Annotated in this window: 53 protein-coding genes (2 of these 53 running past the window's edge); 24 read left to right on the top strand and 29 right to left on the bottom strand. The window is 66.2% G+C overall.

The window, feature by feature from the left end; all coding sequences use genetic code 11:
• From crtB to JOD97_RS27835, 7 genes are all read right to left on the bottom strand, one after another.
• Positions 1 to 32, bottom strand: partial view of a 15-cis-phytoene synthase CrtB gene (crtB, locus tag JOD97_RS27865; protein ID WP_209725743.1) — the 5' portion only. Its footprint begins 943 nt before the window's first position; only the first 32 of its 975 coding nucleotides appear in the window; its start codon is at positions 30 to 32; the stop codon falls past the left edge of the window.
• Positions 29 to 1,519, bottom strand: a complete 1,491-nt coding sequence (locus tag JOD97_RS27860; RefSeq protein ID WP_209725741.1) for a phytoene desaturase — start codon at positions 1,517 to 1,519, stop codon at positions 29 to 31. The genes crtB and JOD97_RS27860 overlap by 4 nt, the downstream gene beginning before the upstream one ends.
• Positions 1,516 to 2,691: a lycopene beta-cyclase CrtY gene (crtY, locus tag JOD97_RS27855; protein WP_209725739.1), complete on the bottom strand. Its 1,176-nt coding sequence runs from the start codon at positions 2,689 to 2,691 to the stop codon at positions 1,516 to 1,518. The genes JOD97_RS27860 and crtY overlap by 4 nt, the downstream gene beginning before the upstream one ends.
• Positions 2,688 to 3,992 (bottom strand): glycosyltransferase, encoded by a 1,305-nt coding sequence (locus tag JOD97_RS27850; protein ID WP_209725737.1) that lies wholly within the window; start codon positions 3,990 to 3,992, stop codon positions 2,688 to 2,690. Before JOD97_RS27850 ends, crtY begins: the two co-directional genes overlap by 4 nt.
• 14 nt (positions 3,993 to 4,006) lie before the next feature.
• Positions 4,007 to 4,969, bottom strand: coding sequence for a polyprenyl synthetase family protein (locus tag JOD97_RS27845; protein ID WP_209725735.1), 963 nt, complete (start codon positions 4,967 to 4,969; stop codon positions 4,007 to 4,009).
• A gap of 133 nt (positions 4,970 to 5,102) precedes the next feature.
• Positions 5,103 to 6,467 carry an MFS transporter gene (locus JOD97_RS27840; RefSeq protein ID WP_209725891.1) on the bottom strand — a complete coding sequence of 455 codons (1,365 nt, stop codon included), beginning with the start codon at positions 6,465 to 6,467 and terminating at the stop codon, positions 5,103 to 5,105.
• A gap of 152 nt (positions 6,468 to 6,619) precedes the next feature.
• The gene (locus tag JOD97_RS27835; protein ID WP_209725733.1) at positions 6,620 to 7,960 is read right to left on the bottom strand and encodes a GH1 family beta-glucosidase; all 1,341 of its coding nucleotides are present in this window, start codon (positions 7,958 to 7,960) and stop codon (positions 6,620 to 6,622) included.
• A gap of 311 nt (positions 7,961 to 8,271) precedes the next feature.
• Here JOD97_RS27835 and trmB point away from each other — a divergent pair, with 311 nt between their 5' ends.
• Positions 8,272 to 8,952 (top strand): tRNA (guanosine(46)-N7)-methyltransferase TrmB, encoded by a 681-nt coding sequence (trmB, locus tag JOD97_RS27830; protein WP_209725888.1) that lies wholly within the window; start codon positions 8,272 to 8,274, stop codon positions 8,950 to 8,952.
• Here trmB and JOD97_RS27825 read toward each other — a convergent pair whose 3' ends face one another.
• From JOD97_RS27825 to JOD97_RS27810, 4 genes are read right to left on the bottom strand one after another with little or no spacing between them, the layout of a single operon-like run.
• A complete protein-coding gene (locus tag JOD97_RS27825) occupies positions 8,953 to 9,354 on the bottom strand; it encodes a hypothetical protein (protein ID WP_209725731.1) in 402 nt (133 codons plus the stop codon). It abuts the gene before it with no gap.
• Entirely contained in the window at positions 9,354 to 9,863 is a 510-nt protein-coding gene (locus JOD97_RS27820; RefSeq protein ID WP_209725730.1) for a hypothetical protein, read from the bottom strand. The genes JOD97_RS27825 and JOD97_RS27820 overlap by 1 nt, the downstream gene beginning before the upstream one ends.
• 54 nt (positions 9,864 to 9,917) lie before the next feature.
• Positions 9,918 to 11,714: an amidohydrolase gene (locus JOD97_RS27815; RefSeq protein WP_209725728.1), complete on the bottom strand. Its 1,797-nt coding sequence runs from the start codon at positions 11,712 to 11,714 to the stop codon at positions 9,918 to 9,920.
• 12 nt (positions 11,715 to 11,726) lie between these two features.
• A complete protein-coding gene (locus JOD97_RS27810; protein ID WP_209725726.1) occupies positions 11,727 to 12,623 on the bottom strand; it encodes a DMT family transporter in 897 nt (298 codons plus the stop codon).
• Positions 12,624 to 12,727: 104 nt separating this feature from the next.
• Here JOD97_RS27810 and JOD97_RS27805 point away from each other — a divergent pair, with 104 nt between their 5' ends.
• Entirely contained in the window at positions 12,728 to 13,648 is a 921-nt protein-coding gene (locus tag JOD97_RS27805) for an AraC family transcriptional regulator (protein ID WP_209725724.1), read from the top strand.
• Positions 13,649 to 13,740: 92 nt separating this feature from the next.
• Here the strand turns inward: JOD97_RS27805 and JOD97_RS27800 are convergent, their stop codons facing one another.
• From JOD97_RS27800 to JOD97_RS27780, 5 genes are all read right to left on the bottom strand, one after another.
• Positions 13,741 to 14,250: a DUF1993 domain-containing protein gene (locus JOD97_RS27800; protein ID WP_209725722.1), complete on the bottom strand. Its 510-nt coding sequence runs from the start codon at positions 14,248 to 14,250 to the stop codon at positions 13,741 to 13,743.
• A 2-nt stretch (positions 14,251 to 14,252) separates the two neighbouring features.
• The gene (gene recQ / locus JOD97_RS27795; RefSeq protein WP_209725720.1) at positions 14,253 to 16,076 is read right to left on the bottom strand and encodes a DNA helicase RecQ; all 1,824 of its coding nucleotides are present in this window, start codon (positions 16,074 to 16,076) and stop codon (positions 14,253 to 14,255) included.
• 31 nt (positions 16,077 to 16,107) lie between these two features.
• The gene (locus JOD97_RS27790; protein WP_209725718.1) at positions 16,108 to 16,947 is read right to left on the bottom strand and encodes an undecaprenyl-diphosphate phosphatase; all 840 of its coding nucleotides are present in this window, start codon (positions 16,945 to 16,947) and stop codon (positions 16,108 to 16,110) included.
• Between the two features lie 298 nt (positions 16,948 to 17,245).
• Positions 17,246 to 17,980 (bottom strand): ABC transporter substrate-binding protein, encoded by a 735-nt coding sequence (locus tag JOD97_RS27785; RefSeq protein ID WP_209725716.1) that lies wholly within the window; start codon positions 17,978 to 17,980, stop codon positions 17,246 to 17,248.
• 55 nt (positions 17,981 to 18,035) lie between these two features.
• Positions 18,036 to 18,932, bottom strand: a complete 897-nt coding sequence (locus tag JOD97_RS27780; RefSeq protein ID WP_209725714.1) for a LysR substrate-binding domain-containing protein — start codon at positions 18,930 to 18,932, stop codon at positions 18,036 to 18,038.
• A 154-nt stretch (positions 18,933 to 19,086) separates the two neighbouring features.
• Between JOD97_RS27780 and JOD97_RS27775 the strand changes: the two genes are divergently transcribed.
• Complete coding sequence (locus JOD97_RS27775) at positions 19,087 to 19,224, top strand: hypothetical protein (protein WP_209725712.1); 138 nt, start codon at positions 19,087 to 19,089, stop codon at positions 19,222 to 19,224.
• Here JOD97_RS27775 and JOD97_RS27770 read toward each other — a convergent pair.
• From JOD97_RS27770 to JOD97_RS27760, 3 genes are all read right to left on the bottom strand, one after another.
• Positions 19,221 to 21,617 carry a bifunctional diguanylate cyclase/phosphodiesterase gene (locus tag JOD97_RS27770; RefSeq protein WP_209725709.1) on the bottom strand — a complete coding sequence of 799 codons (2,397 nt, stop codon included), beginning with the start codon at positions 21,615 to 21,617 and terminating at the stop codon, positions 19,221 to 19,223. The genes JOD97_RS27775 and JOD97_RS27770 overlap by 4 nt on opposite strands.
• A gap of 132 nt (positions 21,618 to 21,749) precedes the next feature.
• Positions 21,750 to 23,165 carry a sensor histidine kinase gene (locus tag JOD97_RS27765; protein ID WP_209725708.1) on the bottom strand — a complete coding sequence of 472 codons (1,416 nt, stop codon included), beginning with the start codon at positions 23,163 to 23,165 and terminating at the stop codon, positions 21,750 to 21,752.
• Positions 23,162 to 23,827 carry a response regulator transcription factor gene (locus tag JOD97_RS27760; RefSeq protein ID WP_209725706.1) on the bottom strand — a complete coding sequence of 222 codons (666 nt, stop codon included), beginning with the start codon at positions 23,825 to 23,827 and terminating at the stop codon, positions 23,162 to 23,164. The genes JOD97_RS27765 and JOD97_RS27760 overlap by 4 nt, the downstream gene beginning before the upstream one ends.
• An 86-nt stretch (positions 23,828 to 23,913) precedes the next feature.
• Here JOD97_RS27760 and JOD97_RS27755 point away from each other — a divergent pair, with 86 nt between their 5' ends.
• Genes JOD97_RS27755 through JOD97_RS27745 form a run of 3 tightly spaced genes read left to right on the top strand, consistent with a single transcriptional unit; the run spans position 23,914 to position 26,658 of the window.
• Positions 23,914 to 24,702, top strand: coding sequence for an ABC transporter ATP-binding protein (locus tag JOD97_RS27755; RefSeq protein WP_209725704.1), 789 nt, complete (start codon positions 23,914 to 23,916; stop codon positions 24,700 to 24,702).
• A 6-nt stretch (positions 24,703 to 24,708) separates the two neighbouring features.
• Positions 24,709 to 25,602 (top strand): ABC transporter permease, encoded by an 894-nt coding sequence (locus tag JOD97_RS27750; RefSeq protein ID WP_209725702.1) that lies wholly within the window; start codon positions 24,709 to 24,711, stop codon positions 25,600 to 25,602.
• Between the two features lie 39 nt (positions 25,603 to 25,641).
• Complete coding sequence (locus JOD97_RS27745) at positions 25,642 to 26,658, top strand: ABC transporter substrate-binding protein (protein WP_209725700.1); 1,017 nt, start codon at positions 25,642 to 25,644, stop codon at positions 26,656 to 26,658.
• 4 nt (positions 26,659 to 26,662) lie between these two features.
• On the opposite strand, the gene JOD97_RS27740 is transcribed toward JOD97_RS27745, so the two are convergent.
• The 4 genes from JOD97_RS27740 to JOD97_RS27725 all read right to left on the bottom strand — a co-directional run bounded on the left by JOD97_RS27740 (position 26,663) and on the right by JOD97_RS27725 (position 29,777).
• The gene (locus JOD97_RS27740) at positions 26,663 to 26,941 is read right to left on the bottom strand and encodes a YkgJ family cysteine cluster protein (RefSeq protein WP_209725698.1); all 279 of its coding nucleotides are present in this window, start codon (positions 26,939 to 26,941) and stop codon (positions 26,663 to 26,665) included.
• 12 nt (positions 26,942 to 26,953) lie between these two features.
• Positions 26,954 to 27,766: an alpha/beta fold hydrolase gene (locus tag JOD97_RS27735; protein WP_229264768.1), complete on the bottom strand. Its 813-nt coding sequence runs from the start codon at positions 27,764 to 27,766 to the stop codon at positions 26,954 to 26,956.
• Positions 27,763 to 28,779, bottom strand: a complete 1,017-nt coding sequence (locus JOD97_RS27730; RefSeq protein WP_209725697.1) for a M14 family zinc carboxypeptidase — start codon at positions 28,777 to 28,779, stop codon at positions 27,763 to 27,765. The genes JOD97_RS27735 and JOD97_RS27730 overlap by 4 nt, the downstream gene beginning before the upstream one ends.
• A gap of 74 nt (positions 28,780 to 28,853) precedes the next feature.
• Positions 28,854 to 29,777 (bottom strand): LysR family transcriptional regulator, encoded by a 924-nt coding sequence (locus JOD97_RS27725; RefSeq protein ID WP_209725695.1) that lies wholly within the window; start codon positions 29,775 to 29,777, stop codon positions 28,854 to 28,856.
• 94 nt (positions 29,778 to 29,871) lie between these two features.
• On the opposite strand from JOD97_RS27725, the gene JOD97_RS27720 reads away from it, so the two are divergent.
• A complete protein-coding gene (locus JOD97_RS27720) occupies positions 29,872 to 30,312 on the top strand; it encodes an ester cyclase (protein WP_209725693.1) in 441 nt (146 codons plus the stop codon).
• Between the two features lie 116 nt (positions 30,313 to 30,428).
• On the top strand, positions 30,429 to 31,829 hold the full coding sequence (locus JOD97_RS27715) for a glycoside hydrolase family 105 protein (protein WP_209725691.1): 1,401 nt from the start codon (positions 30,429 to 30,431) through the stop codon (positions 31,827 to 31,829).
• A 39-nt stretch (positions 31,830 to 31,868) separates the two neighbouring features.
• Here the strand turns inward: JOD97_RS27715 and JOD97_RS27710 are convergent, their stop codons facing one another.
• Complete coding sequence (locus JOD97_RS27710) at positions 31,869 to 32,198, bottom strand: CzcE family metal-binding protein (protein WP_209725689.1); 330 nt, start codon at positions 32,196 to 32,198, stop codon at positions 31,869 to 31,871.
• Between the two features lie 201 nt (positions 32,199 to 32,399).
• Entirely contained in the window at positions 32,400 to 33,083 is a 684-nt protein-coding gene (locus JOD97_RS27705; protein WP_308937258.1) for a HipA domain-containing protein, read from the bottom strand.
• Positions 33,084 to 33,389: 306 nt separating this feature from the next.
• Here JOD97_RS27705 and JOD97_RS27700 point away from each other — a divergent pair, with 306 nt between their 5' ends.
• The 7 genes from JOD97_RS27700 (at position 33,390) to JOD97_RS27670 (ending at position 40,775) form a co-directional block, all read left to right on the top strand.
• On the top strand, positions 33,390 to 35,855 hold the full coding sequence (locus JOD97_RS27700; protein ID WP_209725687.1) for a glycoside hydrolase N-terminal domain-containing protein: 2,466 nt from the start codon (positions 33,390 to 33,392) through the stop codon (positions 35,853 to 35,855).
• A gap of 96 nt (positions 35,856 to 35,951) precedes the next feature.
• Entirely contained in the window at positions 35,952 to 36,596 is a 645-nt protein-coding gene (locus tag JOD97_RS27695) for a TetR/AcrR family transcriptional regulator (protein WP_209725685.1), read from the top strand.
• A gap of 178 nt (positions 36,597 to 36,774) precedes the next feature.
• Positions 36,775 to 37,428, top strand: a complete 654-nt coding sequence (locus tag JOD97_RS27690) for a protein-L-isoaspartate O-methyltransferase (protein ID WP_209725682.1) — start codon at positions 36,775 to 36,777, stop codon at positions 37,426 to 37,428.
• Positions 37,429 to 37,442: 14 nt separating this feature from the next.
• Complete coding sequence (locus tag JOD97_RS27685; protein ID WP_209725680.1) at positions 37,443 to 37,766, top strand: rhodanese-like domain-containing protein; 324 nt, start codon at positions 37,443 to 37,445, stop codon at positions 37,764 to 37,766.
• Positions 37,767 to 37,863: 97 nt separating this feature from the next.
• Positions 37,864 to 39,213, top strand: coding sequence for a TolC family outer membrane protein (locus tag JOD97_RS27680; RefSeq protein ID WP_209725679.1), 1,350 nt, complete (start codon positions 37,864 to 37,866; stop codon positions 39,211 to 39,213).
• A 165-nt stretch (positions 39,214 to 39,378) separates the two neighbouring features.
• Positions 39,379 to 40,161: a hypothetical protein gene (locus tag JOD97_RS27675; protein ID WP_209725677.1), complete on the top strand. Its 783-nt coding sequence runs from the start codon at positions 39,379 to 39,381 to the stop codon at positions 40,159 to 40,161.
• A 2-nt stretch (positions 40,162 to 40,163) separates the two neighbouring features.
• Positions 40,164 to 40,775, top strand: coding sequence for an RES family NAD+ phosphorylase (locus JOD97_RS27670; RefSeq protein ID WP_209725675.1), 612 nt, complete (start codon positions 40,164 to 40,166; stop codon positions 40,773 to 40,775).
• Positions 40,776 to 40,782: 7 nt separating this feature from the next.
• Here JOD97_RS27670 and gloA read toward each other — a convergent pair whose 3' ends face one another.
• The 4 genes from gloA to JOD97_RS27650 form a co-directional block, all read right to left on the bottom strand.
• Entirely contained in the window at positions 40,783 to 41,190 is a 408-nt protein-coding gene (gene gloA / locus JOD97_RS27665) for a lactoylglutathione lyase (RefSeq protein WP_209725673.1), read from the bottom strand.
• 58 nt (positions 41,191 to 41,248) lie between these two features.
• On the bottom strand, positions 41,249 to 41,680 hold the full coding sequence (locus JOD97_RS27660) for an OsmC family protein (RefSeq protein WP_209725671.1): 432 nt from the start codon (positions 41,678 to 41,680) through the stop codon (positions 41,249 to 41,251).
• Positions 41,681 to 41,776: 96 nt separating this feature from the next.
• Positions 41,777 to 43,108 (bottom strand): sorbosone dehydrogenase family protein, encoded by a 1,332-nt coding sequence (locus JOD97_RS27655; RefSeq protein WP_209725669.1) that lies wholly within the window; start codon positions 43,106 to 43,108, stop codon positions 41,777 to 41,779.
• Positions 43,109 to 43,168: 60 nt separating this feature from the next.
• Positions 43,169 to 43,420, bottom strand: coding sequence for a hypothetical protein (locus JOD97_RS27650; RefSeq protein ID WP_209725667.1), 252 nt, complete (start codon positions 43,418 to 43,420; stop codon positions 43,169 to 43,171).
• A 134-nt stretch (positions 43,421 to 43,554) separates the two neighbouring features.
• Between JOD97_RS27650 and JOD97_RS27645 the strand changes: the two genes are divergently transcribed.
• The 9 genes from JOD97_RS27645 to dnaJ form a co-directional block, all read left to right on the top strand.
• On the top strand, positions 43,555 to 44,532 hold the full coding sequence (locus tag JOD97_RS27645; protein ID WP_209725665.1) for a DUF3667 domain-containing protein: 978 nt from the start codon (positions 43,555 to 43,557) through the stop codon (positions 44,530 to 44,532).
• 188 nt (positions 44,533 to 44,720) lie between these two features.
• Entirely contained in the window at positions 44,721 to 45,629 is a 909-nt protein-coding gene (locus JOD97_RS27640) for an NAD kinase (RefSeq protein ID WP_209725663.1), read from the top strand.
• A 28-nt stretch (positions 45,630 to 45,657) separates the two neighbouring features.
• The gene (gene recN / locus JOD97_RS27635; RefSeq protein ID WP_209725662.1) at positions 45,658 to 47,310 is read left to right on the top strand and encodes a DNA repair protein RecN; all 1,653 of its coding nucleotides are present in this window, start codon (positions 45,658 to 45,660) and stop codon (positions 47,308 to 47,310) included.
• A 316-nt stretch (positions 47,311 to 47,626) separates the two neighbouring features.
• A complete protein-coding gene (locus JOD97_RS27630) occupies positions 47,627 to 49,564 on the top strand; it encodes a hypothetical protein (protein WP_209725660.1) in 1,938 nt (645 codons plus the stop codon).
• Between the two features lie 98 nt (positions 49,565 to 49,662).
• Complete coding sequence (locus JOD97_RS27625; RefSeq protein WP_209725657.1) at positions 49,663 to 51,588, top strand: hypothetical protein; 1,926 nt, start codon at positions 49,663 to 49,665, stop codon at positions 51,586 to 51,588.
• Between the two features lie 233 nt (positions 51,589 to 51,821).
• On the top strand, positions 51,822 to 52,931 hold the full coding sequence (hemH, locus tag JOD97_RS27620; protein ID WP_209725656.1) for a ferrochelatase: 1,110 nt from the start codon (positions 51,822 to 51,824) through the stop codon (positions 52,929 to 52,931).
• Between the two features lie 267 nt (positions 52,932 to 53,198).
• The gene (gene grpE, locus JOD97_RS27615; protein WP_209725653.1) at positions 53,199 to 53,738 is read left to right on the top strand and encodes a nucleotide exchange factor GrpE; all 540 of its coding nucleotides are present in this window, start codon (positions 53,199 to 53,201) and stop codon (positions 53,736 to 53,738) included.
• 120 nt (positions 53,739 to 53,858) lie between these two features.
• Positions 53,859 to 55,808, top strand: coding sequence for a molecular chaperone DnaK (gene dnaK / locus JOD97_RS27610; protein ID WP_209725651.1), 1,950 nt, complete (start codon positions 53,859 to 53,861; stop codon positions 55,806 to 55,808).
• Positions 55,809 to 55,936: 128 nt separating this feature from the next.
• Positions 55,937 to 56,289: the 5' portion of a molecular chaperone DnaJ gene (dnaJ, locus tag JOD97_RS27605; RefSeq protein WP_209725649.1), read on the top strand. Its footprint extends 778 nt past the window's final position; the window shows 353 of its 1,131 coding nt (coding positions 1-353); the start codon lies at positions 55,937 to 55,939; its stop codon lies off the right edge, out of view.

Here is a 56,289-nt window from a genome sequence, read left to right as displayed (position 1 = left end):
TGCGTGGCGTGGTCCAGCAATGCCTCGCTCATCGTCCGAACTCCTCGATCATCAGGCCCGCCGTCGCCTTGGCGGAGCCGATCACGCCCGGCACGCCGGCGCCGGGATGGGTGCCGGCGCCGACCAGGTACAGGTTGGCCAGTTCGCTGTCGCGGTTGTGCGGGCGGAACCAGGCGCTTTGCGTCAGGATCGGTTCGAGCGAGAACGCCGAGCCGACGTGCGCATTGAGCTCGTCGCGGAAGTCGAGCGGCGTGAAGATGCGGCTGGTGACCAGCTGCTTGCGCAGTCCCGGCATGTAGCGGCGCTCCAGATACTCGAAGATGCGGTCGCGGTAGCGCGGGCCTTCGACCGTCCAGTCGATATTCGCGTTGCCCAGGTGCGGCACCGGCGCCAGCACGTAGTGGCTGCCGCAGCCCGGCGGCGCCAGCGACGGGTCGGTGATGCAGGGCGCGTGCAGGTACAGCGAGAAATCGTCGGCCAGCGTTTTACCGCCGAAGATGTCGGTGATCAGTTCCTTGTAGCGCGGCCCGAAACAGACCGTGTGATGCTGCAGTTGGCTGTGGTGGTGATCGAGCCCGAAATACAGCACGAACAGCGAATTGCTGAAGCGTTTTTTGCGCAGCGCGCCGGCCTGCGACGGGCCGCGCGGATGTTGCGACAGCAGATCCGCATACGTGTGGACGACGTCGGCGTTGGACGCCACCGCCTGCGCCGGGAAGTGGCGCCCATCGGCCAGGCGCACGCCGTTGACGCGCGCGCCGCTGGCTTCGATCGCGGCGACGTCGGCGTTCAGTTCGATGCGGCCGCCGATATCCTGGAACAGCCGCACCATGCCGTTCACCAGCGCGCCGGTGCCGCCGCGAGGGAACCAGACGCCCCAGCGCCGCTCCAGCGCGTGGATCAAGGTATAGATCGACGACGTGGCGAACGGGTTGCCGCCGACCAGCAGCGAGTGGAAGGAGAACGCCTGCCGCAGATGCTCGTCCTCGATAAACTTCGACACCATGCCGTAGACGCTGCGCCATGCCTGCAACTTCGCCAGTTGCGGGCCGGCCTGGATCATGTCGCGGAACGACAGGAACGGCACGGCGCCCAACTTGAGGTAGCCTTCGTCGAACACCGCTTTGGAATACGCCAGGAAGCGCTGGTATCCCTGCACGTCGGCCGGGTTGCGCGCGTGGATCTGGCGGTCCAGCGCCTCCTGGTCGTTGGCGTAGTCGAAGTGGCTGCCATCCTCCCAGCACAGGCGGTAGAACGGCGCCACCGGCAGCATGTCGACGTAATCGGACAGGCGCTTGCCGGCGACGGTGAACAGTTCCTCGATCGCCGACGGATCGGTGATGACGGTGGGGCCGGCGTCGAAGGTGAAACCCTGGTCCTGGTAGACGTAGGCGCGCCCACCCGGCTTGTCGCGTTTTTCCAGCAAGGTGGTTTGAATGCCGCTCGCTTGCAGACGGATGGCCAGCGCCAGGCCGCCGAAGCCGGCGCCGACAACCACTGCCTGTTTTGTTTCGTTCATGCGGGTTTCCTGATTTGATGGGGATGGATTTTTCGTGCGGCCGATAGCGCCTGGCCGACCGGGACCGGCGGCTTGCCCGACACCAGGCGCGCCTTGTCGCCCAGCGTCAGCCGTCCCGCGTAAAAGCGGGCGATCAACGGCGCCGGAAGGCGGTAAAAACGCTGCATGACGCGCCAGCGGTGGTCGGCGTCGCCGGCCAAAAACAGCATGCGGTTGAGCAGCCGGAAGAAGCGCTGGCCGCGCCATTCGTCCAGCGCGGTGCGGCGTATGGCGTCGAACAAGGCCGGCGCGGTCAAGTCGTCGAGCGCCGCTATCCGCTCGGCCAGCCGCACCGCGTGCGGCAGCGAGTAGCCGGTGGTCGGGTGGAACAGGCCGGCCCGCAGGCCGGAACACGGCTGCCCGTCCAGGTCCGCCCAGAAGCGATCGATATCGCCCGCCAGCACGATCGGCAGCGAGCCATGTTCCTCGCGGATGGTCTCCTCGATGCGCCAGCCGCGCGCGGCGGCGTAGGCGGCGATGTTGGCGCGCAGGCGTTCCGGTTCCCACGCGCCGGTGTCGACGTAGTGCGTGTCTTCGATCAGCAGGCGGTCGGCCGCGAACGGCAGCACGTAGACGAAACGGTAGCCGCCTTGCTGCGCGACGCTGGCGTCCATGATGACGGGGGAGGTCAATCCGTGCGGCGCGGCCAGGCGAACTTCCTGGCCGAGGAAGGTTTGGTAGCCCAGCGCCAGGCGCTCGGTGGCGCGCGGGCCACGGCCGTCGATGACGGCGCCCGCTTGCAAAACCTCGCCGTCGGCCAGGCGCACCGTGGTCGGGGTCAGGTCCGCTATCCCTGCCGCCAGCCGCAGCGCGGGGCCGAGCGCCGCTTCGATGACGCGCGCGAAATCGCCAGAGAAAATGCTGGCGTAACCGCCGTCGAGCTTTCTGGCGTGTTCGGGGAAGATGACATCGTAGTCCGGCCAGCGCGCCGAGACCAGCGGCGCGAGCCATTGACGCTGCGCGGCATCGAGGTCGCTGTCGTGGAACGACCAGGTGTGATTGCCGCCGATGCTATCCGCTTGATCGAGCAGCAGGATGCGCAGCGACGGGCGCGTGGTCCGCAGCCGCCACGCGATCAGCGCGTTGGCCAGGCCGCCGCCGGCCAGGATCACGTCGTACGGCGCGCCGCTCATGCGCGGGCGCTCGCTTCGTTCGATGCTTGCGCGTTCAGGCCCAGCGCCGCTTCGACGATGTCGGCGGCGCGCTGCGTGCCGCCGGCTTGCGCCAGTTGCGCCGCCAGTGGCGCCAGCTGCTGCGCATATGCGGGGTCGGCGAGCAGCCGCCGCAAGCGCGCGGCCAGTTGCTCCGCTCCGGCGAAGCGCGGCGACGCCCGCAGGCCGATGCCGGCATGGCTGATCCGCGCCGCCACGCCGGGCTGGTCGAAGGCGATCGGCAGCGCCAGGATCGGCGTGCGCGCGGCGATCGCATCCATCGCCGTGTTCAATCCCGCATGCGACACCACGGCGTCCGCCCGGGCCAGCGCGGCCTGCTGCGGCGCGAACGCGCACACGGTCGTCGCGCCCGCCGGGCCGGCGCTTTCGATGGCTTGCGCCTGGCGCGCATTCAAGCCGCCGCAATGGGCGACCAGCAGTTGCGCGTCCAGCGCGCGGCAGGCGCGGGCGATGCGCTTGAACAGCGCAAAACGCTGGCCTTGCAGCGTGCCGAGCGAGGCGAAGATGAAAGGGCGGTCGCCGGCAATCGCCGGAAGGGCGTCGCCGCCATGCGCGCTGGCGGTGTGGCGCAGCGGCCCGACATGGTGAAAATACGGCGGCGGATTCCGGCGCGGAAAGTCGAACCCGGCCACCGTCTGGCTGATTTGCGCCAGCGGCGACAGGCACTCGTGCAGCGCCGCGCGCGCCGGGATGCCCAGGCCACGCGCCTGCCGCTCGATGACCTTGCGGTGCGGCGCCATGAGCCAGTCGTACACGCGCGCGCTGCCTTCGTACATCTTCAACGCGCGCTCGCCGGTGCCGAATTCGAACGGCATCACGGGCAGGGGGATGCCCGGCTCGCGGTTGACCGGCAGCGCGCAGGCGATGGAAATGAACGGCATCCCGAGCGCCTCGGCCACCAGCCCTGCCGCCGCCTCCATTTGATCGCCGAGCAGGGCGTCGACGCGCAGCGCCTCCAGCGCGGCGGGCAGTTCGCGGCACAGCATGTCGGTGGTGTCGGCCATGTCGACGATGACCTTGCGCAGGCCGAGCGGGCTGCCCGGATTGGCCGCCAGCCGCAGCGAGGCGGCCAGCGATCCCGGTGGATAGCGGTCGGCGCCGAGCGCGTGGAAGCCGATGCGGGCGTCGGTGATCCAGGCGGCGGCGTCGGGCCGGTGCAGGAAGGTGACCCGGTGCCCGCGCGCGATCAGCGCCAGCGCCAGCGCGGCCAGCGCGTTGAAATGGCTGTAGAAGGCCGGGGCTACCACGCCGAAGTGCGCCATGCGATGTCCGCGCGCTAAGGCGCGTGCAGATCGGCGACGGGACCGGCCTTGCGGAACAAGTTGCCCACCAGGCGACGCGTGCGTTGTTTGCTGCCGATGGCGTCCGTCAGGTAGCCGTCGGCGTCGCGCAGGTGCGCGGCCAGGCGGCGCTGGGTTTTTTCCATGCCCAGCGTGGCGGTGATGGTGGCCTTGCCGGCGTCCTTGCCGACGTCCTTGCCGGTCAGCGCGCTGTCGTTGCCAGGGCCGTCCTGCAGGTCGTCCTTGATCTGGAAGGCGTGGCCGGCGGCCATGGCGAAGGCGCGCAGCGCGCGCAGCACCGGTTCGTCGGCCTGGGCGATGATGGCGGCCATTTCCACCGACAGGCCGAGCAGCACGCCGGTCTTGAGTTCGTTGGTGGTGGCGATGTCGTCGACCGTGCGCTTTTGACCGCCGTGCAAATCCTGGAATTGTCCGCGCACCAGGCCCTGGGTGCCGACCGTTTCGGCCAGCGCGGCGACCAGGCGCGCGCGTATCGACGGCGAGATGTCCTGCGCCTGGGCCAGGATGTGGAAGGCGCGGCTGAGCAGGGCGACCGAGGCCAGGATGGCGACGTTTTCACCGAACTGGATGTGGACCGTGGGCTTGCCGCGGCGCAGCTTGGCGTCGTCCATGCAAGGCAAGTCGTCGAGTATTAGCGAGGCGGCGTGCACCAGCTCGACCGCACAGGCGGCGTCGAGCAGGGCCGGCGACGCGCAGCCCAGATCGCGCGCCACCAGCATCAGCAACATCGGACGCATGCGCTTGCCGGCGCTCAGCGCGGCCGCGCGCATGGCCGCCGTCAGCGGATCGCGCTGGTCGCCGCCGTCGCCAAGGAAGTGACGGATGCGTGCTTCGAGCTCGCCGCGCAGGTCATCGATCTCCGTTTCCGGCGCATCGCCGAGGATATCCCCCAGGGATTCTCGGTGGATGCCGCTGAACCGCAGTGTTTCCGTAACCATGCGCAAGTCCTTGTGCCAATTGCATAATAAATTCCCTTGCGGGTGATCATACCTATGCAATCCCGCGTAAACAGGACTTCAATCAATCGTGCGAGCGCTAACGCACATAAAAACGGGTCAGTTTCTGGACAGGCTAGCTCTTGTGATGGAACGGCGCGAACCACGTGACCAGGAAAGATGGGATCGTCGCCGCCATCACCAGCCAGAAATAGTGTACATATCCCAGCGCCTGCTGCAGGTGGCCGCTGACGACGCCGGTGACCAGCATGCACAAGCCCATCAAACCGGTGCCGAAGGCGTAGTGGGTGGTGGTGTATTTGCCGGGCGCCAACTGCTGCATCAGGTAAATCATGAAACCGACCGAGCCGAAGCCGAAGAAGAACTTTTCTATCGCCACGCCGGCGCTGATCAGCCACAGGTTCTCCGGCTGGTAGATGCTCATCAGCAAGAACGTGACGTTGGGGATGTTGACCGCGCAGCACAGCACGAACAAGGTGGCCGGCAGGCCCCGGCGCGCGACAAAGATGCCGCCCAGCAGGGAGCCGAGCAGCACGGCGATCAGGCCATAGGTGCCGTAGATCAGGCCCAGCATCTCGTTGGACAATCCCAGGCCGCCCTTGGCGACCGGATCGACCATGAAGAACGGGCCGATTTTTTCCAGCAGCCCGATACTGAGGCGGAACACGAAGGCGAATCCCACCATCAGCCAGACGTCGCGCTTCTGGAAGAAGGTGACGAAGGAGTCGCGCAGGATGAAGGCCGCTTCGGCCACCGACTTGGGCGCGTTTTCGGCCTTGGCGCCGTCGGGCATCACGCGCAGGTGCCACAGCGCGGTGACGATGGTCAGCGCGGCGGCGATGAAGAAGATGATGCGCCACGATTCGATCCATTCCGGTCCGAACACGCCGGCTTGGTGGTGGAAGTAGTGGGTGTGCAGCCAGCCGCTCAAATACACCATGCCGCCCGAGGCGACGATGGGGCCGACGTTCCAGCTCAGGCTCTGGATGCCGCAGAACAGCGATTGGGTCTTCGAGTCGAGCGAGGTGACGTAGACGCCGTCGGAGGCGATGTCCTGGGTGGCGCCGACCAGCGACAGGATCCCGAACAGGAACACCATGATGACCAGGTAGTTCGGCAGCGACATCGCCAGCGCGACGGCGGCAAAGCCGATGCCGACGATCAGCTGCGCGCACAGCACGAAGAACTTCTTGGTGCGGTACATTTCGACGAAGGGCGCGAACAGCGGCTTGATGGTGTAGGCCAGGATCAGGTAGCTGGCGTATTGCGCCGCCTCGCCGTTGCCCATGCCGAGGTTCTTGAACATGATGGACGTGACGCTGGTGAGCATCATGTACGTGAGCGCCATCGAGAAGTAGCCGGTCGGTACCCACAGCATCGGCGTGCCGCGTGCGAACATGGCGCTCAGGAGCGATTTCTGCTCGCCGTTGTCGGGGGGAGCCTGCTGCTCTTGCGGCGTGGCGGAAGGTGCGGTCTGCATGGTGTCGTCCTCGTTGTTCTCGGTGGAGTGTAGCACTTGGCTCTGCGGCCAATGGGTACTGCGTTTGGGGCTTCCCGTAATCCGCCACGCTCCGTCGGCGGCTCATGGCGGATTACGCGCTGCGCGCTAATCCGCCCTACGGTTCAATACCGTTATGCCGCGTGCGCGGCCTGCTGCGCGCGCTGCTTGATCAAATAATCGCGGTACCACAGAGCGCTATGCTTCAAGGTGCGCTTCTGCGTCGCGTAATCCACATGGACGATGCCGAAGCGCTTGGCGTAGCCCGAGTTCCATTCGAAGTTATCCAGCAAACTCCAAAGGAAGTAGCCTTGCACGTCCACGCCCTGCAGGCGGGCGTCGTTGAGCGCCTTCAGGTGGCGCTGCACGAAATCGATGCGCGCTTCGTCCGGCACTTCGCCGTTGACGACGGTGTCCGGATTGGCCATGCCGTTCTCGGTGATGTAGATCGGCGGCAGCTCGTATTCGGCGTTGAGCTTGAGCAGCAGCTCGGTCAGGCCGTCCGGGTAGATTTCCCAGCCCATGTCGGTCTTGCCCAGCTTCGCTTCCGGCTGGCGCGGCGGCACTTCGGCGCTGCAGTAGGAGCGGAAGTAGTAGTTCACGCCGAGGAAGTCGATGCGGTGCTGGATGTCCTTGAAGTCGTTCTCTTGGATCACCGGGCCGTTGTCGCCGTAGACCTTGAGCGCCAGTTCCGGGTACTTGCCCTTGAAGATGGGGTCCATGAACCACTGCACCGAGCGCGCGTATTCGAATTCCGCCATCGCGATGTCGGCCGCGCTGTCGGTGGCCGGATCGGCGGTCCATTGATTGAGCACGATGCCCAGCTTGGCCGAGCTGCCGACCGAGCGCATCGCCTGCATCGCCAGTCCGTGCGACAGCAGCAGGTGGTGCGAAACCTGCACCGATTTTTTCAGGTCCGTCACGCCCGGCGCGAACTGCGAGTTGCCGTAGCCAAGATTGGCCGTGCACCATGGCTCGTTGTGCGTCGCAATTGTTTTCAAGCGGTTGCCGAAACGGCGCGCCACTTCGGCCGCGTAGTCGGCGAAGCGGTAGGCGGTGTCGCGATTGAGCCAGCCGCCGTCGTCCTCCAGGCCTTGCGGCAGGTCCCAGTGGTACAAGGTCGCGTGGGCGGCGATGCCCTTGCTTTCCAGTTCGGTCAGCAGGCGGTCGTAGAAGGCGAAGCCGGCCTCGTTCCACGCGCCTTTGCCGGTCGGCTGCACGCGCGACCAGGCGATCGAGAAGCGGTAGGCGTCCACGCCCAGGCTGGCCATGATGGCCACGTCTTCCGGGTAGCGGTTGTAGTGGTCGCAGGCGACGTCGCCGTTGGTGCCGTCGATGATCTTGCCCGGCGTGTGACTGAAGGTGTCCCAGATCGACGGGCCTTTGCCGTCGGCGGTGGCGCCGCCTTCAATCTGGAAGGCGCTGGTGGCGATGCCCCAGGTAAACGAGGGAGGGAATTGCGTGAAATCGGTCATTTTTGTCGTTTTTGGCAGGTTAAACATGGGGCGGAGAGGGCATTTTGACGTTTGAAAACGATTTCACGCCTCTTGTTAGGATTAGACCTCAACTCCCTGTGAGTGTCAATCATTTGCTGATTGGTGGCCTGCGGGCGTTTAACCCGCCATCGTAAGAGGGGTCGTACCCCGTTGGGTACGACCCCGCGACGGATCGGCCTGCGGGGTGCTTTAGGAGCGCGCTGATATAATGCTGCCTCATTATTTATCAGCTTATCCACCAGCTTCCCAACATGTCTTCCGAAACCCCTAAAGACGGCCCGGCGCGGCCGATGCTCTACGACCCGACCGAACACCGCATCCGCAGCTTCGTCACCCGCGCCGGCCGGCTGTCGACCGCGCAGGCGCGCGCGCTGGAAGAGCAGGGGCCGAAGTTCATGATCGGCTACACCAAGGCGCCGCTCGACTACGAGCAGGCGTTCGGCCGCAAGGCGCCGGTGGTGCTGGAAATCGGCTTCGGCATGGGCGGCACCACGGCGCACATCGCCGCCGCCATGCCGGAGAAGGACTTCATCGGCGTCGAGGTGCACACGCCGGGCGTGGGCAGCCTGCTCAAACTGATCGACGAGCAGGGCCTGACCAACCTGAAGGCCATCCAGCACGACGCGGTCGAGGTGTTGAACCAGATGATCCCGGACGGCTCGCTGCACGGCGTGCATATCTTCTTCCCGGACCCGTGGCACAAGGCGCGCCACAACAAGCGCCGCCTGATCCAGGCGCCGTTCGTCAAGCTGCTGGTGCAAAAGCTGGCCGTGGGCGGCTACCTGCACTGCGCGACCGACTGGGAAGACTACGCGGTGCAGATGCTGGAAGTGCTGGGCGCCGAAGAGGGCTTGCAGAACACCGCCGACGGCTACGCGCCGCAGCCGGCCTATCGTCCGCTGACCAAGTTTGAAAACCGCGGCCTCAAATTGGGCCACGGCGTGTGGGACCTGGTCTTCACCAAGAAGTAGTTATTTGGGCTGCCGGGCCAGCGCCGCGTTGAAGCGCTTGATCACATCGTCCGGCACCATCTTCGTGCACCAGAGGCGGCGTTCGTATTCGCCGCGATAGATCACGTCCGAGAATTTTCCCCTGCTGTCGCGGCCCGGCATGTCGACCCAGCTCATCATGCAGGCCGGCTCGCTGTTCTCGTTCAGCAGCACCAGCTGGCGCTTGGCCGGCGTGCGGCGGATTTCGTAGGCGATGCCGGCGGCGGCCAGGGCGTCGGTCACCGGCTTGGCCGCGTCCCCGGCCAGCTGGCCTTGCGGATTGGTATAGTGCACTCCCTGCCGCTCGCTGTAGTGGACGATCAGGGTCTGGCCGGCCGCCGCGCCGCCCGCCATCGCCAGTATCAGTGCGGCCAGTGCCTTCATCACGACTCCAGCGTTTCCATATCCAGCACGACGACATAGGCCAGGCGGCCGTTCTTCCACACGCCGCCGCCACGCACCTGGGCGTCGCAGGTGGTGATTTGATCCGGGATTTCCTCGCGTTTCAGGTTGGCGCGGAAGGCCAGCGAGGCCTTCGGCGACAGGTAGCCCGTCATGCGGCCATCGAGGAACACGGCGACGGCCGCGCTTTCGTACGGATTGGCGTCGTCCGGCACCAGCGTCGCCAGGTACGGCACCTTGGCCGGCTGCTCGCCATGGTCGCCGGCCAGTTCCTTCAGCGTGTTCTGGTAGCGCGATTCGTTGACCACTTCGACCAGGAAGCGGCCATCGTCGGACCAGTGCAGCGCCGCCGGCGCGTCCGGCAGTTTCGGCTCGTACGGCGTGGCCGGCAGCGGCGGCAGCACCATCGGCTTGGCGGGATTGGTCTTGATGATCGCGTAGACCACCAGCGCGGTGGCGACGATGATCAACAGGGAGATGGCGAATTGCATGGCGAGTCTGTCCGGGTGCTGGCGTGTGAGGCCGATATGGGTGAGGCCGATATCTTAACGCATGCCCCCGGCCTGATACACGATTTTGCCGCCCACGACCGTCTGCAGCACCTTGATGTTGGCGATGTCCTCTTCCGGAATGGTGAAGAAATTCCGGTCCAGGACGATCATGTCGGCCAGCTTGCCCACTTCCAGGGAGCCGGTCAGCGCCTCCTGGCGCAGCGTGTAGGCCGCGTTCATGGTGATGGCGCGCAGCACGGCGGCGCGCGGCATGCCGGGCTGCGCACCGAGACGGCCGGCGTATTCCTTGCCGGCGTCGGGGGCGGCGGTGCGCGTCACGCCCACCTTGAGCGCGAACCATTCGTCCAGCGGATCGACCGGCCAGTCGCTGCCATAGGCGATGCGGGCGCCGGCGTTGAGCAGCACGGCTTGCGGTTCGACGGTGGCGTAGCGCGCCGGTCCCATATAGTCCCGCAGCGCGCCGACGGTGTCGGGCGCCGGTTTGGCCCACTGGAACGACAGCACCGGCGTCACATCCAGCCTGGCGAAGCGCGGGTAGTCGGCCGGGGCGACGATTTCGTCGTGCGCCAGGGCGGGCCGCACGTCCTTGCCGGCCGGCGTCGAGCGCAGGTATTCGATCGCGTCCAGCGTTTCGCGCACCGCGCGGTCGCCGTCGACGTGGATGTGCGGATCGATGCGGGCGTTGGCCAACTCGGTCAGCGTGGTCTTGAGGGCGTCCTGCGTGAAGTAGCTGGCCGGTCCCGCGCTGGGGCCGGGCTGCCAGTCCGGCTTTTCGGCCGTGCCCTTGTTGACCAGATACGGCTCCAGCATGGCGCCGGTGAAGGCGGGCGCGGAGATCACGCCGTCCATGAACAGTTTGGCGTGGCGCACCTGCATCGACGGCGCCACCGTGGTCGGCCCCTGGTCGAACTGCTTCTGCTGCTTGAGCAGCTCGGCGACGGCGCTTTGCGGCGTGGCGCCCTTGTCCAGATCGATCAGCACCGCGAAGTGGGCGCGCGCGGTCAGCTTGCCTTGCTTGTGCAGGTCGGTGAACGCGGTCATCGTCTCCGGATCGGTGTAGGCGTCCAGGAAGGAGGTGATGCCCTGCTTGCGCATCGCCGCCAGCGCGGCGCTGGAGGCGGCCAGGTTCTCTGCCACCGTCAGCGGCGGCAGCAGGTTCATGGCCATGTCCTGCGCGGCGTCCTCCAGCAGGCCGGTGGCGTCGCCGCCGGCGTCGCGGGTGATTTTGCCGCCGGCCGGATCCTTGGTGTCGCGCGTGATGCCGGCCAGTTTGATCCCCTTGGAATTGAGCTGCACCGAGTGGCCGAAGGACGAGCGCACGATGACGGGGCGGTCGGTCTTGAGCGCGTCGAGCGTGGCGGCGCTGGTTTGCACGCCGTCCGGCAGCATCCCTTGCTGGAACCAGTTGACGACCACCAGCCAACGGTCCGGTGAGGATTTTTTATCCTTGTCGAGGCAGGCCTGGATGCGCGACTGGAACTGGGGCACCGTCAGGGCCTCGTAATTCAGGCTGCAATTGAGCAGGCGGCTGCCGCCCGATTGCGGATGCATGTGGCCGTCGATCAGGCCGGGCATCAGCATGCGGCCTTTGAGGTCGATGACCTTGGTGGCCTTGCCGGTCCGCGCCCGGGCGCCGGCGTTGTCGCCGACGTAGACGATGCGGCCGGCGCGCACCGCCAGCGCCTGCCGCACGCTGTCGTTGGCGTCCACCGTGTAGACATAGCCGTTGCGGTAGACGGTATCGGCGGGTGTTTCGGCACTAAGCGCGGCACCATGCGCCGACGCCATCGTCAATAGTGCCAGTCCTGCGAAATAAGCCCTGCTGGTCATGCATCCCCCGGGTTATGCGGCCTCCAACTGTTTGGCGCGCGGCGCCAGCGGCAGAAACGCCAGCAGGTTCCCCGCCAACACCAACGCCAGCCCGCTCAAGGCCAACGGCGTCCAGTGGTAGCCCTCGTAAATGGTCGAAATGGTCAACGCCACGATGGGGAATAATACCGTGGAATAGGCCGCGCGGTCCGGTCCTATGCGGCCGACCAGCATCAAATAGGCGGTGAAGCCGATCACCGAACCGGGAATGGCCAGGTACAGCAGCGCGCCCAGATAGCGCTGCGACGGATCGAGCGCGAACGGCATGCCCATCGCGAAGGCGGCCACGCCCAGGGTCGTCGAGCCGATCAGCATGGCCCAGGTGTTGGTCAGCCAAGGCGTCAGCCCGAGCGACTGCATGCGGCTCGACAGCAGGTTCCCGCACGAGAAGCACAGCGTGCCGCCCAAGGTCAGCGCGAGGCCGAACAGCACCTTGCTATCGTTCCAGTGACCGGCCATCTGCGGCGCGAACAGCAGCACGATGCCGCCCAGGCCGAGCAGGGCGCCCATCATCACCTGGCGCCGTATCGGGCGGCCGAGGAAGATGCGGCCGTTGATGGCGTTCCACAGCGGCGCGGTGGAAAACACCACCGCTTCCAGCCCGCTGGTGACCCACTGGCTGGCGTAGTAGAAGCACAGGAAGTTCAGGCAAAACAGCGCGATCCCCTGCGCGAACAGGTAGGGCCAGGCCTGGCGCGGCGGCCACCACGGCTTGCGGGCGATCAGCAGGAAGGCCATCAGCACGGCGGCCGCGAGCCAGAAGCGGTAGGCGATCGACACCGGCGCCGGCACCACGCCCAGTTGGAAGGTGATGGCGATCCAGGTGGTTCCCCAGATCAGGACGGTGAGGAGGTAAAGGAAGATATTCATGCCGCCAGCATGCCGGATCACGGGTGCCGGCCGCTTGTCTGAAATTGCGCATTTCGATGCGGCGGTGCGGCAATGGCATCGGCCCATGCTAGACTTTATGCATCATGACAGCCCGCCCCCTCCTCGACTCCGCATCCCCCGCCCGCGCGCCGGACGGGCTCATTTCGCACGCCGTGTTCAGGACGATGTCGGAGACGGACGCGCAGCTGGAGCGCTTCGCCTGGCTGGGCGACGATCTGGCGGTCGCCATCTGGCGGCGCGACACCGAGATCGCCGAGACCAGCTACAACAAGCCGGGCCACCATACGCTGTCGTACTACATGGGCGGCGGCTATCGCACCGAGCGCGGGGAGCTGCCGGGTCTTTACGGCGCGCCGAAGCGGCTTTGCACGCTGCCGGACTGGCACGAGTCGAGTTGGATGGTGCGCGGACCGCTGCGCTTCATGCACGTCTACTTTTTGCCCGAGCATTTCACGCGGCGCGCGGTGGTGGAGCTGGATCGCGAGCCGCGCGAGCTGACCCTGGCCGACCGCACGTATTTCGAGCATGAGCGCATCGGGCCATTGTGCGAGGGGCTGGCGGCGATGTCGTGGGACGGGCCGGACGCGCTGCTGCGCGCCAACGAGGTGACGCACGAGACGTTGAGCCATTTGCTGCTGTCGCAATCGATGCCAAAGCCGCAGCAGCGGGTGCGCGGCGGCTTGGCGCCGGCGGTGCGGCGCAGGCTGGCCGATTTCATCGAGGCCAATCTGGCGCGGCAGATTTCGCTGGGGATGCTGGCGGAGCTGGCGTGCATGTCGGAGTATCACCTGGCGCGGATGTTCCGGATTTCGTTCGGCATGCCGCCGTCGGCGTGGGTGGCGCAGCGGCGCATCGAGCACGCGCGGCGCTTGTTGAAGACGACCAGCCAGCCATTGCAGCAGATCGCCGACGCCTGCGGGTATGCGGATTTAAGTCATTTCAGCCACCGGTTCCGCGACAGCGTGGGGGCGCCGCCTAGTCGGTATCGGAGCGCCTTGGCTTAGGTTTTCAACCCCAACCACGTTTCGCCGCGGTGCTTGCGCCGTCGATTAGGGGTCGTACCCCGTACGGGGTACGACCCCGCCGGCTCGCCTGGCTATGCGGGTTTTTCGAACGAAAACCCCGGTGCGTAAATGTGATACCCGTCGAAATCGCCCTTGCCGATCGCCACCCCGCGGCTGCGCGCGATCGCGTACACCATGCTGAGGTGAAAATAGAAATTCGGCAGGATATACAAATTCAGATATTCATCGGCCGGCAAGGCCAGGTCGGCGAACCCCGCGCGGTCGCGGCAGATGCGGTCCGCCGGTCCGTTGAATTGCGCCGGCGGGATGTCGGCGATGAAGCGCATCGTCTCGACGATCTGCCACTGCAGCGCGGCGTACGAGGTCTCGTCGCCGTTGAAGCTGACCACCTCCACCCCGGCCAGCGGGCAGCAGCCGCGCAGCGCGAAATTGGCGGTCGCCCGCACATGCTGCGCGAACGGCAGCATGTCCTCGTGCAGCCGCGCCGACAGCACGCCGGCGCCGTCCGGGTCGGCCTCGATCTTGCCCAACATGGCGCACAACTGCGCGAGCGAACGATGAAAAACCGCCGACGGATGCATGCCTACTCCATTTCGCTGATCATGGCGACGATCTCGTCGCCGTAGGACGCCAGTTTCTTCTCGCCGACACCGGAGATGCCGCGCAGGTCAGACAACGTGGTCGGACGCGCCTTGGCGATTTCGCGCAACGTGGCGTCGTTGAAGATGATGTACGCGGCCACGTCGTGCGCGCGCGCCGTCTCCACCCGCCACCAGCGCAGCTTGTCGAAGATGGCTTGCTCGCTGGTCGACAGGTCGCTTTCCACGTAGCCCTTGGCGCTGCGGCCTGCGCTTTTCTGCTTGACCGGTTTCTGGTACTGGCGCAGCTGCACCTTCTGCCCCCCCTTGAGCACCGGACGGGCGGCGTCGGTCAGCTTGAGCGAGCTGTATGACTCGTGGTCGACTGTCACCAGTCCCAGCGCGATGGCCTGGCGCAGGATCGCGCGCCATTCCTGCTCGCTGCGGTCGGCGCCGATGCCGAACACCGACAGTGAATCGTGGTGCCAGGTCTTGATGCGTTCCGTCTCGACCCCGCGCAGCACCTCGATCACGTGGCCGGCCGCGAAGCGCTGGTCGACCCGGTACACGGCCGACAGCAGCTTTTGTACCGGCACCGTGCCGTCGAACGACACCGGCGGGATCAGGCAGGTGTCGCAGTTGCCGCACGGGCCGGAGCGCTCGCCGAAGTAGTCGAGCAGGCGCACGCGCCGGCAGCTGAGCGTCTCGCACAGGCCCAGCATCGCGTCGAGCTTGTTGCCCAGCACGCGCTTGAAGGTTTCGTCGGCCTCCGATTCGTCGATCATGCGCCGCTGCAGCACCACGTCCTGCAGGCCGTAGGCCATCCAGGCGCTGGCGGGGGCGCCGTCGCGGCCGGCCCGGCCGGTCTCCTGGTAGTAGCCCTCGATGCTTTTGGGCAGGTCCAGGTGGCACACGAAGCGCACGTCCGGCTTGTCGATGCCCATGCCGAAGGCGATCGTGGCGCACATGACGATGTTTTCTTCGCGCAGGAACTTGGCCTGGTTGGCCGCGCGCTTGGCGTGGTCCATGCCGGCGTGGTAGGCCATCGCGCGCACGCCGTTTTCGTTGAGGAACTCGGCGGTCTCCTCGACCTTCTTGCGCGACAGGCAATAGACGATGCCGCAGTCGCCGCCGTGCTCGGTGGTGATGAAGTCGAGCAGCTGCTTGCGGCCGTTGGCCTTTTCGACGATCTGGTAGCGGATGTTGGGGCGGTCGAACGACGACACGAACTGCGCGGCGTCGCCCAGCTGCAGGCGGTGGACGATCTCGGCGCGCGTTTGCGGGTCGGCGGTGGCCGTCAGCGCGATGCGCGGCACGTCGGGGAATTGCTCGTGCAGCACCGACAGCTTGATGTACTCGGGCCGGAAGTCGTGCCCCCATTGCGAGACGCAGTGCGCCTCGTCGATGGCGAACAGCGCGATCTTCGACGCCTGGAACAGATTGAGGCAGCGCTCGGTCATCAGCCGCTCGGGGGCGACGTAGACCAGGTCGATCTCGCCGGTGCGCACCAGGCGCTCGATGCGCTGCGATTCCTCGTAGGTTTGGGTGGAGTTCAGGAAGGCGGCGCGCACGCCGACCTCGGCCAGCGCGTCGACCTGGTCCTGCATCAGCGCGATCAGCGGCGAGACGACCACGCCGACGCCGTCGCGCACCAGCGCCGGAATTTGATAGCACAGCGACTTGCCGCCGCCGGTCGGCATCAGGACCAGCGCGTCGCCGCCGCCGCTGACGTGGCCGACGATTTCGGCCTGCTGGCCGCGGAAGGCCGGATAACCGAAGACGGTTTGCAGCAGATGGAGCGCGCGCTCGTTTGTTTCCTGATGAATCATTTTTTACAGCTCGTTTCTACAACAGAAGGTGTTAGTCGGCCCAGACGATAACGCCATAATAACCGGTGACGAGCACGATCAGGCCGAAAACGATGCGATACCACGCAAAGACTGTGAAGGTATGTGAGCTGATGTAGCGCAGCAGCCAACGCACGCACAGGAAGGCCGAGATGAACGCGGCCACGGTGCCGACCGTGAAGAACGGCAAGTCGGCCGCCGACAGCAGCGCGCGGTCCTTGTACAGCGAATAGAAGGTGGCGCCGAGCAAGGTCGGAATGGCCAGGAAGAACGAAAACTCGGTGGCGACCTTGCGCGACAGGCCGAACATCATGCTGCCCATGATGGTCGCGCCCGAGCGGCTGGTGCCGGGGATCAGCGCGAACGACTGGGCCAGGCCGATCTTGAGGGCGTCGAGCGGCGTCAGGTCGTCGACCGAGTCGATGCGCGCGGCGCGCGGATTGTCCTTGGCGCGCTTTTCCACCCACAGGATGATGAAGCCGCCGATGATGAAGGCCAGCGCCACCGGAATCGGCGCGAACAGCTTTTGCTTGATGCTTTGGCCGAACAACAGGCCCAGCACGGCGGCCGGCAGGAACGCGATCAGCACGTTCAGGGCGAAGCGTTGCTGCTTGCGGTCGCTGAAGATGCCGGTCATGACGGCGCCGATGCGGGCGCGGTATTCCCACATCACGGCCAGCATGGCGCCGGCCTGGATCACGATCTCGAACACGTTGATTTTGTCTTCCATCCCGGCGAAGCCCAGCAGGTGCTCGGTGAGGATCAGGTGGCCCGTGGAGGAGATCGGCAGGAATTCCGTGAAACCTTCCACGAGGCCCATGATGATGGCTTTTAGTGCGAGAACAATATCCATGAATTAAGTATTTACGCGAGGGAGTTTGAGGGAGTGCCGCGAAGTGCGTGCCGCCGGGGTCGAAGCTTACCATGTTCCGGGGTTGTCTTTTCGTAATCTAACTCAAGCGTAATGTGGATTGGTGCGTCGCGGCATAAAAAGGCGTTGCCCCCCAGCCCCGCCAGCTTTTGCGGGGACGCCGGCGCCGCCACGTAGGGGTCGTACCCGGCGGGTACGACGGGGACGCCGAGTCCCCGCATGGCCGTGCGGGATGAAAACCAGGCGGCCGGGCGCCTTGCTGCGGTGCAACGAAATCCGCTCAGCGCAGGCGCAGCAGCCGCGCCATTTCGCCGTTTTTTTCCAGCGCGTCGAGCGCGGCGCTGACCTCGGCCACGGTGACGTTGCCCTTGCGCGAGACCGCGCAACCGCTCTTGACCTCGCTGACCACCAGCAGGCTGTAGCCGCCCGCCAGCTCGCCGTGGGGGAATTGCTTGTCGATCGATTGGCCCGTGGTGAGGAAGTAGTCGAAGCGGCCGGCCTGCCATTTGCGCACCGTCAGGTTCAGCGACGGCGCGTCGTCGCGCAGGAAGTCCGCGCCCAGCGCCTGCTCGATGTCGGGGTAGTGGAAGCCGAGCACGGTGCCCACGGTTTTGCCGCGCACCGACTCGATCGACGTCGGCGCCGGCACCCGTGGCGAGGCGATCAGCACTTCCGAGGTGGGGATGAAGGTGCGGCTCCAGGCGACGTCGCCCTGGAACCAGGCCGGCAGGTAGCCGCACACGATGTCGCCCTCGCCCGATTCGAGCGCGCTCATCATGCGTTTGCGCGGCAGGCCGATAAAGCGCACCTTCATGCGCAGCTGCTTGGCCAGCGCGTTGCCCAGCCCCTCCTGGAAGCCGGCCTTGCGCGGTCGGGACTGGCCCGGCGCGTCCTCGATCTTTTGCACGAAGCGCAGCGTTCCCTTGGACGGCTCCGCCGCCATGGCCGCCGTCGGCTGCGCGGCCAGCAGGGCGATGGCGAAACAAGGAAGTGCTGCACGGAATGGTGCGGTCATGCGCTGCGCCCGGAGATGGAGACCCGGCAAAAGGTAGCCCATTCCCATCGCGCCGTCAATCGAATGACCGTTCCATCTCCGCGATCTCGGCGCCGAGCCAGGCGCTGAAGTGGCCGATCTTGCTCAGCCCGCGCTTGGCAGGATTGACCAGCAGCCGGTAGCCGCGGCCGTATTTGGCGGTGAAGCCGGGGATCATCTTCAGCGCGCCGCTGCGGATGTCCTCGTAGGCGATGGTGTAGTGCGTCAGGCCGACGCCGTGGCCGGCCAGCGCCGCCTGCACCAGCACCGCCGCGTTGGTGTACGAGCGCGAGAAGTCGTACTTGCCCTTGAGCAGGCCGTGATCGCGCAGCATGCTGATCCAGTTGTCGGTCGAGTCCTCGTACAGCAGCGGAAAGCGGGTCAGGTCGGCCGCCGTCAGCTCCGGCGCACCCGGCGCCAGCAGCGACGGGCTGTAGACGGCCACCAGCCGGATGTGGAACAGGAAATCGGGATCATCGTTGTCGATGGTGGAGATGCGCAGCGCGACGTCGGTGTTGTCGTCGGCGAGGTCGACCAGCCGGTCGGTCGAGTCGATGCGGATGTCGAGCTCCGGATACAGCTTGGTGAAGCGGTCGATGCGCTGCACCAGCCATTTGATCGCCAGCGAGTGGGTGGTCGAGATGCGCAGGATCTTTTCCTCGTCGCCGCCCCGCAGCGCCTCGACCTTGGCGCGCAGCTCGCCGAGCAGGCGGCGCACCGTCGCGGCCAGTTCCTGGCCCTTTTCGGTCAGCGCGATGTGGCGCGGATGGCGGACGAACAGCTCGAAGCCGAGCGTCTCCTCGAGCTGCTTGACCTGCAGGCTGATCGCCGCCGGCGTCTTGTGCAGCTCCTGCGCGGCCAGCTTGAAGCTGCCCCAGCGCGCGGCGCAATCGAAGTCCACCAGCCCGGAAAGGGAGCGCAACGGTTTGTTCATGACATCCTGAGGCTAAGTTTTTCTTATGCATCAATCGAAAATAACTCGTTTGATCGCACGTGCATGCGGGATGAAAATATACCCCATACGCCGCAGAACTTCCATGAATAAGATTTATTGATGACGGCGGCCACGATACATTGAGGAGTCAGCCATGTCACAGTCCACCATCCCCCATTCCAATGTTGCCCGGCGGCGGGCAGGCGCGCGCGCGCCGGCGCCGCGTTCGCGCTGGTACGCGCGCGTGTATGCGCAGCTCGTGGAGCTGTTGGCGCAAATGGCGCTGCGCTAACGGCGGCGGGTGGCCGCGAGCAACTGTTTGAGCGCGCCGGGCGCCAGCGGGCTGCTGATGAAGCTGCCCTGCAGTTCGTCGCAGCCGTTCTCGCGCAGGAACGCCGCTTGCAGCTCCGTCTCCACGCCGGTGCCCACCACCTGGATGCGCAGGTCGTGGCCGACGTCGATCAGCATGGTGGCCAAGATGCCATGGTCGCCGTCCTGGGAAATCGCGCCGACGGCCGCCTTGTTCAATTTCAGGTGCGAGGCCCCCAGCGCGGGCAGGTTGCTCAAGCTGGTCATGCCGTTGCCGAACTCGTCGATGGACAGCTTGATGCCGGCGTCGTGCATTTGCCGCGTGACGTCGCGGCTCAGCTGCAGGTTGCGCACCAGGTTCTTCTCGTTGACCTCCAGCTCGAGGCGGTCGGCCGGCACGTCGGCGTCCGTCAGCCGCCGCTGGATGTTGGCGATGTAGTTTTGCTGGCTGATCTCCCGGTAGCCGACATTGACCGACACGCGCAAGTCGACGAAGCCGTCGGCGCGCATGTCGCGCAAAAACTGGACCGCCAGATCGAGCACGCGCGCGCCGATCGGCCGCACCATGCCGTTTTCCTCGGCCTCGGCCAGGAAGGAGATCGGCGTCAACACGCCCAGTTCGGGGTGGCGCCAGCGCAGCAGCGCCTCGACGCTGGGATAGCGCTCCGTGTGCGTGCACAGGCGCGGCTGGAACAGCAGAAAGAACTCGTCGTTGTCGAGCCCGGCGCGCATGTCGGTTTCCATCTTGTGCTTGGCGTCGGACGACGATTTCATGTCCGCCGAATAGAAGTGCACGTCGCTCTTGCCGGACGACTTGGCGTGGTACATGGCGATGTCGGCCGCCTTGACCAGGTCCACCGGCGAGCTGCCGTCGTGCGGGTAGATGCTCACGCCGACGGCCGCGCCGACGGCGATCTCGCTGCTGTCGAAGGCGACCGGCACTTGCAGCGCCTCGCGCAGCCGGTCGAGCATGCGCAGCGTGTAGCGCAGCGACGGCTGGTTGGCCAGCACCAGCACGAACTCGTCGCCGCTGAGCCGGGCGACGGTGTCGCTGTCGCGCACCGACGCCTCCATGCGCTTGGCGACCGAGGTCAGCACCACGTCGCCGGCCTCGTGGCCGAAGGTGTCGTTGATCAACTTGAATTTGTTGAGGTCGATCAGCATCGTCGCCACCAGCGTCTTGTTGCGCTGGGCCACGTGCAGCGCCTGCTCGAGCCGGTCCCACAACAGGTTGCGGTTGGCCAGCCCGGTCAGCGGATCGTGGTTGACGCGGTGCTCCAGGTGCGAGGTGCGCTGCTTGACGGCGGTGACGTCGTTGATGACGCCGATGTAGTGCGTGACCACGCCGGCCTCGTCGTGCACCGGCGTGATGGTGAGTTCGTTCCAGAACAGCGTGCCGTCCTTGCGCAGGTTGCGGAAGATCACATTGGCCTGGCGCCGCTCGCAGATGGCCTCGCGCAGCTGCGTGCGGGCGTCCTGGTCCAGTCCCGGCGCGCCCATGAAGCGCGAGTCGCGGCCCAGCACCTCCTGCGCGCGGTAGCCGGTGATGCGTTCGAAGGCCGGGTTGACGTATTCGATCGGATTGTCCTTGCCGGCGCAGCGGCTGATGATGATGCCGTTGCTGGCCGCGTGCAGCGCGCGCTCGCGCAGGCGCAGCAGGTTCTCCTGCTGATGGCGGCGCGTCACGTCCAGGCCGGCGCCGCAGAGGTAGTACTCGCCGTCGCAGCGGATGCGCGTGCCCGACATCAAAAACGTGCTGGGCTTGCCGCTGGGGCTGACGAAGTTGGCCTCGATCAACACCTCCTGGTTGTCCTCGAGCACGGCGCGCAGGCTGTCCTCGACCCGCGCGCGGTCCGCCTCGCCGAACAGCTGGCACACGTGGATGCGTTCGAGCTGGCAGGCGGACAGCTCGGTCATGCGCTCCAGGTTGCTGTTCCACAGCACGAAGTGGCCGTCGCAGTCGATCACATAAAAGGCTCCCGGGAACAGTTTGATGACCGACCTGAGCGGTATGGCGCCGATCAGGTCGGCCTTGCGCCCGGCGCCCTGGGCGGCGGCGAGGATGTCGACGGCGCAGCCGGCCGGTGTGCCGTCGGGCGCGTGCAGCGGCCACAGGCGCAGGTGGGCGCGGCGCGGCGGCGCGCCGGCGGCGACGATGTCGACGGTCCGCTCGCCGCCCTCCGCCAGCAGCGTGGCGGCGTCGCGGCGCCATTCGCCCCGGGCTTCCGGCGCCAGCAGATCGGCGATATTTTTCGCCTCGCCGTCCGCCCAGCCGAACCCGGCGGCGCTTTGGCGGTCCCAACTGAGGATATCGCCGTTGGGTGCGACCAGCAAAATGATGCGGGCTGCGTATTGGTTCTCTTTTCTCTGGTCCATGGGGTGCGCCGCTCGCATGTGGGTGAGCCTTCTCCTTCGCGGCAAGGCACGTACGATTGGACAGCGGGGGCGGCGCCGGGTTCCTTGGCAACGGCTGTTTCCTGACGGACGAGCGAACGCCGGCGTCGCGCGTCAGGGTTGTCCGCCGGCGCCGCTCGGGGACGCGGCCGGCGTGTCGCCGCGCGCGGCGGGCAAGCTGAGGGCGACGACGAAGCGGCCGCCGGCGTCGCGGCCGAAACGCAACTCGCCCTGGTGGGCGCGCGCGACCTCCTCGACGATCGACAGGCCCAGGCTGGCGCCGGGGCGGTTGCCGGTGCGCGCGGCGAACGGCCGGCGCAGCCGTTGCTGGTCCGGCGCGGGGATGCCGGGGCCGTCGTCGATGACGCGCAATTCCCAGTCCGTCCCCTCGGCGCCGATCTCGACATGGAGCAAGCCGGGCGCGCCGTACTCGAGCGCGTTGGCCAGCACGTTCCTGAGCGCCTCGCGCAGCGTGACCGGATCGCCGATCACGGCGCACGGCTGGTCCGGCGCGCTGAACGCCAGGTCGAGCATGCGGTTGGCGTGGGCCGCCAGCATCTCGCTCATTTCGTCGCGTGCCAGGCGCGCCAGGTCGATCCGCTGCAACGGCACCGAGCCGGCCCGGTGTTGCACCATCGCATGGTTGATCAGCTGATTGACCAGCGCGCCCAGTTGCCTGGTCAGTTCGCCGAGCCGCGACAGATGCTTGTCGCCGTCGCCGTCGCTGCGCGCGCTCGACAGCATTTCCATCTGCGACAGCAAGGCCGCCACCGGGGTGCGCAGCTGGTGCGCGGCGTCGCCGATGACGCGCCGCATCACCGCGCGGTGCCGCGACAGCCGTTCGACGAACTCGTTGAGCGACTTCACCAGCGGGTAAATCTCGGCCGGCACGCGCTCGGTGAACGGCGCCAGGTCGTTGAGGTCGCGCCGCCCGATGGCGCCGACGATCTGCTTGAGCGGGGCCAGCGCCTGGTGCAGCGTGAACAGCGCGGCGAACAAGGTCAGCAGCGCTGCGGCGGCGACCAGCACGGTGGCGTCGGTCCCCAGCTTGTCGGCGAACGAGTTGCGCGCGTTGTTGGTGTGCGCCAGCATGATCACGGCCCACGGATTGGCGCCGGCCACCGGCATGCGCCGGCCGACGAAGGCGATGCTGACGGGCAGGCCCAGGTGGTTGCCCTGCATGACCACCGGGCCGTCCTCCAGTTGTTTCCACGGTATCGGCGGCTGGAACTCGGCGTCGCCGGCGACGATCCTGCCGGCCGGATCGCGCACGGCGTAGAACGTCTGGTCGCCGGCGCTGAGCATCGACAGCGACGAGATCGGCGCGTCGACGTTGACCTTGCCGTTTTCGTACCAGGTGTGTTCGGCCATCTGCAAGGCGGCGCCGATCAGCAGGCGGTCGTAGACGTCGCGCGCGGCGAGCCGGGTCGACATCACGATGGCCGTGATCAGCAGCAGGCCGCTGACCGCCAGCACCAAGCCCACCCGCAGCGCCAGACGCGCGTAAAGCGAGCGGCTCGGCGCCGTCATGGCCGCACGGCCTGGTAGCCCAGTCCCCGCAACGTGCGGATCTCGAAGTCGGCGCCGCTGAGTTTCTTGCGCAGGCGGGCCATGTGCTGCTCCACCGTGTTGGCGTTCGGGTTGTCGTCCAGGCTGAACAGCTTCTCGATCAGCTCGTCCTTGCCGAAGATGCGGCCCGGCCGCGCGATGATGATTTCGAGCAGCGTCACCTCGCGCCGCGTGAGATCGAGCGGGACGTCGTTGAGCCGGGCGGCGCGGCTCTTGCGGTCGAGCGTGACGTTGCCGTAGGTGAGCAGGTTGGTCGAGTCGCCGCCGACGCGGCGCAGCAGCGCGCGGATGCGGGCCTCGAGCTCGCGGAAGTCGAACGGCTTGATCAAATAGTCGTCGGCGCCCAGGTCGAGCGCGCGCACCCGCTCCTCGATCTCGGCGCACGCGGTGAGCATCAATATTTGCGTGCGCAGGCCGGCGGCGCGCACCCGGCGCAGCAGTTCGAAGCCGTCCACGCCGGGCAGCATGACATCGAGGATCAGCAGGTCGTAATGGTCGGCGACCACCTTGGCGGCGGCGCTGGCGCCGTCGGCGTCGCGGTCGACGCTGTGGCCGAGCGCCGCCAGATGGGCGCATACCGCATCGGCGACATCGATCGAGTCTTCTATCACGAGGATGCGCACGTTGGGCCGTCCGGTCAGGTCAGGTTCGCTACAGGTACGGTAATTATAATCAGGATTCCATAAAAAGATATTAACGGAGACCCGCGATGCAACACAATCCCCCTAACGAGGCGGGCGATGGCGCAGCCACGCCGCTGCTCGAAATCGACAACGTTACCCTGCAATACAAGACGGCCGAACACCTGGTGACGGCGACGCGCCAGGTCAGCTTCAACGTCTATCCGTCCGACCGCTACGTGCTGCTCGGGCCGTCCGGATGCGGCAAGTCGACCCTGCTCAAGGCGATCGGCGGCTACCTCGAGCCGGCCCACGGCACCATCCGCCTCAAGGGCCGCACCGTCAGCGAACCGGGCCCCGACCGCATGATGGTGTTCCAGGAATTCGACCAGCTGCTGCCCTGGAAAACCGTGCGCGAGAATGTCGAGTTCGCGTTGCGCGCCAGCGGGCGGCTCAAGGGCGCGGCGGCGGCCGAGCGCGCGGAATACTACATCGAGAAGGTCGGCCTGGCCAAATTCATCGACAGCTATCCGCACATGCTGTCGGGCGGCATGAAGCAGCGCGTGTCGATCGCGCGCGGCATGGCGATGGAGCCGGACGTGCTGCTGATGGACGAGCCGTTCGCCGCGCTGGACGCGCTGACGCGCCGCAAGATGCAGGATGAATTGCTGCGCCTGTGGGACGACACCCGCTTCACCGTGCTGTTCGTGACCCACTCGATCGAGGAAGCGATCCGCATCGGCAACCGCATCCTGTTGCTGTCGCCGCATCCGGGGCAGGTCAAGGCCGAGCTCAACAGCGTGCCCGCCGACGAGCTGGGCACCGCCAGCCAGGCGCAACTCGAAACCCGCATCAACGACATGCTGTTCGCACACTGAGAGGCCATGATGACGACGCTATCCCCACTCAAGCCGGGCGCCCGGCCCCATGTGCGCCCCGAATACGTGCGCGACACCCAGGCCCCCGAGACCACGCAGGTATTGCGGCCGCTGTCGCCGTTCGAAACCCTGTACCGCCAGTCGTGGCTGCGCAAGACGGTGATCCTGGCCGCGCTGGCGCTGATCTGGGAGCTCTACGGCCGCTGGCTGGGCAATCCCTTGCTGTTCCCGAGCTTCTTGCAGACCGTCGCCGCGTTTGCCGACGGCATCGCCAGCGGCGTGCTGATCGAGCGCGCCGCGGCGTCGATGCAAACGCTGCTGGTCGGCTACGGCATCGGCATCGGCCTGGCGGCGCTGCTGACGACGGTGGCCATCGGTTCGCGCATCGGCACCGATTTGCTCGAGACCCTGACCTCGATGTTCAACCCGCTGCCGGCGATCGCGCTGTTGCCGCTGGCGCTGATCTGGTTCGGGCTCGGCACCGGCAGCATTATTTTCGTGCTGGTCCATTCGGTGCTGTGGGCCGTCGCGCTGAACACGCACGGCGGTTTCCGCGCCGTCTCGGCCACGCTGCGCATGGTCGGGCGCAATTACGGCCTCAAGGGCTTCTCGCTGGTCCGGTCCATCCTGATTCCGGCCGCCTTCCCCAGCATCCTGACGGGCTTGAAGGTGGGCTGGGCGTTCGCCTGGCGCACGCTGATCGCCGCCGAGCTGGTGTTCGGGGTGTCGTCGGGAAGCGGCGGCCTGGGCTGGTACATCTTCGAGAACCGCAACCAGATGGAAACCGCCAACGTGTTTTCCGGCCTGTTCTTTGTGATCATCATCGGCCTGGTGGTGGAAAACCTGGTCTTCGCCACGATCGAAAAGCGCACCATCCGCCGTTGGGGCATGCAGCACTGATTCCGCTGCAACATACATTAAAAAAACAGGAGACAAGACATGACACGACGTACCTTCATCGCCGCCGCCGCGCTGGCCGCATTCACCCTCTCGAGCCTGGCGCCGGCCGCCCGCGCCGAGGCGTCCACGGTGCGCATTTCGCACGGCTACGGCATTCTGTACCTGCCGCTGATGGTCATCCGCGAGCAGAAGCTGGTGGAGAAGCACGCGCAAAAGATGGGCCTGGGCACGGTCGCCACCGCGTGGCTGACCTTGGACGGCGGTAACGTCATCAACGACGCCATGTTGGCCGGCAATCTCGATATCGCCGGCACGGGCGCGCCGGGCTTCCTGACGCTGTGGTCCAAGGCGCAGGGCATCCCGCGCTCGGAGGTGACGGCGCTGGGCGCGCTGAGCACGTCGGCGCTGTGGCTCAACACCAATAACCCGGCGATCAAATCGCTCAAGGATTTCACGCCGCGTGACAAGATCGCCGTGCCCGGCATCAAGACCTCGCTGTCGGCGGTGGTGCTGCAAATGGCCGCCGCCAAGACCCTGGGGCCGGAGAATTACGCCAAGCTCGATCCGATGACGGTCAGCCTGAGCCACCCGGACGCGGTCGGTGCCTTGTTGTCCGGGAAAACCGAAGTGACCGCGCATTTCACGTCGCCGCCGTTCTCCTACCAGGAAGTGGCCGATCCGAAAATCAAGCGCGTGCTCAGTTCGACCGATTTGCTGGGCAATATCACGCTGGATGTGGTCTTCGCGCCGAAGCACTTCACGCAGAGCAATCCGAAGCTGGTGCAGGCCTTCATGGCCGCGCAGGAGGAGGCCAACGCCTACATCGCCGCCAACCGCAAGGGCGCCGCGGAAATCTTCCTGCGCGTGTCCAAGGTTAAGATGAGCGTGGCCGAGGTCGAGCGCATGCTGGACGACCCCGACACGCGCTTCACGACCACACCCAACGGTCTGATGGAATATGTCGCCTTCATGGGCAAGGCGCGCACCATCAAGACCGTGCCGGCGGTGTGGTCGGACTTGTTCATTCCGGCCTTCAAGTCCCGCCAGGGAAGCTGAGCGGCTAGTCCGGGCGGGTGGCGCGTTCCAGGTCGTCCAGCCAGCGGATGGCCTGCTCGCGGTTGGCGCCGCACATCTCTTCCGACGGCTGCAGCCCGCCGCAGAAGGCGGGCCGCTCCGGCTTGCCGAAGATGCTGCAACGGTTGTCGTCCGCCAGCTGCACGCAGCGGACGCCCGCCGGTTTTCCGTCGGGCATACCGGGGATCGGGCTGGTGATCGAAGGCGCGATGCAGCACGCGCCGCAGTCCGTCCGGCACGCCTTGGCCGGGGTGGTCGAGGTCATAGGGGCGTTATTTTACCCGGCTTGGCCGGCGGCCAGCCATTTCTCGATGTGGTCGGCGACCCAGGCGCCGTCGTCCAGCGGCAAGTCGTGGCCGGCGTCGGGATGCTCGCGGTGCTCGGCCCGCCACGCGGCGGCCAGCCGGCGCGAGCAGCCGGGATCGACCAGCTGGTCGCCGGCGCTGCTTAATATCAGCAGCGGCATCGTGGGGCGCGCGAGCGGGGCGCGGTAGCGCGCGGCCGACCACAACTGGCGCAGCGCGTTGGCGCGCGTGACGGGAAACTCGCGCTGGTAGCCCAGCCAGCGGTTCAGCAGGCCGGCGCGTTCGGCGGCGTCGCCGTGGCGGCTGGTCAGGCGCAGGATCAGCCGTTCCTGCTGTTCGACGCCGCCGTCGAGCAGTTGCCTGATGATGGCCGGATAGTTTCGCCAGCGCAGCCGCTGGTGGAAGCGGCTGTGCGGGCGCATGCTGGTGTTGATCAACACGCAGCGCGTCAGCTCGTCGGGATGGCGGCTGGCCCATTCCACCGCCACCATGCCGCCCAGCGACAGCGCCAGCAGCGAGTAGGGCGGGCGCAAGCCGCGCTCCAGCAAATCCTGGCGGCAGAACGCCACCATCCGCGCCACCGTCGTCGGGCTGCGCAGCGCGTGCCGCACGCCGTTGCCCGGCAGGTCGGGCGTGACGACGTCGGCGCCGGCCACCGTCTCGGCCAGCTGGCCGGGGAAACGCCCCCAATGGCGCTGTTCGCGCATCAGGCCGCGTAGCAAAACCCAGGTGCCGCCCGGGGCGCTCATCGGGGTGCTCATCGGGGTGCTCATCGAGGTGCTCATATGTGATACCACTGCGACAGCGCGCGCCGGTGCTGCACCTTGCGCGCCAGGCCTTCCGGCGTCCAGCGGCCGTGGCTGTTGGCGGCCCGCATCAGGAAGTCGAACCACACCAGGTGGCGCCGCAGCACCCGCTGCAGCCGGTGCGCCGCCGTCGGATTGAAGAAGGCGACGCGGTCGAAGATCTGGCGCGGATTTTTCTTCACCCACAGCCACGAGCCCATCTCCAAGGTCAGCGGCAGGAACACGCGGTCGCTGCCGGTGGTGCCGTTGAGGTAGAGGTAATCCCACAGGTCGCCGTGGGTGCGGTACTGGCGGCTTTGCGGCTCGAACACGTAGTTGTGGTTGGGATAGCTCTGGCTGAAGAGCTCCTCCAGCGCGCCGATGTCGGCCAGGTGCGGGATCGGCGTGGCCGTGTGGGCGTGCGGAAACCAGATGCGGTCGCGCAGGCCGAAGCCCGAGTGGCAGTCCAGCGCCATGCTGAACTGGCGCGTCAGCAGCTCGCGCGTGACCAGGTCGCAGACGGCCTGGCTTTCCGGCTCCATCGGCGCGCCGGCCACGCCGCGGTACCACGGCAGACGGTGGCTGTAGCGCTGGCCGCCCAGCATGAACGGCACTTTTTCCACCGCGCTCAGCGGCGCGTTGCGCATCAGGTCCACGCCCTGCGGATTGCAGCGCGTGGCCTGCCACATGCCGCCCGGATTGACCAGCGGCATGAACACCAGCCGCATCGATTCGAGTTGCTGGTGCAGGGTGCTGTCCCAGCGCAGCCGCGCCAGCAGGCTTTCCAGGAACGACAGGATCACTTGCGTGCCGATGCGTTCCAGACCGTGGATGCCGCCGAACAAGCCCAGCGCCGGCACGTCCGGGCTCGGATTGCCCAGCGCGATCGTGTAGACGGGAAATTGGCGGCCGTCCATGGCCACCGTGCACGGCGTGCCCACTTCCAGATGGCGTCCGCCTTCGTCGATCAGACGTTTCAGGGTGATCAGTTCGGGCAGGTTCTTCTCTGGCATGGGCGAAGGCGGCTGGGAATATGCCAGCTAGTGTAGCCGAAGTGTCCGCTTTCGCCGCGCGCGCGGAACGATATTTAGCGGCCGAATGCGGCGCACACCTGCGCAACCTGCCCGCGCAGCCAACGCTGGGCCGGATGGGCGTCGTTGCGGCGGTGCCAGTGCAGCACGAAGGGCACCGGCGCCAGATCGAGCTCGGGCGGCGGCGGCAGCACGGCCAGCGCGCCGGCCAGGCCGCTGGCGCGCACCACGCCCGCCATCAGCGTGGCCAGCAGGTCGCCGCCGGCGACGATGGCCGGCGCCGCGTACATCTGCGGCAGCGCGACGGCGATGTCGCGCTTGCGGCCCAGCTGCGCCAGCCGCACGTCCACGTGGCCGACGCCGTCGCCCTCCGGCGACACCAGCAGGTGCCGCCCCGACAGAAAAGCGTCCAGCGACAGGGATTTGTTTTTCGCCAGCGGATGGTCCTTGCGCGCCACGCAGACGAAGCGTTCCTCGAACAGCGGCAGCGTGGGGATGCGCGGCGTGCTGCCGCCCAGGACGCCGATGGCGGCGTCGACCTCGCCGGCATCGAGCAGCGCCAGCGCGTCCTCGCGCGCGGTGAAGGCGCGCACCCGCAAGGTCACGCCCGGCGCCACCAGCGCCAGCCGCTCGAGCAGCGGCGGCAGCACGACGAAGGCCGGATGATCCGACAGTCCCAGCGTCAGGCGCAAGGTCGATGCCAGCGGGTCGAACGCTTGCGTAAAGTCCAGCGTGCGCTGGATGGCGGCCAGCGCCTCGCCCAGCGGCGCGGCCAGTTCCAGCGCGCGCGGCGTCGGCTGCAGTCCGCTGGCGCTGCGCACGAACAGCTCGTCCTTCAGCAGCAGCCGCAAGCGCGCCAGCGCGGCGCTCATGGCCGGCTGCGTGCGGCCGATGCGCACGCCGGCGCGCGTCACGTTGCGTTCGCAGATGAGGGCGTCGAAGGCGACGAGCAGATTGAGGTCGATGCCATGTAAATCCATGGCATGGATGATACCGCATATCCATTATCGATTGGAGTTGTGTCGCCGGCGTTGCTACAGTGGCCGGGTCACTCAACCGAACCGAAAGCACATCATGACCATGCAAGACAACGGCCTGACCAAGGCCCAGCAGCAAGCCATCGAAAACCTCTATGGCGCCTTCAACGACAAGAATCCGGACCTGCTCGACCAGGCGCTGGCCGTCGATTGGGACGACATCCCGCTCGGCCCGAATCAGCAGCCCGGCCTGGCGGGCATGAAGCCGGTGATCGCCCTGTTCACCACCGCCTTCCCGGACGTGAAGATCACCATCCTCGACGTCTTCGGGCGCGACGGCCGCGCCGCCGTGCGCGCGCGCATCACCGGCACGCACCTCGGCGAGTTCTTCGGCGTCGCCCCGACCGGCAAGCCGATCGCCATCGCCATCCACGAGTTCCACCAGCTGTCGGCCGACCGCGTGTTGCGCACCTGGCACCTGGAGGATTGGTTCGGCATGCTCAACCAAGTGGGGGCGTGGCCGCCCAAGGCGGTCTGACCACTTCAAATTGTGGTCTGATAGGTAAACGTTTAATAAGTGCTTGACGTAATCGTCGACCTTGCCTAGCCTTCGTATCGGAGATTCAATTACCGACATAAATAGAAAGGTTGACAATGAAGCACTTTCCTCGCCGGCTGGCCCTGCTCGTGGCCGCCGTCCTGGCCGCCGGCGCCGTTCACGCCGACGGCCCGTTCCGCAATCCCGACAACAAAAGCGCCAACGACGCCGGCGAGGGCACTTATCCGGTTCCGTACAAAAAGCCGACCGAGGCCGAGATCGTCGGCGCGCTCGACCGCGTGCGCGGCTACATCGACAGCATCACGCCGACCCGCGTCGTCGACAAGGCCAGCGGCAAGCCGATCACCGACCTCGGCAAGCCGGTCGCCGGCGCCGTGTTCGAGCCGTCGCCGGGCGATTTCGGCTTGATGGTGTATGAGATGGGCGTGATCCACGCCGGCCTGCTGAAGGCGACCGAGGTCACCGGCGACCAGCGCTACAGCGACGTCACGCGCCGCCACCTGCAGTTTTTCAAGGATACGCAACCGTATTTCCGTGCGCAGGAAGCCCAGTTCAAGCTGGGCCGCGCCAACAGCTTCACCCGCTTCCTCGAGCCGCGCTCGCTCGACGACAGCGGCTCGATGTGCGCGGCGCTGGTGCGCGCCCGCTTCGCCAAGGTCGGCCCCGACCTCAAGGGCATGATCGACACCTGCAGCGGCTATGTGCGGAAGAAGCAGTACCGGCTCGACGATGGCACCTTCGCGCGCCAGCGGCCGCAGGCCTCGTCGGTGTGGGCCGACGACATGTACATGGGCATCCCGGCGCTGGCCGAGATGGGCCACCTGACCGGCGACAAGGCCTGGTTCGACGACGCCGCCTCGAACGTGCTGACGATGGCCCAGCACCTGTACAACGAGCGCAACGGCCTGTTCACGCACGGCTGGAACGCCAACAACCCGGACGCGCCGCGTTTCTACTGGGCGCGCGCCAACGGCTGGGCGGTGCTGTCGATGAGCGACCTGCTCGACGTGCTGCCGAAGGACCATCCCGCCTATCCGAAGGTGCTGGCGCAGCTGCGCGCCAGCCTGCGCGGCATCGCCGAGCTGCAATCGGGCACCGGCCTGTGGCACCAGATGCTGGACCGTAATGATTCGTACCTGGAAACCTCGGCCAGCGCGATCTTCGTCTACGTCTACGCGCACGCGATCAACCAAGGCTGGATCAGCCCGACCACCTACGGCTCGATCGCCCAGGCCGGTTGGATCGGCCTGGGCACGCGCATCAACGCCAAGGGCCAGGTGGAAGGCACCTGCGTCGGCACCACGTTCGCCAGCGACCAGGTGTACTACTACAACCGTCCGGTCAGCGTCGACGCGATGCACGGCTACGGTCCGGTGCTGCTGGCCGGCGCCGAGATGCTCAAATTGCTGAAGAACCCGGCCATCGACATCCAGCACAAGCTGCGCACCTACCACTACATGCCGCGCGAGAACGGGTCGAAGATCAGCGAGCACTGATCCGGCGGGCCCGGCCGCCTGGCCGGGCCACGGCAACGCTTAGCTGCGGTACAGCGGGTTGGAGGCGACGTGCACCGTTACCTTCTGCTTGACGGTGCCGGCCGGCGCGATCTTGGACAGGTCAAACGAGGTTTCGTGGTGCAAGGTCAGGAAGTGCCAGGTGAAGCTGGTGCCGTTGACCTTGAACTCCACCGTCTCGCCGTTTTCCACGCGCACGTGCTTGGTTTTTTCGGTGATGACGATGTGGCGGTGGGCGCTGGCGGCCGGCGCGGTGCTGCCGTATTTCGCGGTGGCGTCGGCGGCGAACGCGGTGCCGGCGGTGGCGAACAGCGCGGTGACCAGGGCGGCGGTGCGGATCGATTTAAACATGGGGTTAGTTCCTTCAAGTTGTGCGACTAGTGAGTCCATACGTGCGGACAGGTTTGCCGGCAGCGTTAAATTTGCTGCCGATGAACACAGTATGGGGATCATGTCGGGGCTCAAAATCTGCCGACCGGGGGGGAGGGCGTATGCCGGGCGGCATAGGCGGGTCAAGAAATATATCGAAAGAAAAAGTTGAGGACGGCGCGCTCAAACGCCGGACGGCTGCCCCCGCAACGTCTCCAGTTGCCGCAGCATCCCTTGCAGTATGCTGTCCGCCAAGTCTGGCGGAAACCCCGCGGGAATTCTCCGATAGGCGTCCTGGGCGACCTGCGGCGTTTGCACGATCAGTTCCTCGATGATGCGCTCGGCCGCCTGGGCGCCCAGTCTCACCTGCCTGGCCATGGCGGACCAGTGCCGGCGCTGGATGCGGTACACCTCGTAGTAGTTGGTGCTGCCCCGCACCGCCATCGCCAGCTTCGCTTCGCGCGGCTGGATGTGATTCCTTCCGGTGCCGATGATCGGGTGCGCGGACAGCACGTCGTACAAAGGCGTTGCCTGATAGCGTCCGCCCGGCAGTAGCTTGATGCTGAAGTTTTTTGCGTGCCCATCGGTCGCGATCAGCAGCCAAAAGATCAGTTGTGTCTTGTAAAAATTGAGGCGATCGGATTCGGCCGCTTCGGAGCCCAGCAGCAGCTGCATGATGCGTTCGATGCCCGGGCCGCCTTCACGCTGGTATTTTTGTAGCGGCGAACAACCGACCGCCTGGCACATATCTTCTTGCGGCAGCCGCGCGATCCAGGTTCCATCGTCGGAATGCTTGCGGTCGAAGCGTTCGACGGCCAATACCTTCTGGTCGTCAAATTGCAGGATGGCCGTGCGCGCGACGGGCAAGCCACCGAGGTTCGCAAGTCCGCTTGCATGTCGCCGACCAGGCCGAGGGGGAGTTTTAATATGTGCGTGGTCGGCGTGCTGCCTTGCGGAAGCAGCCATTGCCCGTTATGCCAACCTGTATGAAGTGTTAGAGCCGGAACCTGGATACAAGTTCAGGACTGTTAAAGCGAAATACAGTCCACACCCTGTAACGACTCAAATTTATCAGGCAGGACGCGAACCGCTGAGCATTTTCGTAATTGCTGGCAATATTAACTATCCATATACTCGTACGACATGGGCAATCGGATCCATCTGGAGGATGACTTGAATAAAAAGAAAAACGGTGTGGACAGCGGCATGTCGTCGGGGCGGCGGCATTTCATGGTATCGGCCGGTCTGGCGATGGCGTTTCCCGGATTGGCAGGCGCAACGGCGGTCGCCACGCCGGCCGGCGGCGGCCGCGAGAATCTCGAGCTTTGGTATGAAAAGCCGGCCGGTGCCTGGGTCGAGGCGCTACCGGTCGGCAACGGCCGCCTCGGCGCGATGTGCTTCGGGCGGGTCGCCCAGGAGCGCATCCAGCTGAACGAGGACACCTTGTTCGCCGGCGGGCCTTACGACTCTAACAATCCGCGCGCGCTGGAGGCGCTGCCGGCGATCCGCAAGCTGGTCGATCAAGGCGAGTTCGACGCGGCGGCGAAGATGATTTCGTCCTCGATGATGGCCACGCCGTTGCAGCAGATGCCTTACGGTACCGCCGGCGACCTGCTGCTCGACTTCCAGGGCCTCGCGGGCGCCGACAACTACCGGCGCTCGCTCGAACTGGACAGCGCCATCGCCACCACCCGCTTCACGGACGGCAAGTCGCGCCACCTGCGCGAAGTGTTTGCCAGCGCGCCCGACCAGGTGCTGGTGATCCGCCTGAGCGTCCAGGGCGGCACGCTGGACTTCGATCTCGGCTATCGCCATCCGGCCAACGCCCAATACGGCGATACCGATTACGGCGGCCGAGGTAAGGCGGCGGCGTCGCCGGGCGTGGCGTGGGACTACCGCGAACCGCCGCGCGCCGGCCAGCCGCCGTCGACATTGTCGGTGCGCGCCGACGGCGGCGACGCGTTGCTGATCGACGGGCGCAACATCGCGTGGGCCGGGATTCCGGCCGCGCTGCGCTACGCCGTGCGCGTGAAGGTCGTCGGCGACGGCGCGATCACGCCGCGCGGCGACCGCATCGAAGTGCGCGGCGCCCGCGCGGTGACGCTGCTGGTGGCGGCCGCGACCAGCTACGTCAACTACGCCGACGTCAGCGGCGATCCGCTCCGGACCGTGCGCGCGCAGACCGAGGCCGCCGCCGCCAAGACGTTCGCGCGCTTGCGCGATGGGCACCTCGCGGCGCACCGCAAGCTGTTCCGCCGGCTGTCGCTGCGGATCGGCGCCAACGCGGCGGCGGCACGGCCGACCAACGAACGCATCGCCGCCGTCGAGCAGCGCCCCGATGCCGCGCTGGCGGCGCTGTACGTGCAGTACGGCCGTTATTTGCTGATGTCGTCGTCGCGCCCGGGCAGCCAGCCGGCCAACCTGCAAGGGCTATGGAACGAAGGGAACAATCCACCGTGGGGTTCCAAGTACACCATCAACATCAACACCCAGATGAATTACTGGCCGGTCGAATCGGCCAACTTGGGCGAATGCGTCGAGCCGCTGGTGCGCATGGTGGAGGATTTGGCGGTCACCGGCGCCGTCACGGCCCGCAAGGGGTACGGCGCGCGCGGCTGGATGGCGCACCACAACACCGATCTGTGGCGCGCCACCGCGCCCATCGACGGGCCGAAATGGGGCATGTGGCCGTGCGGCGGCGCGTGGCTGTGCCAAGCCTTGTGGGAGCACTACGAATACCATCCGGACCAGGCCTGGCTGCGCCGCATCTACCCGCTGCTGAAAGGCGCGGCGCTGTTCTTCGTCGACGCGCTGGTCGAGGATCCGCAGGGCAGGGGACTGGTCACGTCGCCATCGATCTCGCCCGAAAATGCACACCACCACGGCGTGGCCATCTGCGCCGGCCCCGCCATGGACCGCCAGATCGTGCGCGACCTGTTCGGCTGGACCTTGAAGGCCCATGCGCTGCTGGGGGACGGCGACGACGCCTTCGCGGCGACGCTGCGGGCCACGCGCGCGCGCCTGGCGGCCGACCGCATCGGCGCGCAGGGGCAGTTGCAGGAGTGGCTGGAGGATTGGGACGCCGGCGCGCCGGAGCAGCGGCACCGCCATGTCTCGCACCTGTACGCGGTGTACCCGAGCGGGCAAATCAACGTGCGCGACACGCCGGAGCTGATCGCGGCGGCGAAAGTCACCCTCGACACGCGCGGCGACAAATCGACCGGCTGGGCCACGGCGTGGCGGCTGGCGCTGTGGACGCGCATGGGCGAGGGCGAGCGCGCCTATTCGATCCTGCAAGGGTTGCTGGGGCCGGAGTGCACCTATCCGAACATGTTCGACTCCCATCCGCCCTTCCAGATCGACGGCAACTTCGGCGGCGCGGCGGCGATCCTGGAGATGCTGGTGCAATCGTGGGGCGGCGAGATCCACATCCTGGCGGCCCTGCCCAAGGCGTGGCCGGAGGGTTCGCTGCGCGGCGTGCGCGCCAAGGGCGGCGTCGAGCTCGATCTGGACTGGGCCGGCGGACGCATGAAACGCCTGCGCCTGCGCGGCGAGCCGCACGACAAGGTCCAGGTGCGCTACCGCGACCGCTTGATCCAGGTCGTGCTGGACAGAAAGGGGACCGGGACGGTGGCATAGCGGTGTTCCAACGTAACAACCGCGTCCGCCGCTTGACGCTGCGGAAGGTTGCGCTTATATTAATGACTTATGAGTAAGTTAAAATGAAGCCCGCCCATGCAAGCCCCTCAAGACACCAAGCCGCGCTGGGAGCGGCGCAAGGACGCGCGGCCGCAGGAATTGCTGGCCGCCGCGCTGGAGCAGTTCGTCGAACGCGGCTACGCGGCCACCCGCCTGGAGGACGTGGCCCGGCGCGCCGGCGTGTCCAAGGGCACGCTGTACCTGTATTTCACCAATAAGGAAGAGCTGTTCAAGGCCGTCGTGCGCGAGAACATCGTGCAGGCCATCGGCGAGGCCGAGCAGGACGCGGCCGTGTTCGAGGGCCACAGCGGCGAACTGCTGCGCACCATCCTGATGGCCTGGTGGGACGAGATCTGCACCACCCATCTGGCGGGCATTACGAAGCTGATGCTCTCCGAAGGCCAGAATTTCCCCGAACTTGCCAAGTTTTACAACGAGGAGGTGGTCAAGCGCGGCAGCGACCTGATCACCAGCGTGCTGGTGCGCGGCATCGGCCGGGGCGAGTTCCGTGCCGTCGATCCGGCCGTCATGACGCCGGTGCTGATCGCGCCGGTGATGATGTTGATGATGTGGACCAACTCCTTCATGCCGGCCTGCGAGATGCCGCCGATCGACCCGCACGCCTTCATGGACACCTTCATCGGTACCACGCTGGGCGGGTTGGAGGCGCCCGCGGCGTGACGCGCGCCTCTCCCGGGCGAGGCGTTTTCCGCCCAAGTTGCCATTTTGGTAGGTTCAACCCCCTTAAACTGCAGACTGTCGCAATTTCGCGCGCCACGGCCGTCATATCGTTAATATGTGCCTCCATGCCAGTTCAACGATAAAATGACGGATTATTTAATCCCGACCGAGTCATAAGATGAATATCGAACAAGCCCGTTTCAACATGATCGAACAGCAAATCCGTCCGTGGGACGTCCTCGACCCGGACGTTCTGGAGCTGTTGCACGTGGTTAAACGTGAGAATTTCGTCCCCGCCGCGCACAAGGCGCTGGCGTTCGTCGACGCCGAGATCCCGCTGCCGGGCGGCGAATCGATGCTGATGCCGAAGATCGAGGCGCGGCTGCTGCAGGACGTGAACCTGAAAAAGCACGAAAACGTGCTGGAAATCGGCACCGGCTCCGGCTACATGGCCGCGCTGCTGGCGCACAAGGGCCGCCATGTGACGACGGTTGAAATCTCGCCGGAACTGAAGGCGCTGGCGGAAAAGAATTTGGCCGACAACGGCGTGACCAATGTGAAGGTCGAGCTGGGCGACGGCGCGCAGGGCTGGCCGAGCGGCGCCCCGTACGACGTGATCGTCGTGTCGGGCTCGCTGCCGGTGCTGCCGGAAGCGCTGTTGCAGCAACTGAAAGTGGGCGGCCGGCTGGCCGTCATCATCGGCCAGGCGCCGGCGATGAAGGCGCAATTGATCACCCGTACCGGCGAGGCCGGCTACGACACGCGCACCTTGTTTGAAACCAGCGTCAAGCCGCTGGCGTCGGCACAGGCGCCGTCGACCTTCCAGTTTTAAGCGGCGGGCGGCGTATGCAGCACATTACCGCTCCGGAACTGGCCGCGTGGCTGGCCGACGAGGCGCGTCCCAAGCCGGTGTTGCTGGACGTGCGCGAAAATTGGGAGTTCGAGACCTGCCGCATCGACGGCGCGGTGCAGATCCCGATGAACACGATACCGGCGCGCATCGACGACCTCGATGAGGACGCCGAGATCGTCTGCATTTGCCACCACGGCGCGCGCAGCCTGCAGGTGGCCGCCTTCCTGGAGCGTAACGGCTTCGGCAAGACGGTCAATCTGACCGGCGGCATCCACGCGTGGGCGTTGCAGGTCGACCCGGCGATGGCGAAGTACTGAGGTGCGCCACTAACGGACCCGACCGAACCGGCGCGGCGCCAAGGCGGCGGTGTTTTTGATTTGATCAACCTTTTTGACGACTCCAACGGAGAATGCAATGCAGAGACCCCTTATCGCCGTGCTGATCACCAGCGCCTTTTTGACGCTCAACGCACAGGCGGCCGATCTACTTCAAGTCTACCAGCAAGCGCTCGCGAACGACGCCACGTACGCCAGCGCGCGCTCGTCGGTTGAAGCCGGTCGGGAGCGGATCACGCAGGGGCGCTCCGGCCTGTTGCCCAACATCAGCGCGAACGGCGCCAACACCCGCAACACGGGCGACTTCACGCCGTTCAACTTCGGCGAGCAGATCGGCACCACCGCCGCCGGCCAGCCGGTCTACGTCGGCAAGCGTCCCGGCGATTATCACAGCAATACTTACACCGTCGCGCTGACGCAGCCGCTGTTCAACTGGGGCCTGTGGCAGACCTACGAGCAGAGCAAGCTGGCGCAGGCGCAGGCCGAGGCCACGTTCGCCCAGGCGCGCCAGGATCTGATCACCCGCGTGGCGCAAGCCTACTTCGACGTGCTGACCGCGCAGGACAACCTGACGTCGACGCAGGCGCAGAAAGTGGCGACCACCGAGCAACTGGCCTCGGCCAAACGCAACTTCGAGGTCGGCACCCAGACCATCACCGACACCCACGAGGCGCAGGCCGCCTACGATCTGGTGGTGGCGCAGGAATTCGCCGCCATCAACGATCTCGACAACAAGCGCACGGCGCTGCAGGTCATCATCGGCCAGGCGCCGGGCGAGCTGGCGCCGCTGCGCGCCGGCGTAACGATCGCCGCGCCGGAGCCGGCCGCCGTCGACCCGTGGATCAGCTCGGCGGAAGGCCAGAACTTCGCCGTCATCTCGGCCCAGCTGTCGCTGGAGATCGCCAAGCGCGAAATCGCGCGCAACCGCGCCAACCACCTGCCGACCGCCAACCTGACGGCGTCCACGACGCACCTCGGCCAGACCGCGAACGGCACCACCAAGACCAACGCCATCGGCGTGACCTGGAACATCCCGATCTTCAGCGGCTTCGCCATCACCAGCAAGGTGCGCGAAACCATCGCGCTCGAGGACAAGGCCCGCAACGACCTGGAATCGACCAAGCGGCTGGCGTCGCAAAACGCGCGCCAGGCCTTCCTCGGCATGAACAGCGGCCTGGCCCAGGTCAAGGCGCTGGAGGCGGCGGAAGTGTCGAGCAAATCGTCGCTCGACTCGAACAAGCTGGGCTATCAAGTTGGCGTGCGCATCAACATCGACGTGCTCAACGCGCAGCGCCAGCTGTACGCGACGCAGAAAGACCTGTCGAAGGCGCGCTACGACACCATCATGAACGGCCTGCGCCTGAAGTCGGCCGCCGGCACCTTGAAGGAAGACGATCTGGCGCCGGTCAACGCGTTGCTGGCGCGCTAGGCCCCCTCGAACGTACCGAACCGCCGGGAACGCCGGCCAAGCCGCCCAGTGAAAACTGAGCGGCTTTTTCTTTGTCCGCTCAGTGGCCGATGCTCGGGTCTCGCCTTGACCTGCTTGACCTGCCTGACATGCCTACATATACTTTAGTCAACAGGAGGTGCAACCATGTCTGGAGCCATCAAAAAAGTCCCTATGTCCTCGGCATACCCGGCAGCGACGAGTCTTTTCGAACAATTGGCTGGCCTTTTCGCCTCGCCAGCTACAGGTAATAAATTGACGCTGAAGTCAAAACAGTTGGATGCTTTGTTGAATGCGCTGCAGCAGGCTCCGGTTGATGAAGTCGCCGCCGTGAGTCGGATCCTTGAGCAGGTTTCCGCACGATTGTTCGAGCTCAACAATAATTCCGGGAGCACGAACCAGGCACGCGAAGATGGCACGGTCAGACTATCGGAGGAGAAAGCTGCTACAAATGAAGATTCGATAATTCGCGGCCTCCTGGCTGGTAGGCGCAAGGAGTCGCTGGTGCCCGAACAGACCGCAGTGGAAAGGCACGCCAACGCGGAGGTGATGGACAAGTTGCGCCGAGAAGCTGCCGCATCGCTGCAACGGCGCATCGACAGCAAGGAGCTCCTGCCGCCAAAAGAGTTTCAGGACGCCTTGGGCATTAGCAGACAGTCCATCAATGAGGCCGTAAAAGCGCGCCGCATGTTCGCGCTCCTCGGTCCGGCCGGCGAATACTATTATCCGGCGTTCTATGCCGATGGTCACTTGCACCGCCGTGAGTTGGAAAAAGTCGCGAAAGCGTTGGGGGGACTGCCGGCGGCATCCAAATATCACTTTTTCACAAGCAAGTCTACGTACCTTGGAGCGGCAACTCCCCTCGAGGCCCTTAGAAAAGGACGAGTGGAAGAAGTATTGATTGCGGCAGCAGCTTTCGAGCAGCGTTAATAGTGGCTAAGCTGCTCCCGCCTGGCGCGAATTTTTCGCAGCTGCCTCTCGACATTCAATTGCTGAATCCGGCGATTCTGTATCGCGTCTCAAGCCACGATACCGGTGAGCCCTATTTCGGACGCAGCCGTGGCAATCGGTTCGATGACCCAGTGGCGAGAAAGGCCGATCGGTTCGGCACTTGTTACCTTGGGGGCAACCTGACTGTTGCGATTGCCGAATCGCTTCTTCACAATGCCGAGCCAGAAAATGGGCGCTTCGAGGTGCCGGTGTCCGAAGTAGAGGCGCGCTACGTATTTAGGTTCAGCGGAGCGGTATTGCGGCTAGCGAACCTCACTGGAACGCCCTTGCTGCTATTAAACGGCAACGGTGAAATCTCCGGCACCACCAACTACATGTTGACGCAGAAGTGGGCTCGCGCGGTGTACGACCATCCGCAGCAGGTCGACGGCTTTTTGTACATGTCGCGCCGGGTCAATAACAGCGTAGCCGTCGTGTTGTTCGAGCGGGACCCGAAAAAACCGCCCGTGTTGAAGCCGTCAAGTCCAGTCAGACTCTGCGCGCATCCCGAGTTCGCGGCAAGCGTCCGCCAATTACGGCTCATCGGCATTTGAAGAATAGTTACAGCCCCGCGCCCTGGCCGTCGAAACTGCGTTCGATCAATTCGATCTTGTAGCCGTCCGGATCGGTGACGAAGGCGATCACCGTCGAGCCGCCCTTGACCGGGCCGGGCTCGCGCGTGACGGTGCCGCCGTTGGCGCGCACCGCCGCCGCCGCCGCGTAGATGTCGTCGGCGGAAATGGCGATGTGGCCGTAGGCGTTGCCCATGTCGTAGCTGGTGGTGCCGTAGTTGTACGTCAGCTCCAGCTCGGCATGGTCGGGATTGGCGCCGTAGCCCAGGAACGCCAGCGTATATTTGTACTCCGGGTTGTCACTGGTGCGCAGCAGCTTCATGCCCAGTACCTTGGTGTAAAAATCGATCGAGCGCTGCAGGTCGCCGACCCGCAGCATGGTGTGCAAAATACGCATGGTGGTCTTTCATTGGTTGAGAGAAACCGGGATTCTATGCGTTTTGCCGCATCCTTGCTCAGCCCTGCAACTGGGCGTCGAGCGTGATCTCGGCGTTGAGCAGCTTCGACACCGGACAGTTCAGCTTGGCCTTGAGGGCCGCCTCGTCGAATTTCTTCTGGTCGGCGCCGGGGATCGTCGCCACCAGGTTCAGGTGCACCTTGGTGATGGCGTAGCCGCCGTCGACCTTGTCCAGCGTGACGGTGGCGGTGGTGGCCAGGTGCTTGGCCGTCATGCCGGCGTCGGCCAGGATGCCCGACAGCGCCATCGTGAAGCAGCCGGCGTGCGCCGCGCCGATCAATTCCTCCGGATTGGTGCCGGGGCCGTCCTCGAAGCGGGTGTGGAAGCCGTACTGCACGCCGTCCATGGCGCCGCTCTCGGTGGAGATTTTGCCGGCGCCTTCCTTCAGGCCGCCGCTCCAGACTGCTGATCCTGCGCGTTCGTTGCTCATGGTGATCTCCGTGGGTGTTGGGATAGGAGTGTCATCATGGCGGCAGCGCACGGCCGAGTCCGTTCGCTGCCGCACACTACGCCCGGCGCCTAGTGCCTAGCGCGCGGCGGCCGGCGCCACGCGCCAGATGATGTTGCCGACGTCGTCGGCCACCAGCAGCGCGCCGGCCTGGTCGACGGCCACGCCGACCGGCCGGCCCTGCGCCTTGCCGTCCTTGTCGAGGAAGCCGGACAGGAAGTCCTGCGGCGGCCCCGACGGCTTGCCGTTGCTGAACGGAACGAACACCACCTTGTAACCGCTGTGCGGCTTGCGGTTCCACGAGCCGTGTTGGCCGATGAACACGCCACCCTGGTAGCTTTGCGGGAACAGCTTGGCCTCGTAGAACGCCAGCCCCAGCGATGCCGTGTGGGCGCCCAGCGCGTAGTCGGGGGCGATGGCTTTGGCCACCAGCTCCGGCTTTTGCGGCTTGACGCGGGTGTCGACATGCTGGCCGAAGTAGCTGTACGGCCAGCCGTAGAAGCCGCCTTCCTTCACCGACGTCATGTAGTCGGGCACCAGATCGTTGCCCAGCTCGTCGCGCTCGTTGACGGCGGTCCACAGCGTTTTGGTCTGCGGCTCCCAGCCCATGCCGTTGGCGTTGCGCAGGCCGGTGGCGAACAGGCGCGCCTTGTTGGTGGCCAGGTCCAGCTGCCAGATCGCGGCCCGGCCTTCCTCCGCCTCCATGCCGTTCTCGGCCACGTTGCTGTTCGAGCCCACCGTCGCGTAGATGTACTTGCCGTCCGGACTGGCGATGATGTTCTTGGTCCAGTGGTGGTTGATGGTGCCGGCCGGCAGGTCCATGACCTTGACGCCGGCCGCGGCGATGCTGGTGTCGCCCTCCTTGTACGGGAAGCGCACGATGGCGTCGCTGTTGGCCACGTACAGGTTGTTGCCGACCAGCGCCATGCCGAACGGCGAATTCAAGCCCTTGAGGAAGACGGTGCGGGTCTGCGCCGCGCCCTTGGCGTCGAGCCCGCGCAGCAAGGTGATGCGGTTGGCCGACTCGGTGACGGCGCCGGCCTTCTTCATCTGGTGTTTCATGACGGCGCCCTTGATGCCCTTGCTGTCGTCGGGCTTGGGCGGGGCGTTGGTCTCGGCCACCAGCACGTCGCCGTTGGGCAGCGTATAGACCCAGCGCGGATGGTCGAGGCCGCGCGCGTAGGCGGTGACGGCGAAGCCGGCCGCCGGAACCGGCGCCTCCTGCGCGGTCCAGCGCTCGACCGGGGCGACGTTGACGGTGGGGATCAGCGAGCGGTCCGGTTCGGGCAGCACCGGGTTGGGGCCGAAGCCGACCGGATAGGCGCCCGGCGCCCCCTGCGCCAGCGCCGCTGGCGGCGCCAGCACGGCGCCGAGGATGAGGAGGGCTGCGCTTGCGGTGGTGTTTTTCATGATGGCCTGGTGCCTTGGTGAAGGGTTGCGGTGGGTTGCGGTGCGCGGACGGCCCGTGGCTCAGTCGCGCTTGGTGTTTGGTTGCGGCCGCGCGGTGGCGTCGTGCGGCACCGGCGTCTTGACCTTTTCCACGCCCGGTTTGTTGCGCGCGTCGGTGTCGACCATGCCGCTGTCGACGTCGGCGGCGGCCTGTTTCATCACGCTGCGCGGCTTGATGTTCTGGGCGTCGGGCGACTCGTCGCGCTCGTGCGGCATGCGTTGCTGGCCGTCGTTTTTGACCTTGGCGTCGGTGTTGATCTGTTGGTCCTTCATGGCGTTCTCCCTCGAATCGTTGTTTCAACGATATTAGCGAGTTGGTTTCACGTCGGTCGCCAGATTGAATTTCGACAACATCAGCGCGAAGTCGTTTATCATTTAGTCTACTTTTTCCGACCAGGGTTGATCGTATGAGCACTGCCGTACATTCCGTTCCGGACAGCCACGCGCCGGCCGGCCACTGTGCCAATTGCGACGCGGTGCTCACCGGCGCCTTTTGCGCCAATTGCGGCCAGGAAGCCCACCTGCACCACGCCAGCACGCGCGAATTCCTGCACGAGTTCATCGGCCACTATGTCGCGCTCGAAGGCAAGCTGTGGGGCACGCTGTCGCGCCTGCTGTTCCGTCCGGGCGCGCTGACCAACGAGTACATCCGTGGCCGCCGCGTGCGTTTCGTGCAGCCGCTGCGCATCTACCTGACCTTGAGCCTGCTGTTTTTCGCGCTGCTCAAGTTCACCGGCGGCTTCGAGCCGGCGCTCGAAGCGAAGCCGGGCAAGGCCGGCACCGAGGCCGTGGCCACCGTGGCCGAGGCCGACCACGAGCAAAGCAAGACGGCCGCCGAGACGGCCATCGCCGCCATGGAGCGGGATCTGAAGGCGGGCGCGCCCGAGGTGAAGGAAGAGCAGGCCGACAACGAGTTCGGCCCCAAGGAGATCGAAGGTCTGCTCAGCGGCTGGCCGCGCCTGAGCCACCAATGGCACATGTTCGACGAGCTGCCGCAGGAGCGGCAGCAAAAAGTGTTCGCCGACGCCTTCTATCATTACGCCCCGTACGCGATTTTCTGCCTGATGCCGGTGTTCGCGCTGTTCCTCAAGGTGCTGTACCTGGGATCGGGACGGCGCTTCGGCGAGCATGTGCTGTTCGCGCTGCACACCAACGCCTTCGCCTATTTCATCTTCTGCGCCATGCTGCTGGTGAAAGTCAGCGTGGTCGACTTCGCGCTGTGGTGCTGGCTGCTGGCCTACCTGCCGTGGGCCATGCGGCGGGTCTACCACCGCAGCCGCTTCGGCACGTTCTGGCGCTGGATCGTGCTGATGGCGGCCTATATGATCTGCGTTTTCGTGGCGATCGCCGTCAGCGCGGCCAGCGGCATCATGACCTTGCACTGAACCACGCTTAAAACGCGACAGCGGGTCAAATGCCGGCCGGCGCTTGCAGTCTGGCGGCCCGCGCACTATACTGCGCGAAATACTGTTTAAACGTACAGTAACGGGTGTGCCGACGGGTGATGGCAGAAGCCGGCGTTATGGGTTACTCTGCTGCGTGTCGTCGACCCCACCTTTTTGCCGAGATTTATATGACCGCCACGCACGCCGTTTTCCATACCATTGCACTGGTCGTGCGCCCCAACACCGACGGCATCGCCGAATCGGTGGTCAGCGTGGTCGGCTTCCTGCGCCAGGGCGGCTACAAGGTGGTGTTCGAGGAGCAGACCGCCGGCCACCTGGAACTGGGCTTCGACGACGTGCCGGTGATGAGCGCCAGCGAGATCGGCGCCGCGTGCGACGCCGCCATCGTCATGGGCGGCGACGGCACCATGCTCGGCATCGCGCGCCAGCTGGCGCCGTTCGACGTGCCGCTGATCGGCATCAACCAGGGGCGGCTCGGCTTCATGACCGACATTCCGCTCGAGGGCATGCTCGACGTGCTGGCCAAGATCCTGGGCGGCAGCTACAAGGCCGAACGCCGCACCCTGCTCGAAGGGCGGGTGCGCCGCAATGGCGAGGACATCCACTTCGGCCTGGCCGTCAACGACGTCGTCGTCGCCCGCGGCGCCGGCGCCGGCATGGCCGAACTGCGGGTCGACGTCGACGGCCACTTCATGTATAACCAGCGCTCCGATGGCCTGATCATCTCCACCCCGACCGGCTCGACGGCGTACGCGCTGTCGGCCGGCGGCCCCCTGCTGCATCCGAGCCTGGGCGGCGTGGTGCTGGTGCCGATCGCGCCGCACGCGCTGTCGAACCGGCCGATCGTGCTGCCCGAATCGAGCCAGATCGTCATCGAGATCGTGCGCGGGCGCGATTGCAGCGTCAACTTCGACATGCAAACCTTCGCCAGCCTGCAGTCGCAGGACCAGATCGTGATCCAGCGCTCGCCGCACGCGATCACCTTCCTGCACCCGGAGGACTGGAACTACTTCAACACGCTGCGCGAAAAGCTCCACTGGAACGAGTATCCGTCGGGCGAAGGCAAACTCAATTAACCGGCATCCACCATCACCCCAGGCATCCATGCTCCGTACCCTGTCCATCCGTGATTTCGTCATCGTCGACTCGATAGAACTGGAATTTTCCGCCGGCTTCACCGTCTTCACCGGCGAGACCGGGGCCGGCAAATCGATCCTGATCGACGCGCTGACCCTGGCGCTGGGCGGGCGCGGCGACGCCAGCGTGGTGCGCGAAGGCGCGGCCAAGGCCGACATCAGCGCCGATTTCGCCGTCGGCGAGCCGGCGCGCGACTGGCTCGCGGCCAACGAGTTCGCGGTCGAGGAGGGCGGCGCGCTGCTGCGCCGCGTGATCGACAACGCCGGCCGCAGCAAGGCCTACATCAACGGCATCGCCGCCACCGCCTCGCAGCTGCGCGAGCTGGGCGACCTGCTGGTCGACATCCACGGCCAGCACGCGCACCAGTCGCTGATGAAAGCCGAGGCGCAGCGCGCGCTGCTCGACGGCCAGGCCGGCGCCGGCGCCGACGTCAAGGCGGTGGCGGCCAGCTACAAGGCCTGGCGCGCGCTGGCCAAACAGCTGCAGGAATTCGAAACCAACGCCGCCAATGTGCTGTATGAGCGCGAGCGGCTCGAGTGGCAGGTCAACGAGCTCGAAAAGCTGGCCGTCAAGCCGGGCGAATGGGCGGACGTGAGCAACGAGCAAAGCCGCCTGTCGCACGCCGCCAGCCTGCTCGAAGGGGCGCAGGAGGCGCTGGCGGCGCTGTCGGAATCGGACGACCATCCGATCCTGTCGCAGCTGTCGTCGCTCAATCAAAAGCTCGGCAAGCTGGCCGGCATCGACACCGGGCTGCAGGCGATCGTCGACCTGATTGAACCGGCGCGCATCCAGCTGCAGGAGGCGGTGTACGCGATCAACGATTATCTCGACCGCGTCGAGCTCGATCCGGAGCGGCTGCGCCAGGTGGAATCGCGGATGGAGGCGATCCACTCGGCCGCGCGCAAGTTCCGCGTCACCGAGGAGCAGCTGCCGGAGGAGCACGCGAAGCTGGCCGAGCGCCTGGCGCAAATCGCCGACGCCAGCGACATCGACGGCCTGCGCAAGCAGGAGGAAAAGCTCAAGGCCGCGTACCTGCAGGTGGCCGCGGGCCTGAGCGCGACGCGCGCGCAGGCGGCGCGCCAGCTGGGCGAAGCCGTCACCCGGGCGATGCAGGAATTGAACATGACGGGCGGGCGGTTCGAGGTCGCGCTCAACGCCGGCGAGCCGGGCGCGCATGGCCTCGAGCAGGTCGAGTTCCTGGTGGCGGGCCACGCCGGCGTGGCCGCGCGGCCGCTGGCGAAGGTGGCCTCGGGCGGCGAGCTGGCGCGCATCTCGCTGGCCATTTCCGTCATCACCTCCAACGCCACGGCCACGCCGACCTTGATCTTCGACGAGGTCGACAGCGGCATCGGCGGCGGCGTCGCCGAGGTGGTGGGCCGGCTGCTGCGGCGGCTGGGGCAGGAGCGCCAAGTGCTGTGCGTCACGCACCTGCCGCAGGTGGCCAGCCAGGCCGGCCAGCACTTCCAGGTGGCCAAGGGCACGCTGGACAACGGCAAGACCGCCTCGCGCATCGACGTGCTCGATGCCAAGGCCCGGGTGGAGGAAGTGGCGCGCATGCTGGGCGGCCTGGAAATCACCGCCACCACGCGCAAGCACGCCCGCGAGCTGCTGGCCTCCTGATCCGGGGTCAGGTCCACCATTTCTACACGAGCTGATCCGTATGGCGGATCAGCGCGGCGTAATCCGCCATGCCCGCGTCGATGGACGGTTACGCCGTCGCCGTTAACCGTCCGGCGAAAATCCCCTCATCCAACTTTCCTGCCAGACCGGCGCGGCCGTTTGCACGCGCTTGTCGCGCCCGCGTTTGAGCGCCGTCAGCGTCCACGCGCCGCGTGCGCCTAGAGTGAATGGCAGCACCGGGGCCGGGTCGCACTCGCCCTCCGTGGCGTTAGCGCAAGCGCCTGCTTGCGCTCATTTCTTGCAAGGGGAAGCCATTATGCAACTTCAATCGATCTGCAATATCAGATCGCGCCGGCGCGCCGTCGCCGGCGCCATCGCCGCATTGTTCGCATCGCTGCCGTTCTTGGCTGGCGCGCACGCCGCGGCCGCCGCCAAGCGGCAAACCATTCCCGTCGACCAGCAGCGCGCGAACCTCTACACGGTGATCAACCTGGGGCCGGAACTGTCGTCGGGCGTGCTGAACGAGCGCGGCCAGGTGGCGATCAACTCCAGTAATTATTTCGACAGGGCAGCGCGCTTTTTCGACGGCGAACGTCTCTGGCCCATCGGCTCGCTGGGCGGCGGCTTCACGTTTGTGAACGCATTGAACGAGCGCGGCGTGGTGGTGGGCGCCTCGGCGACCCCGACGGAACCGAATGGCCAGGCGTTTTCCTGGACGCTCGCCGGCGGCATCCGCGCGCTGCCGGGCCCCACGCCGTCGGCGGCGCGCGACATCAACGATCGCAACGAGATTGTCGGTTTTGTGTCGGCGCCCGGCGTTGCCGCGCGCGCCTTCCGCTGGAATGCCGACGGCAGCACCACACCGCTGGGGCCGCTTCCAGCGCTGGTGTCGGAAGCGTTCGCCATCAACAACCGCGGCTATTCGACCGGCTACACCACGGTCGCCAACGGCGAGGTGCACGCCCACGCGACGTTGTGGGACCCGGCCGGCGCCCAGACCGACCTCGGCCCGACGGATGGCGGCGACGGCTTCGGCCTGCGCATCAACGAACGCAACGACGTCGCCGGCGTCATCAACTATCCCGCTCCCGGCCGCGCCCAGGGGTTTTTCTGGAGCCGCGACACCGGCCGGGTGGCGATCGATGCCGGTCCCGACTTCCGGCTGGGCGACCTGAACAATCGGGGCGAGGTGGTGGGCACGGCCCAGATCGGCGGCCGGGAACGGGGCTTCCAGTGGACGCTGGGGCGCGGCGTGGTGCCGTTGCCGCTCGGCCCGGGCGTGGCCAGCCAGGCCTACGACATCAACGACCGCGGCGAGATCGTCGGCTCGATCGCCCTGGCCGACGGCGGCCCGTGGCACGCGGCGCGCTGGCCATCGTACGCCGCCGCGCCGATCGACCTGAACACGCAGCTGTACCGGGCGCCGGCGGGCCTGGAGCTGCGGACGGCCTGGGCGATCAACGAGAGCGGCGCGATCCTGGCGGACTCGAACGCCGGCCTGGTGCTGCTGCGCCCCGGCCGGCGCGGCACCGACGCGCCGGTGCTCGGCCCCATCATCGGCCTGCCGGCCACGGTGGAAGTCGGCCAGGACGTGACGTTGACGCTCAACTTCGTCGACAACGCCCCCCGGCAGACCCACACGGCCAGCGCCACCTGGACCGACGGCTGCCCGTCGTCGGCGTCGACCGTCACCGAGGCGGACGGGACCGGCCAAGTGCGGCTGCAACATCGTTTCTGCGCGGCCGGCTATCACGCGGTCAAGGTGGTGGTGACCGATTCCGGCGGGCGCTCCACCGAGCTGTGGCGCGACGTCATCGTAGTGGCGCCCGGGCTGGCCTCGCTCAGCGGCGCGGGAACGCTGGCCGGCGTCGTCGCCGAGGCCGCGCCGGGACGGGGCAACGCGCCGCTGCGGTTCGCGCTGTGGACGCCGCTCGGTGACGCGTCGGCGGCCGGCGCGCCCGTGGTCCGTCTCGCCGGCCCGTTCCAGTTCCTGAGCGAGGCGGTGACGCGCGCCACGTCCACCGGCATGCAGGCGCGGGTGGAGGGCACGGGGCGGCTCAACGGCCGCGCCGGCTACCGCTTTGTGCTCGACGCCATCGCCGGCGGCGCCACCCAAGGCGCCGGCGCCGATCGCCTGCGGGTGCGGGTGACGCACGCGGACGCGGCCACCGGCGCGGAGGTGGTCGACTACGACAACGGCGCCGGCGCCGACCGCACCGTCGTGACGGAGGGCGGGCTGGCGCTGCGCCACTAGCGGTATCGGAGCGGGGGACCGGTGCGCGAGATCCGCGCGGGCCGGTCCCGTCAGCGCAAGCGCCTGCTTGCGCTCATTTCTTGCAAGGGGAAATCATCATGCAATCTCGATCGATCCGCATCATCGGCGCCGTTGCCGCGTTGTTCGCGTCGCTGCCGTTCTGGGCCGGCGCGCACGCCACGCCGGCGCAACCGAAAAACAGTCCGGCGGGCCAGATGCCCTTCGGCCTCTACACGGTCATCAACCTGGGGCCCGAACCGACCGCCGCGGTGCTCAATGAGCGCGGCCAGGCGGCGTCCACCAGTTTCCCGGACCGCGCCAGCCGATTCTTCGACGGCGACCGGCTCTGGCCCATCGGCTCGCTCGGCGGCGGCGCCTCGTCGGTGGCCGGCATCAACGACCGCGGCGTGGTGGTGGGCGCCTCGGCGACCGCCGCCGAGGCCGGCGATCAAGCTTACGCGTGGACGCTGGCCGGTGGCATCCGCGCGCTGCCTGGCGCGTTGCCGTCGATCGCGATCGACATCAACGAGCGCGGCGAGATCGTCGGCGCGGTAGCGTCGCCCGACTGGGCCGGACGCGCGGTCCGCTGGAATCCGGACGGCGGCGTCACCCTGCTCGGGCCGCCTCTCCATGTGTATTCGGCGGGCATCGCCATCAACAACCGCGGCTACGCGACCGGCTTCGCGACGGACGGCAGCACCCCGTTGCACGCCACCTTTTGGGACCGCGCCGGCGCCCAGACCGACCTCAGTCCGTCGGCGACCGGCTCCGGAGTGGGCCAGCGCATCAACGAACGCAACGAAGTGGCCGGGGTGATCAACGATAGGCCGTTCGACCCTTGGAAGGGGTTGTTCTGGAGCCCGGTCACGGGCACGACCCGGATCGACGCCGGCGTCGACTTTCGCCTGGGCGACTTGAACAACCGCGGCGAAGTGGTGGGCAGCGGCGAGGTCGACAACCTGCGCAGGGCGGTCCGGTGGGCGCCGGGGCGTGGCGTGACGCGCCTGGCGGTCGAGGCGGGCCTGCACAGCCACGCGCTCGACATCAACGAACGTGGCGAAATCGCCGGCTGGACCCAGCGCTCCACCAGCGAGGGCACCATCTGGCGCGCCGTGCTGTGGCCGTCGTACACGGCGATGGCGGTCGATCTGACCACGCGCCTGTACCGCGCGCCGGCCGGCCTGGTGTTGCAAGAGGCGCTGGCGCTCAATGACAACGGCACGATCCTGGCGCGATCGAACGCCGGCCTGGTCATGCTGCGGCCCGGCCTGCGCGGCACCGACGCGCCGGTGCTCGGCCCCATCGTCGGCCTGCCGGTCACGGTTGAAGTCGGGCAGGACCTGGCGTCGACGCTCAACTTCGTCGACAACGGCTGGACCCAAACCCACCAGGTCAGTGTGGATTGGGGCGACGGCTGCCCGTCGCCGGCGCCGACGCTCACCGAGTTTGGCGGCAGCGGCCAGGTGCGGCTGCAACACCGGTTCTGCGCGACGGGCTATTACTCGATCAAGGTGCTGGTCACCGATTCGGGCGGGCGCGCCACCGAGCTGCAGCGCGACGTCTTCGTCGAGCAGCCCGGACGGGCGGCGCTGGGCGGCCAGGGAACCTTGAACGGCGGCGCGGCATCGACCGTGCCCGGGCATCGCCCCGCGCCGCTGCGCTTCGCGCTGTGGACGCCGCTTGACGGGGCGGCGGCCAGCGGCGACGCCGCCACGGGCGCGCCGGTGGTCAGCTTGGCCGGCCCGTTCCACTTCCGCGGCGAGACGGTGACGCGTGCCAGCTCGACCGGGGAAGGCCGGGCGCGGGTGGAGGGCACGGGACGGCTCGACGGCCGCGCCGGCTACCATTTCGTGCTGGAAGCCGTCGCTGGCGGCGCCGGCCGGGATCGCCTGCGGATACGGGTGGCGCACGCGGACGCGGCCACCGGCGCGGAGGTGGTCGACTACGACAACGGCGCGGCGCAACCGGCGGTGGGGGCCGATCGCACCGTCGTCACCGAGGGCCGGCTGACGCTGCGCCGCTAGCATCCGGAGCAGGGTCCGAATGCCGCTAAGTTAAGCGGACATCGGAACCACGTAGGGCGGATTAGCGCAGCGTAATCCGCCAAGCGCCGCCGACGGCTCATGGCGGATTACGGCGTCCCGCCTAATCCGCCCTACGAAAACCCTTAACATGGCGGAATTAGGACCTGACCCCGGAGTCGGCGGGTTTCTTATCTATAATGGCAAACTGTCCTATTCAAACCGCCATTGCCCCCATGACTTTTTCCAAAGAACCTCCCTACAAGCACGGCACCGTTGGCCGCAGCGCCATTCTGCTGGTCAACCTGGGCACCCCCGACGCGCCCACCCGCTCGGCCGTGCGCCGCTATCTGAAGGAGTTTCTGTCCGATCCGCGCGTGGTGGAAATCCCGCGCGCGGTGTGGTGGTTCATCCTCAACCTGATCATCCTGCCGTTCCGCTCCGGCCAGTCGGCCAAGAAATACGCCACCATCTGGACCCGCGAAGGCTCGCCGTTGAAAGTGCACACCGCCGCCCAGGCGATGTACCTGCTGGGCGCGCTAGGCGAACGCGGCCACGAGAACCTGACCGTGGCCATGGCCATGCGCTACGGCTCGCCGTCGATTCCGGAGGTGCTGGCCAAGCTCAAGGCCGACGGCTGCGAACGCATCCTGGTGTTGCCCGCCTATCCGCAGTATTCCGGCACCACCACCGGCTCGATCTACGACGCCGTGTTCAATCACTACGGCTCGGTGCGCAACATCCCCGAGCTGCGCTTCGTGCGCAACTATCACGACCACGACGCCTACATCCGCGCCCTGCAGCATTCGGTGCTGGCCCACTGGGACGCCTACGGCCGTCCCGACAAGCTGGTGCTGAGCTTCCACGGCGTGCCCAAGCGCACCCTGATGCTGGGCGACCCCTACCATTGCGAGTGCCTCAAGACCGCGCGCCTGCTGGCCACCGCCCTCAAGCTCAAGCCGGAGCAGTACATGGTGACCTTCCAGTCGCGCTTCGGCAAGGCCGAGTGGCTGCAGCCGTATACGGCGCCCACCGTCGCCCAGCTGGCGCGCGACGGCGTCAAGCGGATCGACATCATGTGTCCGGGCTTTATCAGCGATTGCCTCGAGACGCTGGAGGAGATCTCGATGGAGGTGCGGCACGACTTCGAGCAGGCGGGCGGCAAAGAGTTCCACTACATCCCCTGCCTGAACGAAGCGCCGGAGTGGATCGCCGCGCTGGGCGAGATCGCCGAGCAGCACATGATCGGCTGGCCGACCCAGATGTCGCCCGCCCAGCACGACGAGCGCAAGAAGGACGCCGAAACCGGCCGCGCCGCCGCGCTGCAACTGGGCGCGGCCGACTAGGGCGGGTCCCCAAGCGCTGAAAAAGTGACAACTACACCACACCCGCCCCGTTCCGCGATAATCAGCACTTGCGGTCGGTGAGTGCCAGCCTGTTAAAATAGCCAGCTACCGGATCAGCCCGACGTCGCCCGCGCGCGCCGCCGGCGCACACCAGAGCTGATTAAACAGTGGGCAGAATAACCCTTGAAAAGATAGGATATCGCCCCACCTGCAGCCAGTGCGGTAACAAAAGTAATGTCAAACAAATACGATAGTAGGAGTCTATAGATGCAAGATCAGGAAAATCAAGCGGTACCTAATCCGGAAGCGGCCGCTGAATCGGCCGCGCCATCGACTCCTGACCAGCAGCCTTCCCTGGAAGAACAGCTGGCCAGCACCGAAGCGCGTCTGGCGGAAATGCACGATGCCTTCATGCGCGCCAAGGCCGACGGCGAGAACATCCGCCGCCGCGCCCAGGAAGATGTGGCCAAGGCCCATAAGTTCGCCGTTGAAAGCTTCGCCGAGGCCATGGTGCCCGTCAAGGACAGCCTGGAAATGGCCCTGAAGGTCGAGTCGCCATCGATCGAATCGCTGAAGGAAGGCGTGGAAATGACGCTCAAGCAGCTGACCGCGGCGTTCGAGAAAAACCGCCTGCTGGAGATCCAGCCGGCGCAGGGCGACAAGCTCGATCCGAACAAGCACCAGGCCGTGGCCGTGGTGCCGGCGGACCAGGAGGCCAATACCGTGGTTTCCGTGTTGCAAAAAGGTTATATGATCGCGGACCGCCTGCTGCGTCCCGCCATCGTGACCGCCGCGCAAGCGAAGTAATGTCGGGGCCGGGCTTAATTAAATTAAATATTTCGCCGTCAGCCGAACTTAAGCACTTGAAAACATACAGCTTTTCCACATATTAGTACCATCTGAACTTAGCAAAGAGGAAGAAAAATCATGGGTAGAATTATCGGTATCGATCTGGGAACCACCAATTCCTGCGTTTCCATCATGGAAAATGGTCAGCCAAAGGTAATCGAAAACGCCGAAGGCGCGCGCACGACGCCATCGATCATTGCTTACCAAGAAGATGGTGAAATTCTCGTCGGCTCGCCGGCCAAGCGTCAGGCAGTGACCAATCCGAAGAACACCTTGTTCGCGGTGAAGCGTCTGATCGGCCGTAAGTTCGACGAAAAAGAAGTGCAGAAGGACATCGGCCTGATGCCGTACTCGATCATGAAAGCCGACAACGGCGACGCATGGATCGGCGTGCGCGACAAAAAACTGGCGCCGCCGCAAATCTCGGCCGAAGTGCTGCGCAAGATGAAGAAAACCGCCGAGGACTACCTGGGCGAAGAAGTCACCGAGGCGGTCATCACCGTGCCGGCGTACTTCAACGACTCGCAGCGCCAGGCGACCAAGGACGCCGGCCGCATCGCCGGCCTGGACGTCAAGCGCATCATCAACGAGCCGACCGCGGCCGCGCTGGCTTTCGGCCTGGACAAGACCGACAAGGGCGACCGCAAGATCGCCGTGTATGACCTGGGCGGCGGCACGTTCGACGTCTCGATCATCGAGATCGCCGACGTCGATGGCGAGAAGCAGTTCGAAGTGCTGTCGACCAACGGCGACACCTTCCTGGGCGGCGAAGACTTCGACCAGCGCATCATCGACTACATCATCGACGAATTCAAGAAGATCAACGGCCTGGATCTGAAAAAAGACCCGATCGCCCTGCAGCGCATCAAGGCTTCGGCCGAGCGCGCGAAGATCGAACTGTCGTCGTCGCAGCAGACCGAGATCAACGAGCCGTACATCGCCATGGCGAACGGCGCGCCGGTCCACCTGACCCTGAAGATGACCCGCGCCAAGCTGGAATCGCTGGTCGAGGAACTGATCAACGCGACCATCGAGCCATGCCGCACCGCGATCAAGGACGCCGGCGTCAAAGTGTCCGACATCGACGACATCATCCTGGTCGGCGGTATGACCCGTATGCCGAAGGTGCAGGAAAAAGTTAAAGAGTTCTTCGGCAAGGATCCGCGCAAGGACGTCAATCCGGATGAAGCGGTCGCCGTCGGCGCGGCCATTCAAGGCTCGGTGCTGTCGGGCGAGCGCAAGGACTTGCTGCTGCTGGACGTGACGCCGCTGTCGCTGGGTATCGAAACCCTGGGCGGCGTGATGACCAAGATGATCCACAAGAACACGACGATTCCGACCAAGTTCTCGCAAGTTTTCTCGACGGCCGACGACAACCAGCCTGCCGTGACCATCAAGGTCTATCAGGGCGAGCGCGAAATCGCCGCCGGTAACAAGGGCCTGGGCGAGTTCAATCTGGAAGGCATCCCGCCGGCATCGCGCGGCACGCCACAGATCGAAGTGACCTTCGACATCGACGCCAACGGCATTCTGCACGTCGGCGCGAAAGACAAGGCCACCGGCAAAGAGAACAAGATCACGATCAAGGCCAACTCCGGCCTGACCGAGGCGGAAATCCAGAAGATGGTGAAGGACGCCGAAGTCAACGCCGAAGAAGACAAGAAAGTGAAAGAGCTGGCCGAATCGCGCAACCAGGCCGACGCGCTGGTGCACTCGACCCGCAAGTCGCTGACCGAATACGGCGACAAGCTGGAAGCGGGCGAGAAAGAGAAGATCGAAGCGGCGATCACCGAGCTGGAAGCGTCGATCAAGTCGGGCGACAAGGCCGACATCGACGCCAAGGTCGCGGCGCTGTCGACCGCCTCGCAGAAGCTGGGCGAGAAGATGTATGCCGACATGCAGGCGCAGCAGGCTGCGGCCGGCGGCGGCGAAGGCGCGCAGGGTGCTCCGGGTGCCGGCGCCGAACAGGCCAAGCCACAGGACGACGTGGTCGACGCCGACTTCAAAGAAGTCAAAGACAGCAAGTAATTTGTCCGCAAGAGCGCCGCTTCCCCTACGAAGCGGCGAGCGCCGAGCCGAGCGGCCGTGTAAGCGGTGCCGGCTCGGCTTTTTAGCGTAATCAGCACACAGTATAAATACAGCAAGGTCCCGACAAAATGGCAAAGCGTGATTTCTACGAGACACTTGGTGTCGCAAAAAACGCGTCGGAAGACGAGATCAAGAAGTCCTATCGCAAACTGGCGATGAAATACCATCCGGACCGCAATCCGGATAGCAAAGAGTCGGAAGAAAAATTCAAGGAAGTCAAAGAAGCCTACGAGATGCTGACCAATCCGGAGAAGCGCGAGGCGTATGACCGCTACGGTCACGCCGGCGTCGATCCGAACATGGGCGGCGGTGGCGGCTTTGGCGGCGGCGCCGGCGGTTTCGGCGATGCCTTCGGCGACATCTTCGGCGACATCTTCGGCGGCGGGGGCCGCGGCCGCAGCTCCGGCCCGCAGGTCTATCG

This window comes from Duganella sp. 1411 (assembly GCF_017833525.1).
GTDB lineage: Bacteria > Pseudomonadota > Gammaproteobacteria > Burkholderiales > Burkholderiaceae_D > Rugamonas.
This window is presented reverse-complemented; position numbering and strand designations above follow the sequence as displayed.

Coding starts and splice junctions, on each gene's coding strand:
- JOD97_RS27860 (WP_209725741.1), bottom strand. CDS start 1,519: ATGAACGAAACAAAACAGGCAGTGGTTGTCGGCGCCGGCTTCGGCGGC.
- crtY (WP_209725739.1), bottom strand. CDS start 2,691: ATGAGCGGCGCGCCGTACGACGTGATCCTGGCCGGCGGCGGCCTGGCC.
- JOD97_RS27850 (WP_209725737.1), bottom strand. CDS start 3,992: ATGGCGCACTTCGGCGTGGTAGCCCCGGCCTTCTACAGCCATTTCAAC.
- JOD97_RS27845 (WP_209725735.1), bottom strand. CDS start 4,969: ATGGTTACGGAAACACTGCGGTTCAGCGGCATCCACCGAGAATCCCTG.
- JOD97_RS27840 (WP_209725891.1), bottom strand. CDS start 6,467: ATGCAGACCGCACCTTCCGCCACGCCGCAAGAGCAGCAGGCTCCCCCC.
- JOD97_RS27835 (WP_209725733.1), bottom strand. CDS start 7,960: ATGACCGATTTCACGCAATTCCCTCCCTCGTTTACCTGGGGCATCGCC.
- trmB (WP_209725888.1), top strand. CDS start 8,272: ATGCTCTACGACCCGACCGAACACCGCATCCGCAGCTTCGTCACCCGC.
- JOD97_RS27825 (WP_209725731.1), bottom strand. CDS start 9,354: ATGAAGGCACTGGCCGCACTGATACTGGCGATGGCGGGCGGCGCGGCG.
- JOD97_RS27820 (WP_209725730.1), bottom strand. CDS start 9,863: ATGCAATTCGCCATCTCCCTGTTGATCATCGTCGCCACCGCGCTGGTG.
- JOD97_RS27815 (WP_209725728.1), bottom strand. CDS start 11,714: ATGACCAGCAGGGCTTATTTCGCAGGACTGGCACTATTGACGATGGCG.
- JOD97_RS27810 (WP_209725726.1), bottom strand. CDS start 12,623: ATGAATATCTTCCTTTACCTCCTCACCGTCCTGATCTGGGGAACCACC.
- JOD97_RS27805 (WP_209725724.1), top strand. CDS start 12,728: ATGACAGCCCGCCCCCTCCTCGACTCCGCATCCCCCGCCCGCGCGCCG.
- JOD97_RS27800 (WP_209725722.1), bottom strand. CDS start 14,250: ATGCATCCGTCGGCGGTTTTTCATCGTTCGCTCGCGCAGTTGTGCGCC.
- recQ (WP_209725720.1), bottom strand. CDS start 16,076: ATGATTCATCAGGAAACAAACGAGCGCGCGCTCCATCTGCTGCAAACC.
- JOD97_RS27790 (WP_209725718.1), bottom strand. CDS start 16,947: ATGGATATTGTTCTCGCACTAAAAGCCATCATCATGGGCCTCGTGGAA.
- JOD97_RS27785 (WP_209725716.1), bottom strand. CDS start 17,980: ATGACCGCACCATTCCGTGCAGCACTTCCTTGTTTCGCCATCGCCCTG.
- JOD97_RS27780 (WP_209725714.1), bottom strand. CDS start 18,932: ATGAACAAACCGTTGCGCTCCCTTTCCGGGCTGGTGGACTTCGATTGC.
- JOD97_RS27775 (WP_209725712.1), top strand. CDS start 19,087: ATGTCACAGTCCACCATCCCCCATTCCAATGTTGCCCGGCGGCGGGCA.
- JOD97_RS27770 (WP_209725709.1), bottom strand. CDS start 21,617: ATGGACCAGAGAAAAGAGAACCAATACGCAGCCCGCATCATTTTGCTG.
- JOD97_RS27765 (WP_209725708.1), bottom strand. CDS start 23,165: ATGACGGCGCCGAGCCGCTCGCTTTACGCGCGTCTGGCGCTGCGGGTG.
- JOD97_RS27755 (WP_209725704.1), top strand. CDS start 23,914: ATGCAACACAATCCCCCTAACGAGGCGGGCGATGGCGCAGCCACGCCG.
- JOD97_RS27750 (WP_209725702.1), top strand. CDS start 24,709: ATGATGACGACGCTATCCCCACTCAAGCCGGGCGCCCGGCCCCATGTG.
- JOD97_RS27745 (WP_209725700.1), top strand. CDS start 25,642: ATGACACGACGTACCTTCATCGCCGCCGCCGCGCTGGCCGCATTCACC.
- JOD97_RS27740 (WP_209725698.1), bottom strand. CDS start 26,941: ATGACCTCGACCACCCCGGCCAAGGCGTGCCGGACGGACTGCGGCGCG.
- JOD97_RS27735 (WP_229264768.1), bottom strand. CDS start 27,766: ATGAGCACCTCGATGAGCACCCCGATGAGCACCCCGATGAGCGCCCCG.
- JOD97_RS27730 (WP_209725697.1), bottom strand. CDS start 28,779: ATGCCAGAGAAGAACCTGCCCGAACTGATCACCCTGAAACGTCTGATC.
- JOD97_RS27725 (WP_209725695.1), bottom strand. CDS start 29,777: ATGGATTTACATGGCATCGACCTCAATCTGCTCGTCGCCTTCGACGCC.
- JOD97_RS27720 (WP_209725693.1), top strand. CDS start 29,872: ATGACCATGCAAGACAACGGCCTGACCAAGGCCCAGCAGCAAGCCATC.
- JOD97_RS27715 (WP_209725691.1), top strand. CDS start 30,429: ATGAAGCACTTTCCTCGCCGGCTGGCCCTGCTCGTGGCCGCCGTCCTG.
- JOD97_RS27710 (WP_209725689.1), bottom strand. CDS start 32,198: ATGTTTAAATCGATCCGCACCGCCGCCCTGGTCACCGCGCTGTTCGCC.
- JOD97_RS27695 (WP_209725685.1), top strand. CDS start 35,952: ATGCAAGCCCCTCAAGACACCAAGCCGCGCTGGGAGCGGCGCAAGGAC.
- JOD97_RS27690 (WP_209725682.1), top strand. CDS start 36,775: ATGAATATCGAACAAGCCCGTTTCAACATGATCGAACAGCAAATCCGT.
- JOD97_RS27685 (WP_209725680.1), top strand. CDS start 37,443: ATGCAGCACATTACCGCTCCGGAACTGGCCGCGTGGCTGGCCGACGAG.
- JOD97_RS27680 (WP_209725679.1), top strand. CDS start 37,864: ATGCAGAGACCCCTTATCGCCGTGCTGATCACCAGCGCCTTTTTGACG.
- JOD97_RS27675 (WP_209725677.1), top strand. CDS start 39,379: ATGTCTGGAGCCATCAAAAAAGTCCCTATGTCCTCGGCATACCCGGCA.
- gloA (WP_209725673.1), bottom strand. CDS start 41,190: ATGCGTATTTTGCACACCATGCTGCGGGTCGGCGACCTGCAGCGCTCG.
- JOD97_RS27660 (WP_209725671.1), bottom strand. CDS start 41,680: ATGAGCAACGAACGCGCAGGATCAGCAGTCTGGAGCGGCGGCCTGAAG.
- JOD97_RS27655 (WP_209725669.1), bottom strand. CDS start 43,108: ATGAAAAACACCACCGCAAGCGCAGCCCTCCTCATCCTCGGCGCCGTG.
- JOD97_RS27650 (WP_209725667.1), bottom strand. CDS start 43,420: ATGAAGGACCAACAGATCAACACCGACGCCAAGGTCAAAAACGACGGC.
- JOD97_RS27645 (WP_209725665.1), top strand. CDS start 43,555: ATGAGCACTGCCGTACATTCCGTTCCGGACAGCCACGCGCCGGCCGGC.
- JOD97_RS27640 (WP_209725663.1), top strand. CDS start 44,721: ATGACCGCCACGCACGCCGTTTTCCATACCATTGCACTGGTCGTGCGC.
- recN (WP_209725662.1), top strand. CDS start 45,658: ATGCTCCGTACCCTGTCCATCCGTGATTTCGTCATCGTCGACTCGATA.
- JOD97_RS27630 (WP_209725660.1), top strand. CDS start 47,627: ATGCAACTTCAATCGATCTGCAATATCAGATCGCGCCGGCGCGCCGTC.
- JOD97_RS27625 (WP_209725657.1), top strand. CDS start 49,663: ATGCAATCTCGATCGATCCGCATCATCGGCGCCGTTGCCGCGTTGTTC.
- hemH (WP_209725656.1), top strand. CDS start 51,822: ATGACTTTTTCCAAAGAACCTCCCTACAAGCACGGCACCGTTGGCCGC.
- grpE (WP_209725653.1), top strand. CDS start 53,199: ATGCAAGATCAGGAAAATCAAGCGGTACCTAATCCGGAAGCGGCCGCT.
- dnaK (WP_209725651.1), top strand. CDS start 53,859: ATGGGTAGAATTATCGGTATCGATCTGGGAACCACCAATTCCTGCGTT.